Raw genomic sequence first — 56249 nt, 5'->3', positions numbered from 1 at the left:
CCCACTGGCTTATGAAGCAAATTGGCTACACTCAGGACTCGCCAAATGCATCCATGCATAACGGCCAGCTCGCCTTCCTTGGCTCGCGCTCATAAACTTGTTGCCTAGCAACATTCGCCCTGCTCGACCTTCGAGCCTCGACATCCCTGTCTCGGCTACGCCAATTTGCAACAACGCCCGCGGCGGCTCCGAAGGGGTAGCGGTGCAATTCTGTAATGATAGCGTTGCTTGAAATTGCAGATAGACCCACAGGCATACGCCTAATTCCAGGCACAGGCGGAACTGTGACCTTCCGAGCCAGGGATGGCGAGGCAGAGCTTACAAGGATGTACTCGAATAACTTCCCTGTTTAACGGCCAGCTCGTCATCCATGACTCGCGCTCGAAAGCACGTTGCTGCGCAACTCTCGCCGTGTCACAGGATCGCCTGTGCGAGAGCGCACCGCAGGTGATGGGCTGCAACTTAGTTGGCAGCTAAGACCAAGTTCATTGGTGAGTTTTGGCTTAAAGCCATGATAGCCGCTGTGCCAGCGGCCTAAAGTCGTGGAGCAAATGCATCCATGCATAACGGCCAGCTCGCCATCCCTGGCTCTCGCTCGTAAGCATGTCGCTACGCGACACTCGCCGTCCCACACCCGACCAAGCGGGGATCAACAGCAATCCCCTCTTGGATCTCCCCTGCCGCCCCGCACGGTGTCGAAAGCCCCTCGGCCTAATGGCGCAAATCACTACCGCTTCAGACGCTCATCCCTGATTCGACTGTCGCTGCTTCGGCATCCAGATCCTTCCATGGATAAAGGCCAGCTCGCCTTCCTTGGCTCGCGCTCATAAGCACACTCGCCACCGGCGAGCATTCGCCCTCAGCCACGTTATTTGCGCCAACGGCTTTCGGCGACACCGAGGGGGAAGTCGGTGCAATTCTTCCTCCAACGGTGTCGTATTTAGCTGCAGATGTACGCCTATTTCCCAGGCACAGGATTGTCTGTGTAAAAAGTTGTTCTTGGCGGCGCCGCTATCGGGGGAGGGAATAACTTGGTTTCCGCCGGTTTTTTCATCAGCAATGAAAAAGACCCAACTCACGTTGGGTCTTTGGGGGGGAATCAACGAGGTTTTGCCGCTCAGGTTGGCGGCAAACGCCTTAAGCCTGTTGAGGTTCCACTGCCCGATAATGATCTTGCATGGTGTAAGAGCGGGCGTAGAGCGCAAACACCAAGGCGGCCAGCAGGGCGAAGCCGGCGAAGAAGAACATCTGGAAGGCGGTGACACTCAGGCCGGTTTCGGCAATCTGATTGGTCACGGCATCGCTCTTGACGCTGGCGTTGGCCAATAGCACCCAGAGGTTGCCCACAGTGACCGACAGTGTCCAGAAGCTCATGATGCTGCCTTTCATCGACTTGGGTGCCTGGCTGTAGGCAAACTCCAATCCGGTGGCAGAAACCAGTACTTCACCGAAAGTCAGCAGCGCATAAGGTAGCACTTGCCAGGTGATGGACATGGGGGTGCCGCCATCCATCATCAGCTGAATGCTGCCTATTACTATCCAAGACAGGCCGGAGAAGGCGATACCGGCGCCCATTTTACGCAGGGCATTGAGACGCACGCCGTTGCGCTCCAGCATGGGGTAGAGCACAAAGTTATTGAAGGGGATCAGCAGCATAACCAGCAGAGGGTTAAGCGCTTGCATCATGGCCGGCTCAAACCAATCCGGCTTGACCATGTCGTTGGCCTGTAAAATCCAGGTGGAAGCCTTTTGATCGAACAGTGACCAGAAGGGAGTGACCAAGGCAAACAGGATTAAGATGCGGAATACGGCGCGCACACCGTCCACCGCCTCTAGTGGATGTTGATTGCGGGCCCGTTCCAGCTGCATGGAGGCGCCTATGCCGACAAAGCCCATCAAGAGCACCATTGCCAGACACAAGGCGGTCACCACTCCCAGGCTGTCGTATTGGGTGAGAGAAAACAGCGCCAGCAGTATGCCTATGGCACTCAGCAGCAAACCTGTATTGGCCTTGCCGGGCACAGGAGTGAAGATGGCGCTCTTGAGCACCGGCAGGAAGCCGTGTGGATCTTTGGGCTCGGGTTGCTGGTGGACATAACGTTTACGGCCACCCCAGAAGAATACCGTGGCGATAAACATCAGTACCCCAGGTATACCGAAGGCCACTGAAGGGCCGAAGAATTTCAGCAGCAGCGGCATCGACAGCGAGGCGAAGAAGGAGCCGAAGTTGATGGTGAAATAGAACATGTCGAAGGCTTTTTGCGCCAACGATTTATTGCTCTGATCGAACTGATCGCCCATGAAAGAGGACACCAGCGGCTTGATGCCGCCCGAGCCCAGGGCTATCAGGAACAGGCCCGAGTAGAAGCCGGTTTTGCTGGTTTCGAAAATCGCCAGGAAGGCATGGCCAATCACATAGACTATGCTGAGCCATAAAATGGTGTGGTATTTGCCGAAGAAACGGTCGGCCAACCAGCCCCCCAAGAGAGGGAAGAAGTACACCCCGATCACAAAGGAGTGGAACACATCTTTGGCTTCACCCTGACGCAGTTCTTCCGGCACCGACAGCAGCAAAGCCGTCATTAGGAAGGGGGTCAGAATGTTGCGCATACCGTAAAAACTGAAACGCTCGCAGGCTTCACTGGCAATGATAAAAGGGATCTGTCGCGGCCAACGCGCAGAGGAAGGTGAGCTCATAATTTACCTTGGTTATTGTCGATTCTAATAAAGGTTGCAGCTATATGCGCATAATCCGGCTTTCCATTCAACTCTGGTGCCTGGCAAAAGCGTATTTTTTGTGAGCTTGAGTACAAATTTGCATCGAAAGTCATGAAAAGGGCAAACTGATTACTCGCATTGGCAGCGGCATTGAGCTGTCATCATAGCGCCACGCTAAACCAAGGCTATCGGGAGCCAGGCACCATGGATACACCCTTGTATGGACCATTGACCATCGATGAATGGCTCAGGCTTAACCTGCAGCGCCAGGGCTTGTTGCAACAGGCGAACTCGGCGGCGGCCGTGATCCGTCAGCTGGGCTATGTGCAGATAGATTCCATCAATGTGGTCGAGCGGGCCCATCACCATGTGCTGCACAATCGGTTGCCCGGTTATCACCCCGAGCAGCTGCAACAGGCTATGGCCGGTAAAGAGGTGTTCGAGTACTGGGCTCACGCCGCGGCCTACCTGCCCATGAGTGACTACAGGTACAGCCTGCAGCGCAAACAGCAACTGCGCCAGGGGGATAAACACTGGTTTGAACCGGACGAGCCCCTGATGCGGGAAGTGCTTGCCAGAGTGCGCGCCGAGGGGCCGCTCAAGGCGAGTGATTTTGAACACCCAAGTGATCAGCGTGGCAGTTGGTGGGACTGGAAACCGGCCAAGAAGGCGCTGGAACAGCTATTTATGCGCGGCGAGTTAATGGTGCTGCGGCGGGAGCAGTTTCAAAAGGTTTATGATTTGGCCGAGCGAGTACTCCCGCCGGGCATAGATACCCGGGTGCCCGACGATGAGGAGTTTGGCCGGTATCTGGTGAACCGCTTTCTCAATGCCAACGGTTTTGGCTCAGAGGTCCAGTTTGCCTATCTGCGTAAAGGCATGCGGCCGGTTATCAAGCGGGTGTTGGCCCAGGGGCTGGAGGCCGGTGAACTGCAGCAATTTAAGGTCGATGGTCAGCAGTATTTCTGCCCGGCAGAACTGAGTGCGGCGCCCATGATCCCGGAGCGGGTCTGGCTGCTCAATCCCTTCGATAACCTGGTTATTCAACGTAACCGCTTAAAGCAATGGTTTGGCTTTGACTATCAACTGGAAGTGTACCTGCCGCAGGAAAAGCGAGTTTACGGCTATTTCAGCCTGGCCATCCTCTGGTGCCAGCAGTTTATCGGCCGGGTCTATGTCAAGGCCGACCGGCCGCGCCAATGCCTGCTGTTGCAAAACCTGGTGTTGGAGCCCGAGTATGCCAATCGGCCTTTGGATGATCGATTGCTGGCCGAACTTACCAGGGCCATTGCCGACTATGCCCGTTTCAATGCTTGTGAGCGTTGGAAGTTGGTGCGCAGTAATCACAAGGAGCTAAAGCAGCGCTGGCGCCGTTTGCAAAGTTTATAGTGCCGGCTCGGCTCTGTGCCTGCCTTAAAATAGCCGTTTAGTTGGCTGAGAGGAGTGTGGCATTTTGGTAAACAAATCCCCGCAAGCGGACTTTTGTCCTCAAGGCTTTTTTGGCTTCGCCGGTAGACTCGGACCAGTTTTTATCCGAGGAACAGCTTATGACAGCACATATCAACGCCGCCAAAGGCGATTTTGCCAAGACAGTTATCATGCCCGGCGATCCTTTGCGGGCCAAATACATTGCCGAGCACTTTCTCGATGATGCCCGAGAGGTGACTTCGGTGCGCAATATGCTGGGTTATACCGGCAGTTGGCAGGGTAAACCGGTTTCCGTAATGGGCCACGGCATGGGGATCCCCTCCATGGTGCTTTATGGTCATGAGCTGATCAACGACTTCGGGGTTGAGCGTATCATTCGGGTGGGCAGCCTGGGGGCGACCCAGCGTCAGGTGCAGATGCGTGATGTGATCCTGGCTCAGGCGGCGGGGACAGATTCAGTCACCAACGCCAAGCGCAGCGCAGGTTATCATATGCCGACTTCGGCCTGCTTCCCGCTGCTGCTCAAGGCCTGGGAACAAGCCAAGGCCCAGGGGCTGAATGTCAGAGTGGGCAATGTGTTCAGCGGCGATCTCTACTATGACCCGGATGAAGATCTGATCCCGGCGCTGGAGCGCTTCGGCATTCTGGGGATAGATATGGAAGTGGCCGGTCTCTATGGCCTGGCGCAGCAGTTCGGCATCGAGGCCTTGGCGATTCTGACGGTATCGGATCACTGCCTCACAGGTGAAGAAACCAGTGCCGAAGAGCGCCAGCTGTCATTTAACCAGATGATCTCGCTGGCGCTGGCCGTGGCCTAGATGGATGATAAAAAATGAATAATAAAATCACACTGACGGCCATCAGTTTTCTGGCCAACTTTATCATGGCGGGTTTCGCCTCTCAGTTTGGTATGTTGATAGAGCCGATAGCCACCCGCTTCGGGGCCGATGTCAACGATGTGGCTTCAATCTTCTCACTGCTGAACGGCGGCGCCCTGGCGGGTACTGTTGTGGCCTTTTTGTTGATTGAAAAGGTCGGTATCAAGCCGATGACACTGCTGAGCTATGCCGTTATCTTCCTGTCGGCGCTGGCGCTGCATTTGGGTTCCTCATTGACAGTGGTCATGGTGGCCATGACGCTGGTGGGTTTGTGCGGCGGCATCGGCTTGTGTATCGCCGGTACTCTGGTGGTGTCCCTGTGGCAGGAGCGAATCCAGTCCACCATGCTGGTGGTGCAGGATGCCACCTTTAACGTGGCCGGGGTGGTGTTTCCGCTGATCACCACTTATGCGCTGACACACTCACTGGCCTGGAGTTACAGCTATCTGGCAGTAGGCCTGGTGGCCTTGCTGACCCTGGCACTGGCGGCCTTCACCTCATTTAGCCGGGTGCAGGGCCAGGGTGAACAGGCGCAGTCCGCTCAGCGCTCCGAGTGGAACTTCGGTATTATCAGCGGCGGTCTGGGGCTGTTTCTGGGCATGTTGGCGCTCTATACCTTCCTCACCTGGGCGCCTATGTTTGTGAAGCAGAAGTTTGAGATCCCGTTTGAAGAGGCGGGCAATATCATCACCCAGTACTGGTCGGCGGCGTTGGTGGGCGCCTTGATCTCAACCCTGATAGTGACCCGGATGCAGATCCGCCACTTCCTGTTGATGATCATCTCGTTGGCACTGCTGCTCACCAGCTGGATTGTCAGCTGTGGCGATCTGGAAACCCTGGGGTATCTGACCTATGGCTACGGCTTTGTCTGCGCCGCGCTGTATAACGCCTTTATCGCCTATGGGGTTTCCTTTGTGAAACAAGCCAGTAGCCGCAATGTGTCCTTCATTCTGATCAGCGGCAGTGCCGGTGCCATGTTCAGCCCGGCGATTAGCTCAATGGCGGAAAAGATAGTGGGCTTGCAGACCGTCATGTATGCCATTCCTGTGCTCTACGGGGTGATCTTGCTGATGCTGCTGGTGTCCAACTTTGGCTTTAAGCGTCAGGCCGAGGTGGCTGCGGCCTGAGCCTGAATCTCTTTTCAGCGAATAGGGGAGCTAAAGCTCCCCTTGCTCGACAAAAGCCTGCAGCGCCTTGAGATCCATTATCTCCAGCTTGCCCTTGTTGCGCCGAACCAATCCGGCATCTTCCAGCGATTGTATCGCCCGGCGATAAACTCTGGCGGTGGTGCCGAAACGCTCAGCCTCCAGATAGCCCTTATTGAACCCAGATACCGGCAGGTCATCCAGCTGCTGGTGATAGAGGTCGTAGGCAATGTTGTAGCTGATGGGGTAGAGCATTCGCCGGGTGAAGATGTCCACAGTGTCCTGATAATCTATGGCGATGGCACTGGCGAAAAACAGCGCTAGCCTGGGGTGCTCACCCAAGGCTTGTTGCAGCTTGTCGGCGGGAATAATGCCACAGGTCAGGGTGGTTTGTGCCAGAATGTCCAACTGGCAGGGGTTTTGGGTGAAAAACTCCATTTCACCGAATAGCTGCGAGTCACATTTCAGGGTGCCGAGTTGAAAGTTGCGGCCGTTGCGGGCGCTGTAGCTCATGGCGATTTTGCCACTGGGCACCAGTACCAGTTGATTCAGCTTCTGCCCCTGCTGCATTAAGGCCTCTCCCGGCGCAAAGCGGCGCTGCTCGCTGACGCAACTGAGCAATACCCGCTCCACCAGAGGGTAGTCTGATTGCCATTCCTGGGAGTATCTGCCTTGGGTAAGAGGTTTAAGCTGCATCTTGGGGTCGCAAACTGTGGCTTGGTGGGGGAATTATCCTGCCAATGGCGCAGATGGCAAGCAAGGATTGGTTGCAGCCGCGGTTTCATGATTGACCTTTGTCGTCAATCATGGAACCCTATCGGCATTCTTGGGCCATACAGAGCAAAGTGCAGCATGGGGTTTTCACTCGGTGTTAACCGCTTCTCCCTCAAAGACAGGGCGCTGGTGTCATTGATCATCAGTCTGCTGGTGATCCTGCTCTGTTTTGGTCAGCAGCTTTCGCTGTTTGGTTCCTGCCCGCTCAAGGCCCAGCATCAGCTGACGCAACTTGGTGTTGATACTGCGCCGACTCACGCCAATGATGCGGGCAAGGCGCAGCTCAATGAAGAGCCCTGTCATCTGTCTTCCCATATGCTGAACCTGCAACCTGTGGTACTGCAACTGGGGCTCACGGCGCTGTTGCTGTTTCTGCTGTTGCTCAACTGGCTTGGCAGTACCCGACCTTTCAGTGTTTATCTCTCCCACCCCATAGTCTCCAAACGAAGGCGACACTCAGTGTTGTGCGTGTATCTGGAATGAAAACATCCTGAACTCTTGCCGGTTAACACCGGGTTCTGATGTTTTGTTTTGGAGCTAATTTCATGTATTTAAAAAGAATATGGCATGCCTTCGCGGTATGTCTGATGCTGCTCAGCCAAGTAGTCTTGGCAGAGCCGCTGAGCAGTGGCTGGCTCAAGCACCCGGATCATCCTCCGGTTAAGGTGCAACTGACGCTGGCCGATGTCGATGCCGACCAAGTCGGTGAGCTCAACGCCCTGCTGGATGTGGCCCTGAGCGGCGACTGGAAAACCTACTGGCGCGCGCCGGGGGAAGGCGGGATCCCGCCGACCCTGGACTGGTCCGCCTCGGAGAACATTGCCGCGGTCGACTGGCACTGGCCCTTGCCGCAGCGCTATGTGTTGCAGGGCATAGAAACCCTGGGTTACAAGGGCGATACCTTGTTTCCACTGACTATTCGCCTCAAGGATCCCGGGCAGCCGTTTCGGCTCAAGGGCACCCTGACCCTGTCTTCCTGCACCAATGTCTGTGTGTTGACCGATTACCCTGTGGAGCTGAGCGGTCAGGCCGCCGGGCTTAAGGCCGATGACGGCTTTTTGCACCAGTGGGGCGAGGCGATGGCCAGGGTGCCACAGGGCAATGGCGGCGCGGTATTGCAGTCGATTGTCTGGGATGAAAAGCAGCAGTTGCTGCAACTGGCCATAGAGGCCGCAAGCCCCTGGCAACAGGCAGATCTGTTTCTGTTCGGCGAGGATGAGACAGTCAGCGAGCTGATCTTCTCCCGGCCGCAGATCCAGACAGATGGCAAACGGCTGACCGCCACTTTCGGGGTCAAACACTGGCTGGGGACGCCGGATCTGGAGGGCAAGCCGCTGCTGATTCACCTGGCCGACACACACCTTTCGGCCGAACTGAGCGGCGCCATCGCCACAGGTCATGTTGCCAAGCCGCAGCCGAGCCTGCCGTTGTGGAGCCTGTTTCTGATGGCGCTGGCCGGTGGCCTTATTCTCAACATCATGCCTTGCGTATTGCCTGTGCTGGGCATGAAGGTGCACGGGGTCATGATGAGCAGCCAGGGCAGTCGCAGTCAGGTTCGCGGCCATTTTATGGCTTCGGCACTGGGTATTTTGCTGTCCTTCTGGTTGATTGCCGCCGGTCTTAGCTTGCTGAAGTTGTCCGGTCAGTCGCTGGGCTGGGGGATACAGTTCCAGCAGCCCTGGTTTATCGGTTTTATGGTGTTGCTGACCTGGGGCTTCGGCCTCAACCTGCTGGGGGTGTTTGAAATCAATCTGCCTTCCAAGTGGCAAACCCGCCTGGCCGGTGCCGGTGATGATTCGCGCCTCGGCCACCTGTTGCAGGGGATGCTGGCCACGCTGCTGGCTACGCCATGTACCGCGCCGTTTCTCGGTACTGCGGTGGCCTTCGCCCTCGGCGCCGACTATCCCATGCTGTTTGCCCTTTTCAGCGCCATGGGGCTGGGAATGGCCTTGCCCTGGCTGATGTTGGCGTTGTGGCCGGCGTTGGCGCAGCGTTTACCCAAGCCCGGGCGCTGGATGAGTTGGGTCAAGCCTGTGTTCGCGCTGATGATGCTGGCAACCTGTCTCTGGCTGCTGAGTCTGCTGCAAAGCTTCTTCTCCGTTGCGGCTATCTTGGGGCTGGGCGCCTTGATGTTGTTGCTGACACTGGGACTGCTGGGCAAGCGTTACGGCACTCAGGTAATGGTGTATGCCATTGGCGGCAGTTTTCTGTTTGCCAGCCTGGCGCTGGGGGTTGGTTATCTGACCCGGGATGCCTGGGTCAGCCCTTTGCCTTCGGATCACCATTGGCAACCGCTGAATTTGGTGCAGCTCAAACAGGCAGTCGCTGAGGGCAAGACAGTGTTTGTCGATGTCACGGCCGACTGGTGCATTACCTGTCAGGCCAACAAGGTGGGGGTGCTGCTGCAAAACCCTGTCTATGATGCCCTTGGCGATGACAGAGTGCTGCTGATGCGTGGTGACTGGACCAAACCCAGCGAGGAAATTACCGCCTACCTCAAGGCCAATGGCCGCTTTGGAGTGCCTTTTAATCAGGTCTATGGCCCGGGAACCCCCGCCGGTAACCCATTACCGGTAATTCTCAGCAGCGATGGAGTATTGGCGGCCTTGGCCGAAGCGGAGAGCAGACAATGACCCAGGAAAATAAACCGGCCCACAAGGGGCTTCAATGGCTCAAGACCCTGCTCGGTTATGGGTTATTCATTCTGGTGGTGAGTGTTGCCCTCGATGCCTTTCGCAGCCGTGAGATGCCGGAAACCCTGCCGCTGCAAACGGTTCAGAGCCTGGCCGGCAGTCAGCTGGATATTGCTGCCATGAGTATGGAGCGCCCGGTCATTCTGTACTACTGGGCCAGCTGGTGTGGCGTCTGTCCCTTGGTGTCCGGCACTGTAGATGGTTTCAGTGACAGTGAGCAGGTGGTGACCGTGGCGCTGCAGTCGGGCAATAACACCCAGGTCAAGCAGTACCTGCAAAACAAGGGCTACGGCTTTGAAGTGGTCAATGACCCCAGCGGCGCCTTGGCGCGCTCCCTTGGAGTGTCGGCGACACCGACGCTCTTGTTTATCTATCAGGGCGAAATCCGCAGCAGCACCACAGGAGTCACAAGTTGGCCGGGGATCTGGCTGCGACTCTGGCTGACAAAAATGAATTTAATTTGAGGAATAACAAGATGAAGTATTGGATAGTATTGAGTGCCTGGCTGCTGGCGGCCAGCGGTAGTTTACAGGCGGCAGAGCAGAAGTTGAGCCAACAAGAGGAGCAGCAACTGGGGCAGATCCGCAGCATTTTGGTCAAGCATCCGGAGATCATTCCCGGCGTGCTCGGCAGTATAGAGTCTTATGTGGAGCAGCGACAGTTGCAGCAGCAAGCGCTGGCCAAGCACAAGGACTGGCTGTTCAACAACCCGCAGATGCCGACTATGGGCAGCAGCAAGCCCGAGTTGCAGCTGGTGGTGTTTACCGACTACAACTGCCCTTACTGCAAGCGGATGGAGCTGGAATTTGCCAAGCTTTTAAAGGAGTTTCCAAACTTGCAGGTGGTCAATGTGTTTGTGCCATTGAGGCAGATAAAGGCCCAGGGCACAGAGCTTTCTTCCGGCGCCTTTGCCCTCGAGGTTTGGCGGCAGGATCGCAAGGATTTCCCCCGGGTACATGAACTCTTGATGGCCAAAAATGGCATGCATACAGGGAATTCACTGCAGCAGGTCGCCAAGGCCACGGGCACAGAACAATACCTCAAGCCCAGCGGCCGCGCCGACGAGTTGATGCATACCAATGTGAGAGTCTTCTCTGAATTGGGCTTTGGCGGCACGCCGACTCTGCTCATAGGTGATGAGGTGATCCCTGGTTATATCGACTATGCCACCCTCAAGGCCGTGGTGCAGCAGGTGCTTGAGCGCCAAGGGTAATTGGCTTGCGGCAGTTATCGCCTTTCTGGGATAATTGCCTGTCGCCGGGGCGAGCGCCCCGGCTTTCCCCGCACAGATGATTAAGAGTCGAGATGAAACACGTAAGCCTGCAGTTGACCGAAGACGGGTCACATACTCTATTTAATGCCGAGCTCAATGAGACCTATCACTCCCACAAGGGGGCGTTGGCAGAATCCCGTTATGTGTTTATCCACGCCGGGCTCGAGCAGGTGTTGCAGGACTTTGACCATCTGGCGATTCTGGAAGTGGGCTTCGGCACCGGGCTCAATGCCCTCATGACCCTGGGGAAGGCGCTGGAGCTGGCAAAGGCGCGTCAGCAGAGTGGCTTGGCGCCGCTGCCGATGCGCTATGTCACCATAGAGCCTTATCCCTTGTCCGCCGAGCTGATTGAAGGACTGAACTACAAGGGCATGCTGCCCGACTGGTATGCGCCGCTGTTCGATGCCTTGCACGCCGCCCCCTGGGATCAGGATGTGGAAATCATGCCGGGTTTTGTGCTGCGTAAGGTCAAGGGCAAACTGGAGCAGCTCGAGTGGCAGGGCGAACCCTTTAACTTGGTGTATTACGATGCCTTCGCCCCCAGCAAGCAGCCGGATGTGTGGGCGCTGGATAACTTCAAAAAGTGTTATGGGTTGCTGGAGCAGGGCGGCTTGTTGGTGTCTTACTGCGCCAATGGCCAGTTCAAGCGAGATCTCAAGGCCGCCGGTTTTCAGGTCAAAGCTTACCCCGGCGCCCTTGGCAAGCGCGAGATGACCCGCGCCTGGAAGTTAGACCCGCTTTAAGCTGCGACGTAGGCCGGGCAAGGCCTCCAGCGAGCACAGCAGCAGCCCGGCCCAGATGAGGGAGAAACTCACCAGTTTCACCTCATCAAACACCTCTCCAAAGATGACCACCGCCAGCAAAAATTGCAGGCTGGGCTCAATGTATTGCAGCAAACCCACCATGGACAGACTCGTGTATCTCAGCGCCAGGCTGAATAGGATCAGCGGCGCTAGCGTCACGGGCGCCGAACCGATATAGAGCATAATGCCTTCGCTGCCGCCAGCCAGTGCGGCGCTTTGCTCTGTGGCCAGCAGATAACAGAGGTAGCCCAAAGCAAAGGGCGTCAGCAGCAGTGCCTCCAGTGTGACCGAAGTGAAGGAGTCAAAGCGGATAAACTTTTTCAGCAGCCCGTAGAGGGCAAAAAAGCTGCCCATCACCAGCGACAACCATGGCAGGCTGCCATATTGATATACCTGCCAGCCAATACCGGCAATGGCCAGCACCACGGCGGCCAGTTGCGCCTTGCTCAGCTTGTCGCCGAGGAACAGTACCCCCAGAGCGATGGCAAACAGAGGATTGATAAAGAATCCCAGGCTGGCCGCCAGTACCTGACCATGGGTCAGGGCCCAGGTGAAGCTGACCCAGGAGATACACATGATAAGCCCGGCGGCAAAGCACAGCAGCAAGGAGCGTTTATCACGCCACAGCGCGCCAAAGGCAGGTAACGGCCGTCTCAGCAGGACAAAGGCCAGCAGCATAAAGGGCACAGACCAGATGACCCTGAAGGCCAGCAACTCGAAGATGGCCGCATCCGGCAGCAATTGATAGTAGAGGGGTAATATTCCCCAAAGCACGAAAGAGAAGGCCGCCAGAGCGTTTCCCTTGAGAGAGCTGGACATGATTTTCACCGAAACAACACAATACTCGGATATGGCGGCTATTCTGGCATGGCCCTTATAAAAGGGAAGTGAATTAACTCACTGTTTAAAAAATCTTTTCATTCTTTAAACTCAACTGGCTGCGTGAGCATTAATTCTTGGACTTTTAAACTCCATTTTCCCCTTTTTTGATTGGCCTCAGAGCTCTCAAAATGATCTTGGTTATTTGGCGAGGGGGCGGCGTTCCTGATGGCGAACAGCTTGAGTGAGTCGGGGAAAGTGGGCAGCCAATTCGGCTTCTCATCGATTTACTCAAGCTGAGCGTTGGTGCGTCTTCAGTCTGAAACTGTGAGCCTATTATTTTACACCTGTCGGACTTTGCATCCGTTACGCGAGTCGCTAGAGTATCAAGATTTTCTGATGAACAGGATGGATAGATGGAACCCGGATTCTGGCATGAACGCTGGCACAAACAGCAGATAGGTTTTCACCAGCAGGATATTAACCCCTTCTTGGTAAAATACTGGTCCACACTCGCGCTTAGGGGCAATGAGCAGGTTTTTGTCCCACTTTGTGGCAAGACTTTGGATATGTGTTATTTGGCCGAGATGGGCCATGATCTGCTTGGCTGTGAACTGAGCGAGTTGGCGGTAAGGCAGTTCTTTGAAGAGAATTGCCTTGCGTATCAACAGAAAGCCTTTGGCGAACTGCAGGCGTTTTCCAGTGAGCAGATGACCTTGCTACAGGGAGATCTCTTTGCATTGCAGGCTCAGCAATTGGCGTCGGTAGGTGCCTTCTACGATAGGGCAGCGCTAATCGCCTGGCCTGAGGAGATGCGTTTGCAATATGCCGCCAAGCTGGCTTCCTTGTTGCCAAGTGGTTGTTGTGGCCTGTTGGTCACTCTGGAATACCCTCAGGATATGCTCAAAGGGCCGCCATTTAGCGTGACCCAGGAATGGATCCGGCAGCATATGAGCCAGTGGTTTGAGATTACTTTACTGGAGCAAGCCGATGTGTTGGCCGATAATCCCAGGTTCATTGCCAAAGAGGTGCCTTGGCTCAATGAGAGTGCTTATCTTTTGAAACGTAAATAAGTTTCTCTGACGAAGATAAGAGTTGAAGGCGTGAACAGCGCCTGGTTTTAAGCTAGGTAAACAAAAAGGCGACCTCGAGGTCGCCTTTAGTGTCTATAACTACTATCTCAACAGAGATTAGAAGTCGTAACGTACACCCACGGTGAATACGTTGTCGTCTTCCAGGTCAAACTTAGCACCAGCATCTTTGAACTCACCTTCATAGTGAGCGTAGTGGCCAAAGATTAGAGTAGACTTGGCTACACGGTAGTCAGCACCGACAGTGATGTTGGTCACTTCGATGTCGCTGCCAGCTTTGTCGCCCAGAGCTTTGTAGTACTTACCGAAGCCAGCTTCATCATAGCCGTATTGCAGCTTCAGGTTTACACCGCTCAGGTTGTAAACTACGTTGACGAAGTAAGTGTTGTTGTCGTCAGAGTTGGCTGCAATGCTTTCGGAGTTCTGGAACAGACCACCGATTTTGAAGTCGCCCAGCTTAACTTGACCTACGGCGCGGTAAGCGTCGATACCACCGATAGCCTTGTTATAGGCGATGGCTGCATAGTAGTTCTGAGCCTTCAGCTTCTTGTCACCTATGGTGGCGCTCAGAGCATACATGCTGTCTTTGTCGATTTCTTCACCTGTAATAGGGTCGAAAGTCGCGTAGTTGTCTTCCATCAGGTAAGTGGCGTTCAGAGTGATCAGGTCAGCGATCTTTGGTGAGTAGTACCAAACACCGTCACCGCTACGAACTTGGCCGCCAACCAAACGGTCGATATCCGCGTTGGTGTTACCGAATGCGTCAACGCCGCCTTCAGCTTGCTTGAATACTGTGTCGTTACGACCGGCCAGGAATGTACCGAAATTGGTCTTGGCACCCAGGTAAGTGTTACGGGCTTTGAAAGTATCGCCAGTACCTGAAGTGTTTTCTACCTGGAACTCCATCTGATAGATGATGTCTACACCATCAGAAATCTTCTCGGAACCTTTTACACCCAGGTTTGAGAAGTTGTTTTCGATGTAAGTACCGCTTTCGCCTACTTCTACGCCGTTAGTACCAGTTTGCAGAGTGGCACCTTGATCAGAGTTGGTGATAGCCAGATCTAAACGGCCATACAGAGTTGGGCCATCAGCCAGCGCACCGAAAGAGGCTGCGGCCAGAACTGTTGCTACTGACGCAGAGATAAGGGTCTTCTTCATGTGTTGTGCTCCCTAGAACCTGAGTTCTAATCCATGTATTTATGGTTATTTAACAAACGAGTGTTCCTGGATTTGCAGCGGACATCCTGTCCGTCGCAAAGCTGCGCTGATTCTTACAGTTTTGTTTCTTCAAGATTGTGGCCTAGATCAAACTTTTTGCCCCATTTCGCCAGGAAAAGCGTCAATCTGTGACAAAAATGTCCATTTGGTTCAAAAACCACCCAGAAGCTATTGTTCACAAAATCAGCATGATCATCTTTTCGCTATAAAAAGATAATTTTGCAGTATGAAGGACTGTATCTGTTGGTTATTTTTAATAAAACAAATTGTAAATTAGTGATAGATGAAGTTTTAATAAAAGTGAAATTTTTCAGCACAAAAATGACATTTATGTGCACTGGTTCTCATTTGAACCGCCAAATCAGCTCCTGACAGAGTCGACGCAAATCTCTTCAAGTGCCGGTTAATATGCCTTATGACAGAGAGACTTTGAGCCTGTTACACCCTTGGCTTGGGGATAGTCGGGTATTCGGCTAAAATGCCGCCGAAGAAAATTGGGAATCAAGTTATGCAAGATACAGACTCAGAGCTGTTGGAGGCGGAAGCCTATCAACAGCGTTTTGGCGGCATCGCCCGTTTATATGGTGTTGCTGCACTGGCGGCCTTTTTCAAGGCTCATGTGATGGTGATAGGTATAGGTGGCGTCGGCACATGGGTCGCCGAAGCTTTGGCTCGTAGTGGAATAGGGCATATCAGCCTGATGGATCTTGACGATGTGTGTGTCACCAATACCAACCGTCAGATCCATGCGCTGGCAGACACCATAGGAGAGTCCAAGGTTGCTGTGATGGCGCAGCGGATTAAGGCGATTAATCCATTGTGCCGGGTGGATGAAATAGAAGACTTTATTGCTGCAGATAATCTGAGCCAGTATCTGTCGCAGGACAAGGGCATAGACTTTGTGGTGGACTGCATAGATTCGGTAAAGCCCAAGGCGGCCTTAATCGCTTGGTGCAAACGCAATAAGATTAAGTTGGTGACTATCGGTGGTGCCGGTGGTCAGACAGACCCAACCCAGATCCAGCAAACGGATCTGGCCAAGACTTTTCAGGACCCATTGCTGGCTAAGGTACGTAACTTGCTGCGCAAAGAATATGGTTTCAGCAAGAATCCACAGCGGCGTTTTGCCGTTGATGCCGTGTTTTCCAGTGAACACCTCAAGTATCCTCAGACCGATGGCAGTGTTTGTTCCACTAAGGCTGGCGCCCAAGGTAGTATGAGAATGGATTGCTCCTCAGGGTTTGGTGCTGTGACCATGGTGACCGGCAGCTTTGGCTTTGTGGCCGCAAGTCGGGTTTTGGCGCGCTTGGCGCAGGAAGCCAGTACTCCCGGCGGCAATACCAAGGCTGAATAAACAGCACAAAACATGATCTGAGTCTAATGTGGCAAGTGTCTGGGTTGTTAGAATCCAGACACTTTTTCGCTACAGATATTAAGCTTATGCGACAAGCGCTGCTCAATCGTTTCCTGCGGTATGTCAAACAGGATACACAAGCTGATCCGAATTCCCTATCTGTTCCCAGTTCTCAAGGCCAGGTGGCCTTCGCCAGTCAGTTGCAACAAGAACTGCTCGAGCTGGGATTTGATGATGTCTTCCTCAGTGAATCATGCTGCCTTTATGCCAAGTTACCGGCGAATACTGCTAAGGTACCGGCAATTGGCTTTCTGGCTCATATGGATACGGCGGCGGATTACTCCGGTGCCGGGGTCAAACCTCGGGTGATAGCTGACTATCAAGGACAAGTTATTGAACTGGAGCAGGGGGAAGAGCTTAGTCCTGAGCAGTTTCCTTCGTTGCTGAACTATCTCAATAAAACACTGATCACTGCCGATGGTACTACGCTATTGGGGGCTGACGACAAGGCTGGTATCGCCGAAATTGTCACGGCACTACACTATCTATTGCAGCACCCTGAAATCCCCCATGGTGAGATCAATCTCTGTTTTACACCCGATGAGGAGATAGGCCGAGGTACTGATGGTTTGGATCTCGAGCGTTTCGGCGCAGACTGGGCCTATACGGTTGATGGTGGCGCAGTTGGCGAACTTCAATATGAAAACTTCAATGCCGCCACTGCGGTGATAACCGCCAGGGGCAATAATTGTCATCCCGGCAGTGCCTATGGGGTGATGGTCAATGCCTTGACCATGGCTGCCAGGTTCCATGCCAGAATGCCACTCAATGATGCGCCAGAGACCAGCCAAGGTTTTCAGGGCTTTTTCCACCTGTTATCCATGGAAGGTCAAACAGAAGAAGCCAGCTTGGTATACCTGATAAGGGACTTTGACCGCGCTCAGTTTGAGCAACGTAAGACCTGGCTGCAAGAATCTGTGGCTAAATGCAATGCTGAGCTGCAGGCCGGTAGTCTGGAGATCTGTATCAGCGACAGCTATTACAATATGAAGGACTGTATATTGCCTGTGCCTCATGTGACAGATATTGCCTGTCAGGCGATGGAGATGGCAAACATCACACCGGATATCAAACCTATCCGCGGTGGCACTGACGGCGCGCAATTGTCCTGGAAGGGACTGCCTTGTCCCAATCTTTTTGCCGGCGGCCACAATTTTCATGGCAAACATGAGTATGTCTGCCTTGAGTCAATGGAAAAGGCGGTAGAGGTGATCATCAATATCGCCAGGTTAACGACTCAGAGATACGCCGAGTAATCTAAATAAAGAGTTCCACCCTGTCGTCATCGACGGGGCGGGACTCTATCACAGCCGGGAAGCGAACCCTAAAGTGAGCGCCGCCGAGGTTTGAGTCATTGGCAAGGGTGATATTGCCCTTCAGTAGTGTGACGGCATTGAAGGCCGCCGCCAATCCAAGCCCGGTGGCGCCGGTTCGTCTACTGGTGGTAAAGAAAGGCTCAAAGATCTGGCCGGCAATCTCGGGAGCGATTCCTTTGCCATTGTCTTCGATATCCAGCAGTAGTTCTTGACCCTGCTGTTGTACGCTGATGCTGATCTTATGGTTGGAATCACCCTCAAAGGCGTGCGCATAGGCGTTGGAAAGTATGTTGATCACTATCTGCTTCAGCAGGCTGTGGCTGCTGGTAAGCCAAAGATCGGCCTCGACCTGAATCTCCACATCTACCTGTAATTGCTTGAAAGATAGCGCTACAGCATCGGCAAATTCCTGCAATACCTGGGGTAGCAGCATCTGTTCGTGCACCTCATTGCCTTGCTCGGCAGCAATCGCCTTGAACTTCTGGATCAGGTTACTGGCGCGGGTAATATTACTGATGATCAGTTCACAGCTTTGTTGATATTCGTTGAGGATGGTATTGAGCTCTTCTAGTGTAGCGCCATCGTTTTGCAACAGCTCAACCAATTCATTGATATGCTGTAACTGACTACTGGCAGCGGTGAGGCAGATACCTATCGGGGTGTTTATCTCATGGGCTATGCCGGATACCAGACCGCCGAGCGCGGCCATTTTCTGCTGTTCGACCATCACCTGTTGAGCCCGTTCCAACACCAACAGCGACTGTTCAAGTTCTTTGGTTTGCTCTTTGACCTGCCTTGCCAACTCATCTTTATAGCTGCGTTCCAGTTCCAGTAGTCTTTCCCTGTCGCTCAGGGCTTCTTGTAGTTCGTAGCGGGAGCGGTTCAACTGGGTGAAGGAGGCGCGCAGCTGTTGCTGCATCAAATTGATGGCCAGGGCAACCTGGGTAAATTCATCCTGTTTATCCCGGCGCTTAAACTGCAGTGGTTGATAATCCTGCTCCAAATCGAGCTGTGAGCAGTACTCACTCAGTTGCAACAGGTGCCGGGTAATAGTGGCCCAAACCAGATAGAGAATGAAACCGGCCACCAGAAAGGTCTTGATACCATTGGCCACTAGTATCAGTAAGGCCTTGTTCACCAATCTGTCGTAGATTTTGGAGAGATCGGCTTGAACTCTTAGCTCACCGACATTGAAGTTCTGGCTGCTGGTCTTGTGCACCAGAGGAAAGCGCTTCTCTATTACACCTTGGTCTCTGTACTCGCCGGCTGTCCATTCTTTACCGCTGTCATCTTTTATGACCACATAGCTGGTATCCGGCAGTTGATTGAGACCGTTGAGTTGAGTCTTGATAAGTCTCTCATCTATCACCCAGATACTTGCCGCCAGCACATCCAGGTTAGCCTTTTCAATATTGGCAAACTCATCGTTGATTCGGCCAATGTCCCCCTTGTAATCAGAAACCAACTGCAAACCTGTGGTCACCAGAGTGATCAGAGAGCTGAACAGGATAATAGCCAGAGTCAGCCTGCGGCCTATGGGACTACTGATGAGCTGTTGTATAAAATCTGGCATTAATATCAACTATTTTAAGTGCTTGCTTTGGATAGCTTTAAGCATAGCTTCGCATCTGACTTTCGCGGTTTTTTTGTCGTTATATTAAGCCGCGGTACTTTGAATGAATTTGGCATTGGTTTTGCTTGATTAGTGATTGGAACAATTTTCTGACGCTGGATAGAGCCATGAAGAGACTGAAATTTGAGGTATTGAAAGAGGGCAAGTTCAAGGCCGCTGCATTGCAACTGACATTGTGGGTGCTGCTGATCACCACATTGCTGCTGTTTATGCCAAAGTCCTTGTTGGCTCTGTTGCATTTGGAATCCTGGGTAGATACCAATGCCCACTATATTGGCCTGACATTGCTACTGGCTTTGGCCTATATCGGCGCGCTGGCTGTCAACTTTTTGTTGGATGAAGCGATAAGTCGTTTGAGTGAGCGCCGAATCAACGAAATGATTGAAGCTAAGGTGAGGTTGTTGGATCCGGCCGAGCGGGCCCTGTTACGAGAGTTCTTCCTGCAGGGAGCCAGTGTTTTGACCCTGCCGCAAAATGAGGCTCCTGTACAGGCGCTGCTCAAGGCGCATATACTCGAGAGCCTGGGAAATGAACGCCATTACGCTATTCAAGGCCCCACCGCCGAGTACAAGATAGCGATGGCAGCCCGTAAGCATTTAAATCGAAGAGTGTTGCGCCTTCCTCCGGGAGAACCGAGTCAGGAGGAGTTGCAATACCTTATCAAGGCAAGACCGCAATTTATCAATGCTATTGCCCAGGTGCGGAAACACGCGGCTTAATCGCACTAAAAAAGAGGGCAGCCACAGGGCTGCCCAAGTAATACTCAAAAATGTCATTGCATTTAAAAGAACATGGAAGTCAAAGCTAAGGCTTTGCTGACTTTACAATAAACATCCACATAATGTAGGAGATGATCCCGATAGTACTGAAGATAACTATCATCGACAGTAAACCTATGGGGTTTCCGAACATTAGATCTAACCAGAATGCCATCACTGAAGTCCTCTTTCTTGTAAAGTCAAAGCTAAACTAATCAAATTTGCTAAAACTGAAGCTGATCTCGATCAACAAATGTTGTCAGAGTTGTTAATTGGGTAAATCGCCTTGTTAAAACATGAGCTGTATCATGTTTTGCTTAAATTAGCGGAGGGGGAAGCAAGGGCGTTATTTCACTGAAGGGAATAGGAGCAAAGGATAATATTCATTATCACACTAAAGGAGTAGGGTGGCTTGGGCTGAGATTGTTCATGCAAGGAGCGTGCGATGCAAACATCCCAAGGTCTTTCGAAATTGATATTAAGCCGGTGGCAGTTTTATCTGCTGTTGCTCTTGTTGCTTTACCCCCTGTGGAGCCTGTTACACGGCGGCAGTTATCTCGCCTTTGGCTCTCTATTGGTTGCCTTGATAGTGCTGACTTGGCTTGGTGCCAGACAGCTGTCCAATCTTAAGCGTTTGGAAAACGCTGCCCGTCACCTGGGAGAAGGCGATCTCAGCTATCAGTTGTCGGAGCAGGATGCCGGCATGTTCCATTCTGTGGTTCACGGCATCAACCGTATGGGAGAGGATGTTGGCCGCACGATTCTGTCTTTGGTCAATACTGCCGATACGATGAAGAGCGTGGCCATGGATATCAAATCTATCAGCGATGCCGCCCATACCGGAGTGGAGGAGCAGGAAAAACAAGCGGAATTGGCCGCGACCGCTATGAACCAGATGGTTGCTACCGTGCAGGAAGTCAGTCGTAACGCAGCTTGTGCTGCCAATGCTGCGGAGGAAGCCATGCAGGCAGCCCGCAGCGGTGACCAAACCGTCAAAGAGGTGGTAAGGCAGATAGATGATATGTCGGCTCAGGTTGAGCAAACCCAGTTAGTTATCGCTCGTCTGGCCGAAGACAGCAACAACATAAGCACCATTATTGACACCATTTCCCAAGTGGCTGAGCAAACCAATCTGTTGGCGCTGAACGCCGCTATTGAGAGTGCCCGCGCCGGCGAGCATGGCCGAGGTTTTGCTGTGGTTGCCGATGAAGTCCGTAGTCTGGCGCAGCGCACATCCACAGCTACAGTCGATATCCAACAGCAGATACTGCAGTTGCAACAGGGTGCCGATGAAGGCGTGAAAGTGATGAGAACCAGTGTCGAGCAGGCCAGTGCCAGCCATGCGATGGCTCATCAGGCGCAGCAGGCATTGGGGCAAATTGTGGCGCAGATTGAAAGCATTACAGATATGTCGCATCAAATAGCGGCGGCTTCGGAACAACAGCAGACAGTTGCCGAAGAGATCAGCAACAATATCTCCTCTATGGCGCGAGTGGCGGTCGAGAATGCCAAAGAAACCCACAGTACCAACCTATCCAGTCTGAAAGTATTCAATATGTCGCAGGAGATCAGTTCCCTGCTTGGGCGTTTCCATGTCGACAAACGGGCGATGGAGCAGTTGGAGAAACGCCATCGCTTTGTTGAGTGGGGGCCGCAGTTGGATCTCGGCATGGAAGAGATCAATCGTCAGCACCAACGTCTGGTATCCCTGATCAATGAACTGCACCGCACTCTGGAAGAAGCTTACGGCCTGGAAGCTATTAAACGCATAGTACAGGGGCTGGTGGATTACACTGCCAATCATTTCGCCTATGAAGAGGAGTTATTTGCCCGTTTCGGTTACCCGCAAACCGAACAGCACAAGCTCAAGCACCAACAATTGGTGGCTAAGGTACTGGATTTCCAGAAGCGAGTGGCCAATGGTGAAGATGTTGCCGATGAATTGATGGCCTTCCTCAAATCCTGGCTTATCAACCATATTCAGGGTAGCGACAAGGAGTACACAGGTTTCCTAATTGCCCGCGGAGCCCAGTAGTCAGAGCGAATTTTGTCCAACCGAACAGGATTTTGGCAAACAGGCTCGTAAAGCGCTTGCCATTGAAGTGAGCACAGGTATAATGCCGTTCACTCGCCGATGAGACTTCGTCGCGAAACAATCTATATGTGCCAGAGTGGTGAAATTGGTAGACACAGGGGATTCAAAATCCCCCGCCCTTAAAAGCGTGTCGGTTCGAGTCCGACCTCTGGTACCATCTCTCCTAGAGATAATAAGCCGACGTTTAGTCGGTTTTTTTGTTTTCAGCTCCGAGTCAGCTCCGAGTCAGCTCCGAGTCAGGTCTGAGCAAGTCATTGCGCCACGCGCGTGTCGGCTGGAAGGCCAGCCCCGTCGCTCCGACCTCTGGTACCATCTCTCCTAGAGAGAACAGAAACCGACATTGAGTCGGTTTTTTTGTTTTATAGAAAAAACGGGAGCCTTGAGGCTCCCGTTGGCAGTTGTTTACTTCAACTTTGCATCAATCGTTCAGGTGGGCACAGCGACCAAACTCGGCTCCGCCTTTAACGGCAGCAACAACCTGTTTAGGGAAGCTGAGCTGAACATCCTGGCCATCCCGGCAGACAAAGGCTTTGTTCAGATCGACATCGATAGACAAGACAGCGCCTGCAATACCCCCCATCATTTCAGAGCCGTTGGCACTGATGGCAAATGGGTTATCTATGGTCAGTGCCTTGGCTTCGGTAACGCCCTGCTTGGCGAAGAACTCCCTGGTGCTCATCCAGCCCAAACCTTCCAGGTAGATACCACCACTGAAACCGGTAAACAGGCTACCGGAGCGAGCGGTAATCATCGACAGATCGTCGCTGGCATCAAGTAGCAGCATACGCGGTACGCCAAACTCGGCGCTGATGCTGTCGTGATCCCAACCTTCGGCACACAGATTACCCAGGAAGAAGTGATTGAAAGGTACCTGCTCACACCAGCGCAGGCTACCTATGTTCTCCTGTTGGCCCGAGTCCGTATGCCACAGGGTGACTCCGGTGCGAGTGCCAAAGCCAACCGTGCTGCCGTCGTTGGAGATCACCGAGGAGTCCTGGGCGCCAAACTCAGCCGAGGTGTCGTGGAAGCGGCCATCGACCCAGGCAACCTGACTGGTGCCATCATAAGTGCCGGTAATGGTACTGCCGTTGCCGGCTATCCTGTCGGCACGCAGCCATTGAACCTTTTCGGCAAATTGGTAAGGCAGTTGCTGCATACCGGCCTTCTTGGTCCAGATAAAGGGCACTATCTCGTCCTTGAATGCACTCTGGCAGGCGCCGTTACCGTCAGTATCCAGATAGGCTGTGCCAACAACTGTGTCGCCGCTATCGTCCATATCCCAGACATAGCTGGAGTTGGTGCCTGACTGCCCCGAGCCACCGCAGCTGTTACCGTTGAGATCCCCAAGCGAGGTTAGTTTGTCGCTGCGCAGATCCCAGATGGCGGCATTGCTGATGCCGTTGCCACTGAAGTCCGCCATGACACCGGCCTTGGTAGCGTTTTTGTTCATGGTGGGGTGTCCGGCAACCACGGCATTACCGGCTGGGTGCAGCTCGAACAGGGCCTTCTTGGTGCTGTCATAGAGGAAAGGTGTAGTGCCGGTTATCCCCATGGCACGTTTGCCGTTCTTGGCATGATCCAGCACAAAGGCGCTTACCAGCGGGGTATATTGGATGCCATCTGTGTAGCCGTTGAAATAGATATCGGCCTGTTTGGTTACTCCGGCTTCGGCAATGATAGGAGTGAAATCACAGGCGCTATCGCTGGCCGGATTGCTACTTTCATTGCTGTTCCAGTATTCGGCCTCTGACAAGAGGGCGGTTTGTTGGGTAGGATAACCACCGGCCTTGATGGTCTCCATGTAGAGCACATAGCGGCCGCCGGGTGTCAGACCATTGATGGTGAACTTGCCATCCGGGCCTACAAGCCCTTGAGTCAGGTTGCCGGACTGTTGAGTGACCACATCGTACAGTGGGTTATCCAGGTTGCGGGCCACCATGTTCATGCCCGAATAATCCACTCCTTCCTTGGTGTACAGGGTACCGGAAATCGAGCCGTAGCCAGAACGATATTCCGCTGTAGGGTAGAGATCTGACAGGTTGACTATGTCGTCGCGCACATTGACCGTTGATTGCTCGGCGCCCTGAATTCCCAACACATTGATGAAGGGGAACATGGTTTCAATAGTGTCCGGCGCTATCTGGCTGGCGCTGGTGTATTGATTGGTGATGGCGCAACCCGGTACCCCGTCATATTGCGGGCTGTAAGAGGCCGACATATAGCTGAGATGGCCATTGGCCTGGGAGTGCGACATATTGAGGGCGTGGCCGAATTCATGGGTAAATACCCCGGCAATCATTTCGCCTTCTGTGTCATCTATTCCTACGTACCAGCCGTTCATCAAGGCAGTGGCCTCAAGGATTTCACCGGTTTCTTCATCGGCCCACTCGGGGAAGGCTATCCCCAGCACCTGGCTGCGTGGTACGCCGAAATACTGTTCCAGTATCTGGCCATCGGTGTCATAGTTGACCCAGAAACCATAGCCGTTTACGGCGGAATAGATCTGATCGACATTGGTTTGATTGACGTCCTGGATGCCGGTTTGCTGTTCAATGGTGCCCTGCACCGACATCTCAAAGGTGGAGGTTTCCACCGCAGACCATTCGCCCACGGCCTTGGCGGTAATGGCATTGGCTTGAGCTATGCTGAGGAAGGTGTAATCCCGGTCCAGCACAGTACCCGCCGGGATTACAGTGCCGTCCGGTAGTGTGATGTCGAGATTGAACACCTGCCCCTTTTCCAGAATGGTGAAGGTTTGTACGTCAACCCCATCCTTGTTTTTAATCACAGGGCCACCGTCGGTATAGACGGGAATCGCCCCCTTGGAAGTATCCCACTTATAGGGCTGCATTGTGGGTTCGTGAATATACAGCGGGCCACCGGCCAGCGCGGCAGAGGAGACTGAGCCCAACAGTAAGGCCGTGGCAATTCTTGAAAGCTTCATTATTTGGCCTCCTGTACCAGTTTGCCAACCAGAGACATAAATGCGGCGGCATCCACAGCACCTGCCGTGGTGATAAGGCTCTGCTCTTCAGGGCTGAGCGACTGGGTGTTCATGCCATCAAACAGGCCTATGTTGCCCAGTTGATTGCTGACTTTGCCGTTTTGCACAATGAATTTGCCTTGTTCCAGCCCTACGGTAGAAGTCAGGCCAGCACCGAGATCCGGATTCATAAAGGCCACTACCTGCTCGCCAACCGACCAGCGGGCGAACCCTTCGGGGGATACGCCAAGGTAGACTTTGCCATTACCCATGGAGCGGGGCTTGAGCAAACCAAACTGGCGGAAAGTATATTCGCTGCCGGCTTTATGTTTGTTCTTGGCATCCATACCTACCCGAATGGTTATCTGGGTATAGGGGCGTTTGCGCTCATCAAAGCCATCGGTCACAGACACCACTTGGCCCGAGACTATGCTGGACGCTTGATTGGTCAATTGACTGAGATTTTGTTTGAGATGTTTTTGGGCCACGGCTGCCGGTGTCAGCAGCAAACTGGCTGAGACGAGACATAGCGCCGACAGACGCTTGAACCACTGGGATCTTGTCACTGGAATACCTCCTGTATGATTGGGATAAATTCAGCTTTCGATCATCGACCCATACTTCCTTGGTCGAATATTGACCGAGCACCTACTTAAGCACGCCGACTCAGTGGGTGGCACGGCAAATGATGTAGCGTTTTGTAGCGTGTTTGTTAAACGCACACGATTTGTCTCAATCTTGTGCTAGGAAAATATCACGGAGAGATAAGAGATTGGCTTTCAACAGGCCTTTGGTTATTGTTTGTTCAGCGTGAGCTGTTTGCCATGCTGAATATCAGTTAATAACATGGAGAGAGCTGATGAGCTGTAACTTTTGTGGTGGGCGTTTGAATAGCGGAATGTTACGTAAGCAGGAGCCGGGAAGCGGCCGAAAGTTTAAGTCGTGTCCCAACTGTTCTGCGACTCATGGTGAGGAACATATATTTCATCCCTATCCCGCTGATTTTGGTAATACGCCGGCACGTGTGACCGCAGCCAATCCGGACGGGCATCAAAGTTATTGCAGAAATTGTCGGGCGCTTGATACGGGTATTGCTTCAGAGAACTATCAAAAATGGAAGGTGCGAACAAGTCCCATGTGTGCTCTGCGTCGGCTTACAGGCCTGGATGCAAGGCGTGGTTCGCAGCAAATGGCCCTAGTCCTTTGCAAGAAGCACAACACAGCAGACAGATCTGTAAGCCACGCCCTTCGGGGCTTTCACAGCAACCGGCTCTCTGCGTTATTCGACTTCAACATGCCCCGGCATGCCTTCAGTCAGATGCCTTGAGCGCCAATTGCTGTGTAAGCCAGAGTGCCACGAGGACCTATTCGCACCTTCCTAAGCGTTGCTGCGAACTGAGCTGATGGCACAGCCAATTTATCAGCCTAATACTGGATGCATGACAGAACATGAAATCGGCCCTCAAAGCCAAATGAGTCAGGCCTTGAGGGCGCACAGGATTAAACAGACTTGTTCATTTGGGCTTTGGCGGCTTCAACCTTGGAGAAATCCAGTCCCAGTTCTTCCACGGCTTCTTTGATCAGTGCCGGGTTCTGCATCACTTGCATCATCAACCCCTGCAACTTTTCCGGCGGTAATCCCAACTGCCCCAGAGTACCCATGGCCATCAGGGGATTTTCGGTCAGGCTCTGGAACAGGCTGCTTATTTGTTCATCGCTGATATTGTGCTCTTTCAGCAGGGCAATAATAGGGTTCATAAGTTCCTCATTGGTTTCAAGCATTCAGATTGAGTTGATTTTAACAGAAGAAACGCCTGGCACCTTCACTGGGGCATCGCAAAATTAAGCTGTTTTGGGTTATTTTTAAAGACTCTATTCAAGCTTGGGCTGAGAGAAAACCTGCCAAGAGTCATGGGGCTTGTTTTTTGTTTTTAGTCGTAGTCTTGGGGTTCAGTTCGATACCGCGTATATGGTCGAATAGCAGGAGAATTATGACTTCTGATTTGGCATAATGTGGCGCTAATTTTTAAGCGTTCTTCTTCAAGGAATGAAATGAAGCAGTATCTTTCCCTCTTCGGCCTGTTATGGCTCTTATCCGCGTGTACCCCCAATTCCCATGTTGAATTTGACCCTAAAAAAGGCGATCGAGTCGATTACTGGGTACAGACAAAAGCCAACATAGATATTGGCGGACGGGTATTTACTCAGCACAGCAACTCTTTGATGCACTATAAGGTGATTGAGACCTCGCCGACACTCAAGCTGGAACTGGTGCCCAAGTTTATGACTATGTCCGGTGGCGGCAATAGTTTCAGTAGTTTTACCGCTGCAAACGATGAGCCCGAGTTGCAACAGATGTTTTCCCGCGGCTTTGAAATCACCCTGGATAAAGACTCCGGCAAATTACTGGCATTTAAGGGCAAGGATGAAGAGAGCTGGCAAAAGATGTTGGCACGCTCGGGCCCTGAGTTAATCGAGCATTTGACTCAGGGGATGGAGACTCCCGGTGTGTTGCAAAAGATCCCCGCCAAAGAGGGCAGTAAGCTGATACTCGAGGGGTTTAATGGTCAGCAAACGGAACTATTGGTCACTAAGGTGACCCCTGAGATAGTGGACGCAGAGTTGACCGCCGAAAGCGGCGATAGTCGTCTGTATGGTCATATGCGCCTGGCGCGTGAGAGTGGCTGGTTGCAGAAAATGGTGTTGGTGCTTGAGAGCAAGATTGACGCCATGGGCCAACAAGGCAACAACCATATACAGATAGTGATGTCGCGCAAAGATCTGCTCGATCAGGTGGGCGATCTGAGGCAACAAATCGCCTTCGATGATATGGACAACTGGAACCCCATCATGGCATCGCCCCCCAAGCCTGCCGATGGGCTTGAGCTCAGTGCCGAAAGCTTATTCCGCTATGGTAAGGGCACATTTCGTGGCGAGTCTGAACATCTGCAACTGGAGCTCTTGCTGACTGAAGGCGATAGAGAAGTGTTGGGGGAAATCCGCTACCGAGATCTGCTGGCGCTGGATGCCGAAGATAAACCCATTGCACTGGAGTGGAGCATACTCAGCCAGTTGGGCCCCTATCAGGAGAGTGGTGCGCTAGTCATCAGTACCGCGATTGTGCCCCTGGGATGGGATCAGCGAAACCAGTTTGAAAAAATATCCTCCTTCAGTGCCGTGGCAGACTATAGGCCACTCGAGTTGGTATCGGTTTCCAGCCAATGGCGGTCTGGGCAGGAGCAGCAGTTGGCGTTGGCCGGTGGCACACTCACTATTACCCCGGTAGCGCAGCAAGAGGGCGAGTATCTGCTGCATTTCAGCGGCGCCGATGGTTATCTGGTGCCGTTTTTCGATGGGCTTGAAGGCGAGTTTCGCTATCAGACACCGCAAGGTGGCCCCGAGTGGCTCAACAGCATGGATCGCAGTTTGCTGTTTAGCGGCCAACAACTCTTTCGGGTGAAATTGACCAAGCCGGCAGCAGAGGTAACCTTTCATGCCATCTTGGATCAGCAACAAGCCGGTTTCAGCCGCGAGGTGCGCTGGGTGAACCGTGAGGCCTTTGCCGCCGATTACACCCTGCCTCCCATGGGCAAGCATTACCTTTATTACAATGATACCGGCGAAGAGGCGGTCGATTTTGATCCGGCCACCTTTGCGACTCAGGCCGATACGCCGCAGGGTGCCAAGCTGACTTTGCCGCGGGACTGGGCCGGTATCTGCCAGCTGCAAATTGAAGGCGATTTTAAACAAGGGCCATCGGCTTTGGTCTGGAAAGCAAAGCCTAACGAGCGCATGACGACTCAAGTCGAGTACCAACTGAGTACCGAGGATGGCATTCGCCGTTATTTCTATGGTCTGGAAATACCCAGTCATCTGCACTGTGATGGTCGCCCGGTATGGCACTCTGTCGACTATACCCCGGGTGAACGTGCCTGGTTGGTGCCCCTTGAAGTGTTTGGCGAGCTGGATCTGCAGCAATCTGTGCAGCAATTCCTACAGAGTTACCATCTCTACAGTGCCGATGACGTGCAACTGCCGTTGCTGGACAAGCAGGCGCGCTACCTGAGCTCAGAGGATATCCCGCTGAGCGAAGCCGTCATGGAAGACAAATACCTAAGGGTTGCCGATAGTGTGGAACGTATCGGTAAACTCGAGTACCAGGGCGAGCCCCTGGATATCCGCTGGGTCAACAGTTTCCCGCCACTGCCTTAAGGACAAGAAAATGCGTGTATTGATATTACTTTGTGGCCTGATGAGCTGGATGGCCAGCGCCGAGACAGTGTGGCTGAATGAGGATTGGCAAGTGGTCGACAGTGAGCGCCAGGCCAGTTTTTATGTTAAAGATCCGCAAATCCAGGATCAGCATGGTTGGCAGACCACCATCTATTATGTCGGCTCGGATACCCCCAGATTCAAGGGCAGCTTTGCCAAGCCGGGGATCTTCCAAAATGCCCTGGGTAACTACCAGTTCTTTCACAATAACGGCAAGCTGTCTTCCGATGGCAACTATAACGATAACAGCGAGATGGAAGGCCAGATCCGCTTCTATGATGAAGACGGCGTCTTGACCATGGAGGCCGGTTTTGTTGATGGTGAACAAAGAGGCACTCAGAAAAACTTCTACAGTAACGGTCAGTTAGAGGAGGTTTATCAGCAGTTGGGCGACAAACGTGTTGGTAAAGACAGCCACTATTACCAGGATGGCAGTCTGCAGGCGCAGCACTCGCTGGTTAATGGTCTGCCGGAAGGGGAGCAACTGGAATACTACCCGGGTGGGCAACTGCGTGAGCGCAGCCTGTATCAGGCGGGTAAACTGACAGGGGAGCGCAAACGTTATCACCGCAATGGTGAGCTGTCCTCCATTGACACCTTTGGCCCTAAAGGTCAGCAGGGAAAAGCCTATGAATACTGGGATACAGGTGTCCAAGAGGCCGAGTATGTCTATGTGGATGGCCAGCGGCAGGGGCCGGCCAAACGCTGGCATAAAAATGGCCAGCTTAGTCGGGAAACCAGTTTCCAGCAGAATCGAGAGCACGGGGAAAGCCGCCAGTATGATGCCAAGGGACAGCTGACACGAATCGAACATTATCAGCAGGGCGAAAAGGTGGGCGAGCAGCAAACCTTTTATACCAGTAGCTCGAAGCTGCAGCAGTTACAGCGCTTTGACGAGAAAAGCCGCTTGGTCTTTGAACAAAAGTTTGCCGATGACGGCAGCAAGACCATGGAGTTCAGCGCCCGTTTTGTCAAAGATAAGCAGATCCTCGATAGGCAACACTTCCAAGACGGCAAGCTCAGTTCAAGAATGCAGCAGGATATGACTCGGGTGTGGACACTATATCAGAAGTTTGATGCCAACGGCGTTGTCATTGAACGAGAGGAAAAAATCAAGGGCAAGCGCGAGGGGCTGGCCGTGCAAATGTATCAGGGGCTCTGGGATGATGAGCCCTATATAGAGACCAGTCACTACAAAAAAGGTCAGCTCCATGGCGCTTATGAGAAGAAACTGGTCAGCGGCAAGCTGCTGGAGCAGGGCGAATATGCCCATTACAAAAAGGTGGGGTTCTGGACTTATCAAGATGCCCGTAACCGCCGTACAGAACAGCGTGACAGCCAGGGGCGGTTGCACGGTGAAGTGAGAGAAATCCAGGTACACGATGGCCAATTGTTGCAGCTGGCGCATTACCGGCACGGGCAGCTTGAGGGGGAATACCAAACCTACAGCGAAAAAGGCGAGCTGCAAGCCAAGGGAAATTATAGCCAGGACAAAAGGCATGGCCTGTGGCAGTACCAGGATCCCTATGAAACCCAAGTGTCCCTCTGGCAAGGGGAGTATCATTACGGCAAAAAAGTCGGCACTTGGCTGGCGCACTCTGCTGCGGGTTATGAACTGGGGCGGGAGCAATATGACGCTAAAGGACAGGCGCAGGGCAGTTTTTACTATTTCACCGAAGACGGGTTACTGAACAAGGTCGCCCGTTATCAGGACGGTAAGGAGCATGGCGAAACCGTGTCTTACATCCAGGGTAAAGCTTACTATATCCAAACGTTCGAACACGGTGAGTATCTGGGCAGTCGTGATGTTTACGACGATGAGCTTAAGGTCGAGAGCGGCTGCGATAGCTCTGCCTCATCGCTGTTATTTGGCTGTTGAGGCTTTATTTATGGTTTAGCCGTGTGGGCTTAATGATTGCCGCAATAAGCTGTTTGCGCTGCAGCTTGAGCCCTTCGGCAACCTGTTACGCCGAGGGACTATAGTGGCTCTGGCGCTTAAAGCAGGCCGGTTTGTCTGTCAGGAAAGTGGTCAACTCGGCTTCGCTCTGCGCCTCTGCGAATTAATGGGCAGAGTTGTTGAAATCGGGTGTAAAATAAGGTTTTCAACCCTTACCGCAAGCGTTACAAGGAAAGTATAAGTGGCTGAATCTACTTTTTTATTCCTATGTTCAGTGGTGCTCTCTCTTTGGGTAAGAGCATGTCTGAAACTGCATAAACTGACTCAGACCAATCAGGATAAAAACAGGACATTTTGGGGACAAATAGGCCAACAACTAGGCAACTATGATCTGTATATGGGGATCTTGTTTGGAAAAGCTGAACGTCATTCCCTGTATCATTCAGAGTTGGCAGCGCTAATCACTGAAATCAGAGCGGCTTTCAAACTGGCTATATGGGCAATACTCTTGTTTATTTTGTACTTGATATTCAACTTTGGGTTATAGCAAGGCAAATTACCGCGAAAGAAATTCGCGGGTCGAAAAAAGTCATACCAGGGGGCATCAATAGGCAGTTGTTAATGCATAAACGTGTTTTTTATACATCTCTTACCCAAACTGTTTTTACATGCTTTTTAAGCAAAGCTACCACGCTGTTATGGATAAACAGGTAACCGAAATCCTCTTCAAGCTTAAATATTAGTCGCTCTTCAAGTGGGACACCTTCCAGGCGTGAAAAATCCAGCTTTGCGGTTTCCAAATCCAACCAGTTTAACTTGCCATATTGCTTCTCTTCATTAGTTAGCCGATAAGTCTGGTGTATGTACGGCATACGGAAGTTTTCAAATACTTTTATTTGATCTTTTGATGGTTGGCTTGGTGAGCAATCTACCCTTGCGTCCAGCCACTCGACACCATGTTGGACCCGTTCCGCGATTCTCTCTGCTATATCGTTGACAATAAAAAGCTTGGGGGAGAATGTTATTTCCAGAAGCAGGTCTGGTTCAAGAGTGACTGTGGATTTCGGGGTTGGCTGGAATGCAAATTCAGCCAGAGATTGTCTGGACAGCAGCGCGTAATCATTCATGGTTATATTCATAGCGGCATTCTTAGTGGGATTCATAGCCAGGCGCATCCGTTTTAAAGGCTTATATTCTAGGTGCTTCTTCGGATGTATCAAATGAGAAAGCCACAATGCTGGTGTTTATCTTTCCTTCCTCGTCCAGGCGTATGAGGGCTTCAAGTAGTTCAATAGAGAAGAATGTTTTCGTCATTCCTATCGGCTTGAATACATGTCTTTTACTTTCGGGAAGTTTGTTGATTTTTTCAGCCGATAAGAAAAACCGGCTGGTAGCTTTGGTTATTTTGATGCTGTTTTCGGTATCAACGGCATCCACCAAGTTGTCTACTGCCAGTATATAACGATCGGTTAAAACACCTGTGCCGGCGCAGGTTAACTTGGAGGGATAGACTTCGACCCCGTAAGGGTCAAAGCTCATGATTAATTCGGCTATCTCCTTGGTAACATTAAAAGCGCCCCCTCTGATTAAATCCAACGCTTCAATATCGAGGATGTCAGTGTCCTGCCATACAATCTCATTCAGACAACTTGTTGGGATAAAGTCATTGTCATCATAAAGTGACGAGCGAATATCGACCGCACTAAATAGTGAATCCCCTTCATTCATGTCTTCGTTTATATAGGCTACTTGCATTCTCAATTCTCTATATTTTTCTCTGGGGCAAAAAAGCCACCTCGTGAGGTGGCTTGGGGGAGTATAAACCGGCGTTAGCCCATACGTTTAAGCTTTTCCTTCAACTCTGGGATGGCGCGGGTAAAACCGTCGATATGGTCGGTCAGGCGTGACAGCAGTTTACGCTTACGCTCTTGGTTACGCCGCCCGTAGAGCAGGGTCCAAACCAGCAGCACTGCACTGACCATGATAAACACCACCAGGGTCAGGTTGTGTCTAAAGAAGGAGGTGCTGTAGATGGGATCCAGCAGCGGGAAGTAGAGCATATCGAACAGCGGATACCAGATATAATCCGGACCCCAGAAGTTGAAGACCAAGGCGGCAATCGCCAACAAGATCCAAGTGCCTGCGCCGTTGAGCTTGCCGTATTGCTGGAAAGATGTGTTGTTATAGCGTTTGTTCTTGGTCAGGTTGTAGGCGTACTCACGGTTATAGTCATCAACGCCCATTTTGGCTCTTGAGCTGGCGTAAACCATCCAGTCGCCCACATCCAGATCCCCCAGCAGATCTTCGCCGAAGCGCATCTCCCGCACTTCGCCATCGGCCAGTTGTAGCAAGACTTCGCCATCAACGTTGGAGCTGCGGCTGCGATGGCTGCTGGTTTCAGTGTCTGTGGTGCTGTGGGAGAATCTGTTACCCACATAATGGTCTGTGGTGGTGGTTTTTGTGGTGGTGACCGTGAAGTCATCGACACTGGCGCTGGCACTTCTGTCGAGCACTTTGCCCATGATGCAGGAAACGCTGACTTCACCCTTTTCATCGCTGGCCAAGACATGTTTGTGCAGATAGGGCTCACGGTAACTCAGGCTGTATTGCTGCATCATGGCCTCTTCCTCATCGCGGACACTGAGGCTGTTGGCGGCCGTTGCCGGTGCTTGCTGCTGCGAGCTGCCGCATTGAACACAGTAGCCGTGCTCGCCGTCGATGCGACTCTGGCATTTGAAGCAGAAAATATCCGAGTCTTTTCTCGGCCGCTGGGCGATATGGTAGCCCAGCGCTTCTTGGGTGACAGACAACAGGCGTTTCATCGCCAGTTGCAGCGCCTCGTAGCGGCGCAGTTCCCTGGTGTGCTTCTTCTGGTTGCGTTGACGTTCCAGAATGAAACACACCACAGACAGGACCACGGCCACCCCGATAGCGATTTCTGTGGGTTGCTTGGCACCAAAGTACAGCAACAAGGCGCTGGCAATCCCCAGCAGCAGCCACCAGAAGGCGCTGGATTGGCTACCCGGCTCATAGTCGGGCACTATGGTGGAGCGTTGACCGTCGGCTTCATGACTGATAGCGGCCGGAGCCATATGGTTATGGCTGACCAGGCGTTTGGCGTCTTTACCTTCGATGCGGTAATTCAGGGTGTAATCTGTCGGATAAAACAAGGTCAGCACATCGCCGCGGCGAAGCTGGTCGTAGAACTTGTTCTCGGCATTGACACTGACCCGCTCTATGTTGCCGTCCTTGTCTTCGAGCTCAAGCCACCAGTAGCTGTAGGTGAGGTTATTGCCACTGTCTACCCGGCGCCGCTTGTAGAGGAAACTGGAGTTGACCCGGCCGGTGAACGTCCTGGCGCCGGAATAGTGGGGTTTAAGATCTTTTAGGATCTCAGGGGCGACATCCTCAATGTTCTTCAGTTTGGGCTGCTCAGGCAGGGACTCTCCGCAGTGACCGCAGAAGTTTTCCTTGGCATAAATGGGTTGATTGCAATGGTGCATTCAGTTTCCTTGTCAATTGGGTAAAAGACGGATTGTCAGTGTTTGTTCGCCGCCATTCAGGCTGTGCCATTTGCGGTAGGTCTGATAACCGGGGGCGCTTACCTGCACATCGTAGTTGCCCGGTTTAAGCCGGATCCCAGGGTGATACTTGGGGCCGATGTTCATGATCCTGATATTTGCGTTGTTCACATTGGTTTCGACCTTGAGGCGTGTCTCGGTCGGTGCCAGCTCGCTGGCCTTGAGTGGCGCTGGAGTGCTCTTGTGCAGCAAGTCTATTTTGGCCAGTGAATGCGCCAGCGGCGAGAAGGCCTGATAGATACCCGTGTGTTGCTCAAAGCTCAGCCCCAAAGGATGCAGTAGCGGCTGGGCGTGCAGTGTCCAGCGCAGGGCGTAGGCAAAGCCGATATTGCCGGACTGTTCCACCTTGGTGAGGAAGTAGTTCACCGGGCTGGTATCATCCTGGGTGTAGCGGTTTTGCACCAAAAGCACCGGCAAGGTCAGCAGCAACAGGGGCGGCAACAGCTTGGCGGTCAATGCCAGCCAGCGGCGTTTGCCGGACTTGGCACTTTCATTGGCATTCTCATTTATGCCGGTACTGTCTTCGCTGCCATTTGCTTGACTCGCGCCGGGGCGGAACAGCTGCAGCGTCTTCAGCGGCAGTTTGATAAAGGTCATACAGATCAAAAACAGGCTGAGTGACATGGAGATGGGCGGAATAATCACAGATCGCAGTGCCTGCTTGCCTTGCTCGGCATAGCGGCCGCCATCGGCAAATTCACGTTCCGACTCGGCCAACATCTGCAGGTAACTCTGGGTACGCTTCTGGATGTTGGGATCCAGCACATGGCGTTTGAAGTTGGCCTGGTTCCAGTCGGCGCGGACGTTAGGCACATAGAGATCGCCCATGCGTGCGGCTATCTTGCTTTGGATCTGCGGATGCAACTGAAAGGCGTTCCAACTTAAGTTGATAGGCAAGTCCAAACCGCGTTTACGCATCTCGCTTTGCCAGCGGGCATCGGCTTCGGCCTTAACCGTTTTGGCCACGCTTTGGCTAAACAGCGGACGATTGTTGATATGCCAGCTGTTCGGCAGTTTCAGCCCCTTGGCCTTGAGGGCCCGGCGCAGTTTCACCTGAGTCACAGGATGCACCCTGAAGTCGGCCAGTGACCCTATGTTGAACGGATAGCCGGTTTCCTTTTCAAACATCGCCTGGAACTTGGGATGGGCCAAGAACAGGCGCTGGTAATGATCCGGATCGTCTGTGTACTTATAGCGTTTATCCTTAAGACCGCCATCGCCACCTGTAGCCAGGCTCAGCGCCTGCATGGCGGTGCCGACACCGGCTGTCATCACCCCGAACAGGGCGCTGGACAGCAGGTTTTCGCCTGTGCTGATATCTTCGACTATCAACCAGTAGTTGGGATCTATGTAGCCGAGCCCCGCCTTGGAGATCATTGTCTTGTAGCGGGCGTTTTCCCGCTCTATACATTGATAGCGACGTTCTTTCTGGGACGACTTTTTGTAGCGTTCCTGGCAGCGGTTGGTGTCTTCATGGTAGGAGAAGATCTTGGGGCCGTATTCCTGGGCCCTGGCACCGGCCTTGGCCACATGGGCCTTTTGCGCCTGTTGATACTTGCCCCATCCCTGATTGACCTCCTGCTCTATGTTTTGCCAGTAACCCATCTCCCGCTCCGGGATCCCCGCCAGGGTCTGGTTGTATCGGTTGGAGCCTTCGGCATAACTGCGATAGCTGGCCGACAGCTCATCATAGAGTTGACCAAAGTCGTGATAGTGCTGGTCAAAGTCGCGATAGGCCCGCTTTTGCACGAAGTTGTGAATGATCTTCTGCTTGTAATCATCCAGGTTGTCGGTGAGGTTGTGGTCGGCATAGGCCAGGCCGCCGAACAGGGCCAGAAAGGTCAGGTTTTCAGAGCTGTGCAGCTCTTTGGGGTCGTAGTTGAGACCTTCGACTTCGACCGCGTTAACCGCCAGGGCATCACGCAGCGCCGCGCTGTAGGCCGCGTATTGACGCTGCTCCGGGGTAGAGGGTTCAATCAACCATTGCTCTATCAGGTATTTCTGGCCGAAAAACACGCTGGGCCAGACGCACAAGGTGAGCAGCAACAGGGTCAGGCTGCCTCTCAGGCCGGTTTTGAACAGCCGCGCCGGCAAGAGATCGGCCAGCAGCAGGGTCACACCTATCCCGGAAATGGTGCGGCCGTAAATCTCCAGGTGTTCGAGTTGCTCGGGCTTGGGTGTGCCCAAGCCCACCAAAGAAACCAGTTGGGCGTTGAAGATGGCCTCTGGGATCAGATAGGCGGCGCTCAGCAGCAGGAAAAATACCCGCCAGGACAGTTTTTTCATCCTTGGTTCCTCACTGCTGCTCGCTGCGGCGCAGCTCTATTTTCACTGCGTCATCTGCGGTGAGGTCTACTTGGGTCTGGTTTTCTCTGGGGCCGGCCTGGGTTTTCATGATCACAGGAACAAAGCCGCCGCCAGACTCGGACGCCTTGCCTTTATTGGCCACAGCGCCTGTCTTGAAGGACTTCAGTTTGCCATCCACCGCCGGATACAGGCCGTTGGGCCAGTAGGTTTCCAGCAAAGAGAGCTTGGAGAGATCCAGATCCTTGGGCAGCGTGGCCAGCTTGCGGGTCAGCTCAGTGCTGCCTTGATAAGGCAGCATGGGCGGCAGGGCGAAGCGGCTGCAAAAACCATAGAGACTGTCGTCGATAATCACAGAGTCGGGTAGTTGACTGCGCTTGAGCCCCAGCAGGCTCTGTTCGTGGTAATCATGACCATTTATGGTATAGCTGGCCACAGGAATGCCGCGGTTATGGGCCAATGACTTGAAGCCTTGGGCGTTTCGCCGATAGTGGCGTATGTCCAGGGCGATACCGAAGTTGGACTTGAGCGCCTTTTTCAGCTTATTGAGTCCGGCCGAGGAGTCATAACGCTTTTCCCGGTAGCGGCGGTTGGCGTAACCCTGAATATCCTCCAGCATGGATTGATTACGCAAAAAGATGGGATCTTGACCTGCGCCGCGTTTCATATCGGCCGCCAGTTTGTTCATCGAGGCCTTGGCCGGGCTCTGGATAAAGGACAGGAAAACAGCGTCGTTTATCTTCCTCATTTTTTTGAGGTTTTCCAGCTCCAGACTGCTGTAGAAGTAGCGCCCCTGGCCTATGATACTGAAGGCCAGATAGTCGAGCATCTCCAGATCCCGGCTGCCGGCGCGACTCTTGATCTCAATATTCAGCTTCTGTCCGCTATGGGCATAGCGGCTGAACACCTGCGCCAGTTGGCGAAAGTTGGGCGGTACTGTATCTGTGAGGGCGCCGGTTTGCATGTCCCGTTGGCGCAGATAGCCCCACTCTTTCTCATAGCGAATCGACTCTATCTTGCGGCGCTTATTGTCTATGGTGCCGGTTTCGCGTCCGGTGCGGCCATCGTGATGAATGACCCAGACATCATCCCGGGTCAGGCGCACGTCGATTTCAATCACATCAAACTGGTTATCCAGGGCATCTATGACGGCTTCCAGCGAGTTTTCCGGAAAACGTATCGAGCCTCTGTGGGCCTGGAGCTCCAGGTTGCTGCACTGCCTGGCACCCAGATAATTGATGTTATCCAGTGCTGACAGAGTAAAGCCTCGGGCGTTGAAGGCTTGTTCCAGCGCCAGTTTTTGCGGATCCACGGGTTGAGGTTCGGGGGCGGATGGGGTGCTTTTACAGCCGCCAAGCAGGCCGAAACAGCAAAATATCAGGACAAAAAAGAGGCGCACTTGTATTCCTTGGTGCTCTGTAACTATATATAAAAACAGGGTATTAAAATTAATTATTTACTCTCGGTCAACCTGTGATGCCAATGTTTAACAAGTTTTACTTGCGCCGTCTCAAAACTGAACATTGGCTGACTTTTTATTGGTCAAATGGTGTGCTTTTTGCGGTCGCAGAACCTGGGGCGCGCGTTTTACTCACAACTTGCTTGAGGTATGCTTGAAGCAATTTTGTGAATAACCAAGGAAACCAGGTGAACCGACTGATACTCTGCCTGCTTTGCAGTTTGGCTCTGAGCCCTGTCGCCCAGGCCAAGTCGCCCGACAAAGCGGTCAATAAAAGCGTTAGCGCCAGGCCGGCCATGCGTATAGTGGCGCTCTCTCCCCATGCGGTGGAGATGCTGTTTGCCATTGGCGCGGGGGAGCAGATAGTAGCCACCACAGACTATGCCGATTTCCCCGAGGCCGCCAAGGCCATTCCCCGCATAGGCGGCTACTACGGCATACAGATAGAAAGAGTGATAGAGCTGAATCCGGATCTGGTGGTGGTCTGGGATACGGGCAACCGCAGCGAAGATATCGAACAGTTGACCAAGCTTGGGTATCGCATTTACGGCAGTGACCCCAAGACCCTGGAAGGCATTGCCGAAGAGCTGGAACAGCTAGGGCGCCTCACCGGCCACAGACAGCGGGCCGGGGAAGTGGCTGCCGACTACCGGCAACAATTGGCAACTTTGCGCCGGGACAATGCCGCCAAGCCGGAGATCAAGGTGTTCTATCAACTCTGGTCCGAGCCTTTGATGACAGTGGCCCAGGACAGCTGGATCCAGCAGTTGTTGGAAGTCTGCCATGGCAACAATGTCTTCAAGGACAGCAGTTCACCCTATCCTCAGGTAAGTATGGAAAATGTGCTTCTCAGTCAACCCGAGGTGATCATCAAGACGGATGAAAAGGGCGATGGCAAGCGGTTGGACTGGAGCCAATGGCAGGAGATCCCTGCAGTGAAAATGGAACAAATCTACACACTTAACGCCGATCTCCTGCACCGGGCTACCCCAAGGGCGCTGGAAGGTGTTGAGGCCATCTGCAAGGTGCTCGACAAGGCCCGCGAAGGGCAGCGGCTATGACAATCATCATCCCGGCTTCGGCGCCAGTCTGGTCATCCTGCTGCAGGCGTTTTAAGCCCGGCCTCTATTTATTCATCTGTTATTAAATCCCAAGGAAGGTGCGAATAAGTCCTCGCGCCACTCTATTTTGTAGAGAGTGGCTTACACAGCAATTGGCATTCAAGGCATCTGACTGAAGGCATGCCGGGGCCTGTCGAAGTCGGATTTCCCCAAGTGTCCGCCTGGCGGACACTTTTGCAGAAAGCGGACAGTATCCGCTTGTCCGCGGACACAAATAAAATCTCCACTGCTTTCCAACCAATTGATAACTATGACTATCTAAACTTGGCACAAGCTTTGTAAACCTAGTTGCAACAAGATGGTCACAAGCTCAATTGAGGAACAAACGGGATGATTAAGGATACCAGCGGACAAGACAAGCAAGTGGCGCCGAGTTTAGCGCGTCGCCTCAAGTGGCCAGCTACCCTGGGCGCGGCAGTATTGTTGCTGTCGGGCCTGGTGTGGGCCAGTGTCAGTGGCAGCGGTGTCAGTGAATCCATAGATCGCAGTGAGCTGCGCTTCGCCACTCTGGAGCGCGGCACTCTGACCAGGGATATCGCCACTACAGGCAAAATAGTCGCCGCCAACGCGCCAATCCTCTACAGCCCTGAAGGCGGCACTGTGACTCTGATAGCCAATCCGGGGGACAGGGTCGAGCAGGGCCAGGTGGTCGCGACCATAGAAAGCCACAGCCTGACCAACAGCCTCAAGCAGCAGCAGGCCCTGCTCGATGGGATGAAAAGTGCCCTGGAGCGGGCCAAGTTGGACGCCCGACGTAATCAACTCAAGGCGAATCAGACACTGGATATGGCCAAGGTGGATCTGGAGGCAGCAGACAGGGAGAGCCGCCGCGGCGATCAACTGATCGAAACCAGCCTGATCTCCAAGATAGATTACGAGAAGAGCAAGGATGAGCTGCACAAGGCCAAGCTGCAGTATGCCCATGCCCAGCAGGAAGCCGCACTGATGAAAGACACCCTGACCTTTGAGCTGCAAAACAAGGCGGCCGAGGTCAATCGTCAGGCATTGGTGGTAGCCGAGTTGGAACGTCAGGTGGCAGCACTGAACATCACAGCCCCTGTTGGCGGCATTATAGGTAACTGGCTGACGGAACAAAAAGCCCGTATCGCCCAGAGCCAGCCGATCCTGACCGTAGTGGACTTGAGTGCCTTCGAGGCCGAGTTGGCTGTGCCGGAAACCTACGCCGATGAACTGGGGCTGGGGATGGATGTGGAACTCAACTTCGGCGGCGTGATGGTGATGGGCAAGTTGGCCTCCATCTCCCCCGAAGTACGTAACCGCGAAGTCTCTACCCGGGTCCGGTTCCAGCAGGATACCGCTTTGCACCTGAGGCAAAATCAGCGCCTGTCGGCCAGAGTCTTGTTGGAAAACCGTGCCGATGTGCTGATGGTCAAGCGCGGCGCCTTCGTGAACAGTGGCGGTGGCCGCCTGGTGTACCGTCTCCAGGGGGATATAGCCGAGCGCACCGAGATCAAACTCGGCGCCCGCAGCATGAGCCATATCGAGGTGCTGGAAGGCGGCGAGGTGGGAGACCAATGGGTGATTTCCAATATCGATCTGTTCAATGACGCCGAGCAAGTGCTGGTTCGCTGAGGAGAGAAGAATGAAAACCGAAAACTTCAACACCGAACGTCTGGTGGCGGCCCTGGCTCTGCTGCTGTTGCTGGTGGCGACTCTGATCTATACCCGAGATACCTCGGACTGGTTTCTGCTGGGACTCAATCTTATCGAAGCCACCACAGTCAACTCTGTGTCGGCCGAGCCGGGGCAAGTTGCCGATTTCAGCCATGCCGCGATGGCGCCGGGCCAGTGGTTTGGGCAATGTCTGTCTGCCCTGACGAAACTAAAATAACCCACCGAATAACGCAAAAATAAGGAACTAAAACCATGTTAACCATGAAAAATATCAACAAGGTGTTCAAAACGGATTTAGTGGAAACCCATGCGTTACGGGATTTCAATCTGTCGGTGAAAGAGGGGGAGTTTGTTGCCGTGACCGGACCGTCGGGCTCGGGTAAAACCACCTTTCTCAATATCGCCGGTCTGCTCGAAGGCTTTACCCATGGCGAGTATTTTCTTGATGATGTCAATATCTCCAACCTGAATGACAACAAGGCTGCGGCCATTCGCAATGAGAAAATTGGCTTTATCTTTCAGGGTTTTAACCTTATCCCCGACTTGAATCTGGCAGAGAATGTTGAAGTACCACTGCGTTATCGCGGCTTTGGCGCCAAGGAGCGCCAGAAGCGGGTGAAGCAGGCGCTGGAGCAGGTGGGCCTGGGGGCGAGGATGAAGCATCTGCCCTCACAACTCTCGGGTGGTCAGCAGCAGCGGGTGGCCATCGCCCGCGCCTTGGCCGGGGAGCCGAGATTCCTGCTCGCCGACGAACCTACGGGTAACTTGGACAGCCTGATGGCCCGCCAGGTGATGGAACTGCTGGAGGAGATCAACAAGGCCGGCACGACCATCATTATGGTAACCCATGACCCGGAGCTGGCCCGCCGCGCCCAGCGCAATATCCAGATAGTGGATGGCCAGGTGTGTGACTTCAGCCGTTATCAAACCGAACAGGCGCCGCAGCTGGATGTGGCCGAACAAGTGGCCAGCTAAGGAGCGCGAGCATGTTTATTTACTATGTTGACCTGGCCTGGCGCAGCATCAAAAAGACGCCGATATTGTCGCTGTTGATGGTGTTGGCCATCTCTGTGGGGATAGGGATCACCATCACCACGCTGAACGTGTACAGCATGATGTCCTTCAATCCGGCCGGGGATCGCGCCGAGCAACTCAACACAGTGCAGCTGTGGAGCCAGGGACCCGATTCCTGGGATGAGTTTAACTCGCTGATCACTTTTCAGGATGCCATGAATCTGCGTAAGGGGGAGCTCCCCAAATCGCAGGCCGCCATGTTCCGCAGTGGTATGGCGGTGCAAACGGATGCCCCTGAAGTTCTGCCCATGTTGCAGGGCGTCAGGGTGACAGACCGCGGCTTCTTCTCGCTGTTCGAAGTGCCTTTTCTCTATGGCAATGTTTGGGACAAATCAGTGGACGAGCAAGCGGCCTATCAAGTGGTTATCGGCAGAAAGCTGAACCAGAAGCTGTTTGGCGGCGAGAACAGCGTCGGCAAGACGGTCTATCTCAACCGCAAACCCTTTCAGGTGGTGGGCGTGATAGCTGACTGGAACCCTCAGCCCAAGTATTACGATCCTACCAGCGGCGCCTTTGCCAGTGCCGAGCAGGTGTATATTCCGTTTTCGCTGGCCGCCCATGAAGAGTTTCCGGTTTGGGGAAATGTCTCAGGTTGGAAGTATGAGCGTCTGGACAACTATCAGGACCGACTGGTTTCAGAGAAAGTCTGGCTCGAGTACTGGGTCGATCTGCCAAGCGCAGAAGACAGAGCCGCCTATAAGAACTTCCTCGCTCAGTATGTCGAGCAGCAAAAAGAACTGGGGCGCTTTACCGATGGCAAGTCTCCCTCTGAGTCGGCGCAGCTGTCCGATGTAGACGCCTGGCTGGAGAAAAATCACGTAGTGCCCGAGGACAATAAGATTCTGGTGGGGCTGAGCATACTGTTTCTCAGTGTTTGCCTGGTCAATATTCTGGGGTTGATGCTGACCAAGTTCCTTAAGCGAGCTCCCGAGGTTGGCGTGCGCCGCGCCATTGGGGCCAGCCGCGGGCAGATCTTCTCTCAATACATGGTCGAGGTGGGCGTGATTGGGCTGTTGGGTGGTTTTCTCGGCCTCGCCTGGGCCTGGGGAGCACTCTATAGCCTGTCGGCGCGCTTCGGGGTTGCCGAAGGGCTGACGCACCTGTCTTTGAGTATGTGGTTTATCACCCCCGGGATAGCGGTAGGTACCGCCATGTTGGCGGGTCTTTATCCGGCTTGGGTTGTGTGCCGCACTAAACCAAGCGTTTACCTCAAGAGCCAGTAAGGGATTGACTATGCTAAATATTAAACCGGTTTTCAGCAGCCTGATGCGCAGCAAGAGCGGCCCGATACTACTGCTGATGCAGATCATCTTATCGGTGGCCATAGTCGCCAATGCCAGCTTTATTATCCATGAACGTTTGACCATGATGCAGCGTGATTCCGGGATTGCCGAGCAGGAGATCTTGGCCTTTACCGTCTACAACTTCGACCCCAATATAGATACCAAGCTGCAGAACAAGGTCGACCAGCAGATCCTCCGCCGCCTGCCCAATGTCGTCACGGCGACGTCCACCAATATGTTGCCGCTCAGTGGCAGTGGCTGGTCCACCACGCTGAATCTGGGGCCGGATCCGGAAACGTCCAAGACGACGCCTCAGCTTGCCATGTACCTGGGGACAGAGCACACCCTGGAAACCTTGGGGGTCAAGTTGGTGGATGGGCGTAACTTCTACGCCAACGAGATTAATGATGATGTTAACGGCAGCAATAAGCTGGTGATCATCAGCAAGGCGCTGGCCGATGAGGTTTGGCCCAGCGAGTCCGCCGTGGGTAAGACCCTCTGGGCCGACAGGGACGAGAATGTCACAGTGATAGGTGTGGTCGACAAACTGCAGGGTGCCTGGGTGGACAGCAAAGATCTCGAGTACAGCCTGATCCAGAACGTCGATTACACTGGGCATTTCTACATGGTGCGGGCGCCGAGCGAGCATCACAAGGCGTTGAAAGAGCAGATCCTCGAGGCCTTGATGAAGGAAAACCCCAATCGGGTGATCGATGATTTCCAATCCATCCAGGAAGTAAAGCAAAGCTCCTATCGTGACCACGAGCTCATGGTCAGCGTACTGTCCATGATGGTGATTTTGCTGCTGCTGATCACCAGTTTGGGTCTGACCGGTATGGTGATGTTCAACATTCAGCGCCGCACCAAACAGATTGGCACCCGGCGGGCCTTGGGGGCCACCAAGGCCGATATCCTGAGTCTGTTTCTGACGGAAAACTACCTTATCTGTATCGCCGGAGGGCTGTTGGGGGCTTGTCTTGCCGTGGTGTTGGGGCAACAACTGATGCAGCACTATGACCTGCCACAGCTCGACCTCATCTATCCGCTGCTGACAGTGGTGGGCATGTTGCTGGTGACGACAGTGGCTGTGGTATTGCCTGCCCGCAGGGCGGCGAATATCTCACCGGCAATGGCGACCCGCAGCGTCTGAACCGCCTGCCGCCCATTCGAGTCGACGGCATGGCTCATGCAGTTTGGCTCGCGTTGGCGGCAGCTTTAGGTTAGTTTTACTCATAATTTTTACAATAGATATAACAGGATGTAACAAGCAGGCATGATGGATACTGTACTCGTTGTCGATGACAATCAGGCCGTATGTCAGGCGTTGTCGCTGATGTTGGAAATTGCTGGTTACCGGCCGCTCAGTTGTCAGAGCCCTCAGGAGGCGCTGTACTTTATTGAGCAAGAAGAGGTCAGCCTGGTGATCCAGGACATGAATTTCAGCCGCGACACCACCTCGGGGGAGGAAGGGCGGGAGCTGTTTCACGCCTTGCGCAGTCGCCAGCCGCAACTGCCAATCATCTTGCTCACTGCCTGGACCGAGCTGGAAATGGCAGTGGAATTGATGAAGGCCGGGGCCGCCGATTATCTGGCCAAGCCCTGGGATGACAACAAGTTGCTCAACAGTGTCGCCAACCTGATTTCCCTCTACAAGCTGCAACAGGATAACCAGCAGTTGCAGCAGCGTGAGCAGCAACGGCAGGCGGCATTCGACGGCGCCGATCTCTGTGGTTTGGTATTTGCCAGCGCTGCCATGGAGCGCTGTGTTGATCTGGCGTTGCAACTGGCACGCTCGGATGTCTCAGTGCTGATCACCGGCCCCAATGGCGCAGGCAAGGATAAACTGGCGGACATACTGCACGCCAATTCGCCGCTGAAACACAAGCCGCTTATCAAGGTCAATGTCGGCGCCTTGCCGATGGAGTTGATGGAAGCCGAGCTGTTTGGCGCCGAGGCCGGTGCATTTACCGGCGCCACCAAGGCCCGTATCGGCCGTTTCGAAGCGGCCGATGGCGGTACCCTGTTTCTGGATGAGATAGGCAACCTGCCGCTGTCCGGGCAGATAAAACTGCTGCGGGTATTGCAGACGGGCGAGTTTGAACGCCTGGGCAGCCACCAGACCCGTAAGGTCAAGGTCAGGCTGCTGAGTGCCACCAACGCCGATCTGCGCCAGGACATTATCGAAGGCCGTTTTCGCGAGGATCTTTTCTATCGCCTCAATGTGGTGGAACTGGCATTGCCACCATTGGCGCAGCGCAAAGACGACATCTTGCCGCTGGTGGAACACTTTTGTGCCGCCGCGGCCGCGGCCTTGAACAAGAGCTCGGCGCTGAGCAAGAGCCTTACGTTGGACAAGAGTGCCAAAGAGGCACTGCTGGCCCACGACTGGCCCGGCAATGTACGCGAGCTGGAGAACGCCTGTAAACGCGCGGTTTTGCTGAGTCGCGGCGAGTCCTTGAGCTGCAGTGATTTCGGTTTGGCAGCGGCAACCGCCTCGAAAACTATCTTGGATTCAAGTGTCGGCCAAGCTCCACAGAGCCATGGCCAACCAGCCGGGGCAGAGGAGCCGGGTAAGGCGGAAATAGAAGCGGCGCTGGCTGAGCACGGCGGCGTTATCGCCAGGGTTGCCAAGTCATTTGGCATCAGCCGTCAGGCGCTCTATCGGCGGATGGAGAAGTTTGGTATCGACGGCAAGAGGCAGGCATGACAGGAGGACTCAGTCTAAGACACAGGCTGCTGCTGGGCATGCTGCTGAGCACCTTGCTGGGTTTGCTGCTCGGGTGGCTTTGTCTGTTGTGGTTGGGACCTGAATGGTTATGGCTGGCGGTGGTGGCAGGATTGCTGGCAGCGCTGGGCATAGGGCTTAGGTTGACCCGAACCCTGGGTGACAGCCTGGCGGGGCTGGAAATCGGCATGCTTAACCTGATTGATCGAGATTTTAGTGTCTCGTTGCCGGACAGCGGCATCAATGAGCTGGATAGACTGGCTCAACTGTTCAACGAGGCGTCGGCCCGGCTCAGGCAGGAGCGGCAGCATATTTACCAGCGGGAATTGCTGCTGGATAAGGTCATTCAAAACTCGCCCAATATCATGCTGCTGTGCGATAGCGTGGGTCATATCATTTATGCCAACGACGCCGCCAAACATCTGTTCAATGCCAGGAAAGGCCTGGAAGGAAGCAGCCTCTCTGAGCTCAAAGCCAAGGTGAGCGAAGAGATGCGTCAAATGCTGGAGAGTGAGCGCGATGGCCTGTTCAATCTCGGCTTGCCGGAAGGCGAAAACCAGAGCTGGCACCTGAGTCGCGGCCAGTTCAACCTCAATGGTCAGCAGCATCAGTTGCTGCTGCTCAAGCAGATGACCCGTGAGCTCAACCGCCAGGAGGTGGCGGTGTGGAAAAAGGTGATCCGGGTAATCAGTCATGAACTCAATAACTCGCTGGCGCCTATTGCCTCCATGGTCAACTCGGGTCGGCGCTTGACCACGGAGAACCGCGATCCCAAGCTGAGCCTGATCTTCGATACCATAGAAAATCGCACCAATCATCTGGGGCAATTTATCGAGGGTTATGCCCGTTTTGCCAAACTGCCCAGCCCCAGGCAACAAGTTATTCCATGGGCCCGCTTGCTGCCTGAGTTGGCTGAGCATTACGCCTTTGTCTGCCACGAGACCCCTACGCTGACTTTGCTGGCCGATGAGGTGCAGCTGGAGCAGGTGTTGCTGAATCTGCTCAAAAACGCCCATGAGTCCGGCTCGGCGCCTGAGGAGATTGAGCTACAGATAGCCGGCCGCTCCGGTTGGCGCAGCGATGCTGCCGACCCGGTTGCCGGCGTCAGTATCTGCGTGATGGATCGCGGCAGTGGCATGTCAGCGGAGGTGTTGTCGCAGGCGCTGTTACCCTTCTATTCCACCAAGCCTCAGGGCAGTGGCCTGGGACTGGCGCTTTGCCGGGAGATTGCCGAGGCTCACGACGGTCGTCTCAGCCTGCAAAACCGTCAGGATGGTGGCTTGCTGGTTCAGCTATGGTTACCGCAACAGTGAGTCATACTTTCGGGTGATTTTCAACGGTTCTCGACTCAGCCGAAATAGCTATTTTTCAGGTAAATATGTCGCTGGCGGGTGACTCGGTTCCGGCGCTGCTGTTAATGTAATGCTCTTGTTAAAGGAATGGCCTTTTCAGGCAACAAAGGGAATTTTCGGGGACAATGCCGCACTCTGTCTTGTTATCCATGCGCTGTATCTTGTGCTTACTGATGCTGACACTTCCGTCTGCTCCGGCGTTGGCCGCAGCCGAGGCGGATGACATAGAGATCAGTGGCTTGGTCATAGACAGAACCCTGACCCGCTTTGGCAAGGATTTTGGTTTTTACTACTCGGGGTATTGGCGGGATCTGCCCTTTACCCAGGGATTCAATGTCACCCTTTACGAAACGGTTTTCCCTCAGGCCGGCACCTTGCTGACACTGGAGGTTAACGGTACCCGTATTTACCAAACCCATTTTGGCCGCAGAGCCAGTCCCATCAAGGAGCGGGCCGAACAGGCGATTCTCTTGACCATAGATTATATCGCCTCGGTCAGAGCCCAATCCATGACAGGGGAATTGGGATCCCATTGGGATGGAATTTAGGAAGCAAGCACAATGACACTCAGGATGTTAATCGCAGCCGGCGCCTTGCTGGCTTTTTCGGGGCAGACCACCGAACTGGTCTATACCCCAATCAACCCCAGTTTTGGCGGTAACCCTCTCAACGGTTCGTTTCTGCTGAGCAAGGCCCAGGCCCAAAATGACAATCAGGTCGCCGGCAATGAAAAGGATTTTGTTACCCGCTTCAAGGAGTCGCTGGAGCGTAACATTATCAACTCCATCACCCGCGGTGTGGCCGACGGTGATATCACAGACGGCGTTTATGATACTGGGGACTACCGGGTCGAAGTTGCCTCCACCGGCAGCGGTGTGATGTTGACTATTACCAACCTGCTTTCCGGCGAAGTTACTGTGATAGAGATGCCTATCTATGGAGGTAATCCATGAGGTGGCTGGCACTGGTTTCACTGTTACTACTGGGGGGCTGCAGCCTGGTTCCCAAGCCTGATTTGAATATCAATGAGGCCCAGGTAAATCCCTTGAGTGAAACCATGAAGGCGCTGCAGTCGCGTCCCGGGCCGCGTTTTCCTATCCCGGTTGCGGTTTACTCTTTCCGGGATCAGACCGGGCAATATAAGCCCCAGGCCAATGTCAGTTCCTTCTCGACCGCAGTGACCCAGGGGGCTACTTCCATGTTGGTGCAGACTCTGCTGGACTCCAGGTGGTTTACCCCTGTGGAGCGGGAAGGGCTGCAGAACCTGCTGACCGAGCGCAAGATCTCAGGTAAGCAGCAGGGGCGCAATAATGAAGTGCCGACCCTGACCAATGCCAGGCTGCTTCTGGAAGGCGGGATCATCAGCTATGAAACCAACGTGGAAACCGGCGGCAGCGGCGTGGAATACTACGGTATAGGCGCCTCTGAGCTGTACCGGGAAGATCAGGTGACCATTTATCTCAGGGCGGTTGATGTACACACAGGTAAAGTGCTGATGTCGGTCAATACCACCAAGCGGGTGTTCTCTCAGGAGATGCGTGCCGGCCTGTTCCGTTACACCAGTTTGAACCGCCTGGCCGAGGCCGAAGTGGGCTTTACCACCAATGAGCCGGTACAGTTTTGTGTGTTGCAGGCGATAGAACTGGCGGTCTCCGAGCTTATCGATAAGGGGAGCCGCATGGGTTACTGGAGCGCCGAGGCTTCGGGCGACAACAGCCTGAGTCAGGGATAAACAGCTTGAGCGAGAGAGCAACAGCTTGAGCGATAGGTAAACCGCAGTTTGTTGATTTTTAAAAAGAAGGGCCCGCAATTGCGGGCCCTTTGTTTGACTAATTCAAGGGCGTTCATTTCAGCTGGTTCATTTCATAAGGCCGATTTCAGGAGGCTGGTTTCCGGGGTTTTGACTCTGAAGGGCTAGGCTGCCACACCGCGCCAGAACAGGCGAAAGCTGGCGTCTCTGGCCTCTCTGGTAGCATTCTGAGGCTGGTTGCAGAAGAATCGCGCCGCCGCCAGGAACTGGCTGTGGCACGTTTCCAGCAACAGCTCTCTGGGTAAGTCTGCCAATACCCCTTGGTTGATGCCCTGCTCCAACAGTTCAGCGATAAAGCCGAGAATGCCATGCATTGCCTGCTGCCTGACCGCTTTACTAACACTGGGTGACATGGCGTATTGCACAAAGAAACTCAGCTTCAGAGGCTGCGCCAGTGCCCAATCCAGCCCGGCCTGCCACAGCATTTCTGCCCGCAGCGGCAATTCAGTGATACTTGCCGGCGCCTTTGGCAAGCTTGCTGAAATGGCGTCGGCAAACTCTGTCTTGATAGCCAGAAATAGCTGGTCCATCAGGATTTCTTTACTGGCAAAGTGATGGAACAGGGTGCCCGTGGCGACGCCGGCATGGCGGGCTATGCTGGCGGTCGAGGTGGCATAGAAACCTTGCTCGACAAACAGTTGCAATGCGCTGCCCAGGATCTGCTGCTTCTTGTCCTGTTTGCCGCTTATTGCCCGGGTTGCTTCTCTGCTGCGCTTCATCTGAGAAACACCTTCAACAGTAGCTTCTGGATCCCCTTGCCGTAGGGTGGATGCACCAGTTTGCCGGTATTGAGTCGCCCCCGGGACAGCACAGTGCGGGCGTGGCTGAAGGTGCGAAACCCTTCCTGGCCGTGGTAGTGACCCATGCCGGACGGGCCTATGCCACCGAAGGGGGCATCGTCGGCGGCCACATGAAACACGGTTTCATTGATACAGACGCCGCCAGAGTAGGTTTGGGACAATACCTTTTGCTGCACTTCTTTATCGAAACTCATCAGATACAGGGCCAAAGGTCTGGGGCGCGCCTTGATATAGTCGAGCGCCTGCCCCAGCTCTTGATAACTGACCAAGGGCAGCAAAGGGCCGAAGATCTCTTCCTGCATCAGTTTCATATCGTCGCTGACCTTGGTCAGCAGCAAGGTGGGCCATTTGCGCTGTTCGGCGCTGGGCAATTTGCGGAGTGGTTGCTCGCGGTCGGCTGCAAATACCTGTGCCCCTTTGGCGGTGGCATCTTCCAGGAGGGCGACCAGCCTGGCGGCCTGACGTTCGTTGACTATCTGGCCATAGTCCGGGGTGTTGGCAAAGTCGGGGTAGAACTGCTGGAAGCGGTGCCGATAGGCGCTAATAAACTCGGCCTCTTTGCCACTGGGGCAGAGAATATAGTCGGGGGCGACACAAATTTGCCCGGCGTTGAGGCACTTGCCATAGATGAGGCGCTCTACCGCTGTCTCCATGGGCATGTCCCGGGCGATTAACACAGGGGACTTGCCTCCCAGCTCAAGAGTCACAGGGGTGAGATTATCGGCCGCCGCGCGCATTACATGGCGCCCTACCTGAGTCGAGCCGGTAAACAGCAGATGATCGAAGGGCAGGGCGGAGAAACTGGCGGCTATTTCGGCTTCCCCTTCAATCACACAGACCTCGGAGCCATCGAAGACTTCGGCCAGCAGGGAGCGCAGGGCGGCATTGGTGTGGGGAGTATATTCAGACAGCTTCAACATGGCGCGGTTACCGGCGGCAATCACAGTGGCCAGCGGACTCAAGGACAACATGATAGGGAAGTTCCACGGCACTATGATGCCCACCACGCCTTTGGGCTGGTACTCCACCCTGACGCTGGCCGGGGCCAGCAATAATCCGGCATGGCGGCGACTGGGTTTCATCCAGCCTTTGAGATGCCTGAGGCTGTAGTTGATCTGGGTAACGACCGGCAGTATGTCGGAGATCAGGCTATCGTCGGTCGACCTGTGGCCATAGTCGCGACTGAGTGCATCTGTGAGGGCCTGTTGGTGTTTCAGCAAGGCTTGTTTTAATGCCTTGAGCTTGGCCTTGCGCTCGCCAAGGCTTGGCATGGGGGCGGCACTGAAAGCCTGGCGCTGCACGGTGAATTTTTGCAGCAGTTGCTGATTCTCCACTGTGAGCGGCTCTGGGTTAACAAGCGACATATTGCCTCCTTTGGCAGCCATTAGGCTGTCTTTAAAATAACCGACTGATTAGTCGGTCTGATGTTAGTTCAGTCTGCGCCTATTGGCAATAACCCGGCTATATTTGATATGGATCACAGAATGCGTCACGGCCGCCAACTAGACTGAAATCGAATAGATGGGGCCTTGTTTTTGAAATCGTTGACATAAGGAATTGATGATGAGCTTGAACATGCATGGTATTTCAATCGGAATTGAGCGTTATGGTGATGACGATTTCTTTGTCACCATGAAAGCCGTGGGAAAACTGACCCATGAAGACTATGAATATATGGTGCCTATGCTGGAGTCGGCGATATCCGGTGTGAAGGATCCGGATATTTACGCTTTGCTGGATGTTACCGAGATGGATGGTTGGGAAGCCAGAGCCATGTGGGACGATCTCAAGTTGGGGATCAAACATGGACGCCATTTCGAGAAGATTGCCATTATAGGCAATACCAGTTTGCAGGAATGGATGACCAAGATGGCCGACTGGTTTACGCCAGGGGACATGAAGTTCTTTGTTGACCGCCTCGATGCCATCGACTGGCTGAAAGACTAGACTGCCTTGCCATGAAATGCCCGCCGCCTGTGAGGAGGCGCGGGCATTTTTTTATTGCCATTCCAACAGGCTTTTGAGCTGCTCGCTACGCTCTTGAGTCAAGAGTGCCTGCCATTCCTGCTCACTGGTGGAGCCTTCAAGTGCGGCAAATAGGCGCGCATTGCTGTCGCGGTATTTAAGCCACAACCTCTGCACCGCGCGAAGGTCTTCTTGGGTCACTTCAAACATATAAAGTTCGGGGTCATCCGCCGGGCGCAGTTTTTTCATCAAGGCGCGGTAAACCTGGTTGAGCTCTTTGTCGGCGCCGGCAAAGTCAGGGAAAGTGCTCACCAGTTGCTCTTCGTTACTGAGCATTTCCAAACGTGCCAGATAGTTTTGTCTCTGCTCGCTCTGGGAGCCGATAATAAAGGCGCTGCGACCACTGCCGCCGTGGCCTTCCTCCCTTGAGGTTTTCGCTTGCAACCACAGCTCGAACGCACTGTTGGCCGCCTCAAGCAATTTAAGCGGCGCTAGCCCCAGGCGTTGTTTGATACTTTGGTTGATCCGCTCTAGTTTGGCGAGGCGTTGTTGCTCCTGTCGCTGCTCTTCCCGTGAGGCACAAAAGCCCATTCCCATGCTGGTAATCGCGCTGCAGAGATCAAATTCAGTGGTCTGTTTGGCATTTGAGGCGATTTTGAGCCTGTCTTTGACGGCGATATCCAGCTCGGCCGGTACCTCGGCGCCATAGCAGATGAGCTGCAGCACCTGGCGATCATAATTGTTGCCATCTTGCAGTTTGGAGAGATTCTCGGCCTGTTGCCACAAACGATAGCTATAGCCTTCCGCTAAGGGCGCGCTCAGGGCATTGAGCCGATTGAAGTCGGGCTTGCCGGCATAGATGCAGGCATCCAGTGTGGTTTGATAGTCGAAGCTAAAGTCCGGATGGTGACTTCTATACTGTTTTAACACCTCGGCCAGCCTGCGCGGGTCGGCACTGTTTGCTGAGCCGCCGCGGGTCAACAGACGCTCTGTCAGGTAATAGAAGGCCTTGGGGTGACCGGCCCTTGCCGCCTGGCTTAAATGGGCTATATCTTCGGCCAAAGGTAAGGAATAACTGTAGCTCAGCATGAAGTGGGCTTCGCTGCTGCCAAGGGCCGCGGCTTGTTCAAAGAGCGGTTTGGCCTGCTGGCTTTGTCCGGCTTGTTGCAGCGCCTTGGCTTCTTCTACCAGACTGGCAGCATTCTCGGCGTAAGCTGGGGTAAAAAAAATCGACAACAGGCTTACGGTAGCGGTTAAATGGAGTAAAGTATTCATAGGGTGTTTAAAAGTTTTGCAATATAACTTGTTGATATTATTCGGCAGGTATCTCATTAGTCGATGCCCGTCGTGTCAAGGAGGTCGCTATGCGTAACAAAGATATCCTCTGGCCCACTGATTTCAGTGATACAGCCGCGAGCGCATTGAGATATGCTATTGAAATGGCTAATCTTTACCATGTGGGGCTGCGAATTTTGCACGTGGTCGATCAGCCTTTCGGTGATGAAAACTATCAGCTGTTGATCATCACTCCGGAAGAACTGGCGCAAACCATGGAGAAGGCTGCGGCCGAGAAGATGCATGAGTTGCTGGCCAAGCTGAAAAGCCCACTGAAGATTGAAACTGTTATTCGCCGCGGTGACGCGGTTGATGAGATCCTGGCCGAAGCCGAGTCTGCCGATGTTGGCATGATAGTGATTGCCAGCCATGGTCGCAGTGGCCTGGCCCATTTTCTCAGCACCAATGTGGCCGAGGCCGTGGCCAACAAGGCTCGCTGCCCCGTGTTGGTGGTGAAGTAACAAGTCGATACTGCTTGAATGAGTACTAGAACGAGGAGCCGGGCTGCTCGAGAAAGGCCTGCTCCTCGGCGGTCGACTGCCGTCCCAATATGGCATTGCGATGGGGATAACGGCCAAACCTGTCAATAATCGCCTTGTGCCTCAACTCAAAGTCATAGTTGTCCCTGGTTTGTTCCGAGGCGAACAGTTCCAGGGCTTTTTGATGAATAACCGCCGACTCGCTGTGCATAAAGGGCATATAAAGAAATGCCAGCATAGGGGCTTGCAGCTGTTTGTCGGCGCCAATGCTGATCGCCTCCTGCGCTAAAGCCAATGCCATGGGATCGGCACTGAAGGCATCGGGAGTATCGCGGTGAATGTTGCGCGAGAACTGATCCAGCAGCAAAATTTCCGCCAGGCGCCCTTGTGGCGTTTGCCGCCAATGCCATAATTCGCCCTGACGGGCCGCATTTAGCAAGGCGCCGAAACGGCGATCAATTGTGTTGTCAAACTCAGGATCCTTGTCCCACCAAGCTTTGGGGCTTATCTCTTCAAACCAAAAATGGATTACCCGTTGTGGCCTGTACTCGGAAGCGATTTGAGCTGGCATGACAATTCCTTCTATTTGAATAGGATTAAATCCAGTTGCTGTAATCATGGGCGATAAGCCCAAGGGTTTGCGCCGCGATATCCTGCGCCTTGGCCAGCGGGATGGCTGGTAGTGTCAGTTCGCCGCTGGCGAGCCCAAGTTTGAGGCTCGCGAGGCCTCGGCGTTTTTGGCCCCTGCTTTGGATCAACTGCAGATGTTGCACCTTGCCCAGCGGCACCAACTGCCAACTGTGACCTAGGAGCCCTTTGTGGATCCAGAGATCGTTTTCAACCCGCCAAAAACCCCATTGACGATAGCGTAGATAAAGCGCCAGGACAGCCAACACTCCGACCAGCAACAGCAACCAGGTCTCTACTGCCGAGCCGATAAATGCCCACGCCAGCGGCGCCGGCGTTAAGCACCACAGCGCCCTATAGTAAAACCAGCTCGGGTGAATGGGGTGCCAACGATTGGGAATACCGTCGGCCTTGCTGCTTCTTTGGTTGAGCCTTTTCAGCAGGCGATGCACTTCGCCTCTACCGAGCGATGGAACCAACATGTGATTGTTGCTGCCGCCTTCCACTTCATTGCCTTTTATCTGCTTGAAGCTCAGAGTCCAGCGTTTCAGCCAGCGGGCCAGCAACGGCTGCTGCAAACTGATGAGTTGAATTCTGTGCTGCTTGAGTATGTCTTGCTGGTGGGACAGCAGGCCGCCGCTACGCTGTAAGGTCTCCGACTCCTGGGTCAGGCGATAGGGGACATATTTCAGCAGCGCCGCGACTATTGAGATCAAGGAAAACAACAGATAGCCAAGGAGCAGAAGGCCGACAAGGAACCCCAGCTCCAGCAGCAGGTTGCCACTGAGCTGCTGCTGATGCCAGTCGAAGACTTGTGTCAGCCCCAGCTCCATCAGTTGACTGCCTTCGAGCTGGCTGAGTACCGGGCCTGCGATGACGGCAAACCAAACAAAATTATTTTGATACAGGCCAAAGAGTGCCAGCTCTGCCAGGGACTTCTTCACCAGTAAGCGGGAGTTTGGTGGTGCAGAGGCGGGGGCGCTTTCGTCTGTGTCGGCCCGTTTCATCAATTGCCGCCTCAGTGACTCGGCCTGAGCTTGAGTGACTGCGCTCAAGCAGGCTTCATCCTTGGCTGAACCCGCAGTTTCCACTATCAAGTTACCCAGTCGCAAAGGCTTAAAGTAAAAAGGCTGTTCCAGACGCACATTCTGAATTCTGTCTATCGGCAGCTCGACTTTACGTTTGAACAGGGCGCCGCTGTGGACCTCGAGTTGCCCTCGAGTCAAGCGATAACGGAATTTACGCCAGCTCAACAGCCCATGGGCAAAAATCACTATCAGGGTCAATGCCAGTGCCAGTGGCAGCCAGACGGAGTCAAATCCCTGCTGCCAGCCGGTATAGAGAATAGGCACCAGGGCATAGCCGTTGCTGAGGAAGTGCTTTAGGCTGGAGAGGCTGAAACTGATGATTGCCCAAGGCGAGAGTGAGTGCCAATTGGCTTGCTGCACCTGGCTCAATTCGGCGTCTCCATCAAGGTGCCACTAACAT

48 protein-coding genes and 1 tRNA gene (1 of these 49 only partly in view) are annotated in these 56249 nt (G+C 53.7%); 29 read left to right on the top strand and 20 right to left on the bottom strand.

What is annotated here, in order from left to right:
* Positions 1 to 1137: 1137 nt before the first annotated feature.
* Entirely contained in the window at positions 1138 to 2697 is a 1560-nt protein-coding gene (locus ACMHXE_RS18470; RefSeq protein ID WP_101056623.1) for an oligopeptide:H+ symporter, read from the bottom strand.
* 237 nt (positions 2698 to 2934) lie between these two features.
* Here ACMHXE_RS18470 and ACMHXE_RS18465 point away from each other — a divergent pair, with 237 nt between their 5' ends.
* The 3 genes from ACMHXE_RS18465 (at position 2935) to tsgA (ending at position 6151) form a co-directional block, all read left to right on the top strand.
* The gene (locus ACMHXE_RS18465; protein ID WP_413733035.1) at positions 2935 to 4107 is read left to right on the top strand and encodes a winged helix-turn-helix domain-containing protein; all 1173 of its coding nucleotides are present in this window, start codon (positions 2935 to 2937) and stop codon (positions 4105 to 4107) included.
* A gap of 158 nt (positions 4108 to 4265) precedes the next feature.
* Complete coding sequence (gene deoD, locus ACMHXE_RS18460) at positions 4266 to 4964, top strand: purine-nucleoside phosphorylase (RefSeq protein WP_101056621.1); 699 nt, start codon at positions 4266 to 4268, stop codon at positions 4962 to 4964.
* A gap of 14 nt (positions 4965 to 4978) precedes the next feature.
* Positions 4979 to 6151, top strand: a complete 1173-nt coding sequence (tsgA, locus tag ACMHXE_RS18455) for an MFS transporter TsgA (RefSeq protein ID WP_224868098.1) — start codon at positions 4979 to 4981, stop codon at positions 6149 to 6151.
* A gap of 30 nt (positions 6152 to 6181) precedes the next feature.
* On the opposite strand, the gene ACMHXE_RS18450 is transcribed toward tsgA, so the two are convergent.
* Positions 6182 to 6865 carry a Crp/Fnr family transcriptional regulator gene (locus tag ACMHXE_RS18450; protein ID WP_145839186.1) on the bottom strand — a complete coding sequence of 228 codons (684 nt, stop codon included), beginning with the start codon at positions 6863 to 6865 and terminating at the stop codon, positions 6182 to 6184.
* 156 nt (positions 6866 to 7021) lie between these two features.
* On the opposite strand from ACMHXE_RS18450, the gene ACMHXE_RS18445 reads away from it, so the two are divergent.
* From ACMHXE_RS18445 to mnmD, 5 genes are all read left to right on the top strand, one after another.
* Positions 7022 to 7426, top strand: coding sequence for a hypothetical protein (locus ACMHXE_RS18445; protein WP_025890074.1), 405 nt, complete (start codon positions 7022 to 7024; stop codon positions 7424 to 7426).
* Positions 7427 to 7488: 62 nt separating this feature from the next.
* Entirely contained in the window at positions 7489 to 9576 is a 2088-nt protein-coding gene (locus ACMHXE_RS18440; RefSeq protein WP_413733020.1) for a protein-disulfide reductase DsbD family protein, read from the top strand.
* Positions 9573 to 10100 carry a protein disulfide oxidoreductase gene (locus tag ACMHXE_RS18435; protein ID WP_028779529.1) on the top strand — a complete coding sequence of 176 codons (528 nt, stop codon included), beginning with the start codon at positions 9573 to 9575 and terminating at the stop codon, positions 10098 to 10100. Before ACMHXE_RS18440 ends, ACMHXE_RS18435 begins: the two co-directional genes overlap by 4 nt.
* Positions 10101 to 10111: 11 nt before the next feature.
* Positions 10112 to 10849 (top strand): DsbA family protein, encoded by a 738-nt coding sequence (locus ACMHXE_RS18430; protein WP_413733018.1) that lies wholly within the window; start codon positions 10112 to 10114, stop codon positions 10847 to 10849.
* A gap of 92 nt (positions 10850 to 10941) precedes the next feature.
* Positions 10942 to 11652, top strand: coding sequence for a tRNA (5-methylaminomethyl-2-thiouridine)(34)-methyltransferase MnmD (gene mnmD, locus ACMHXE_RS18425; RefSeq protein WP_101056614.1), 711 nt, complete (start codon positions 10942 to 10944; stop codon positions 11650 to 11652).
* Here the strand turns inward: mnmD and rarD are convergent.
* Positions 11638 to 12531 carry an EamA family transporter RarD gene (gene rarD / locus ACMHXE_RS18420; RefSeq protein WP_071237380.1) on the bottom strand — a complete coding sequence of 298 codons (894 nt, stop codon included), beginning with the start codon at positions 12529 to 12531 and terminating at the stop codon, positions 11638 to 11640. The two genes, mnmD and rarD, sit on opposite strands and share 15 nt — an antisense overlap.
* Before the next feature lie 416 nt (positions 12532 to 12947).
* Between rarD and ACMHXE_RS18415 the strand changes: the two genes are divergently transcribed.
* On the top strand, positions 12948 to 13604 hold the full coding sequence (locus tag ACMHXE_RS18415; RefSeq protein WP_224868102.1) for a thiopurine S-methyltransferase: 657 nt from the start codon (positions 12948 to 12950) through the stop codon (positions 13602 to 13604).
* A 117-nt stretch (positions 13605 to 13721) separates the two neighbouring features.
* Here ACMHXE_RS18415 and ACMHXE_RS18410 read toward each other — a convergent pair whose 3' ends face one another.
* Complete coding sequence (locus tag ACMHXE_RS18410; RefSeq protein WP_224868103.1) at positions 13722 to 14783, bottom strand: porin; 1062 nt, start codon at positions 14781 to 14783, stop codon at positions 13722 to 13724.
* Positions 14784 to 15351: 568 nt separating this feature from the next.
* Here ACMHXE_RS18410 and tcdA point away from each other — a divergent pair.
* Complete coding sequence (gene tcdA, locus ACMHXE_RS18405) at positions 15352 to 16197, top strand: tRNA cyclic N6-threonylcarbamoyladenosine(37) synthase TcdA (protein ID WP_413733015.1); 846 nt, start codon at positions 15352 to 15354, stop codon at positions 16195 to 16197.
* Between the two features lie 86 nt (positions 16198 to 16283).
* Positions 16284 to 17513 (top strand): peptidase T, encoded by a 1230-nt coding sequence (pepT, locus tag ACMHXE_RS18400; protein ID WP_248952165.1) that lies wholly within the window; start codon positions 16284 to 16286, stop codon positions 17511 to 17513.
* A 1-nt stretch (position 17514) separates the two neighbouring features.
* Here pepT and ACMHXE_RS18395 read toward each other — a convergent pair whose 3' ends face one another.
* Complete coding sequence (locus ACMHXE_RS18395) at positions 17515 to 19146, bottom strand: ATP-binding protein (RefSeq protein ID WP_165565659.1); 1632 nt, start codon at positions 19144 to 19146, stop codon at positions 17515 to 17517.
* 167 nt (positions 19147 to 19313) lie between these two features.
* Here ACMHXE_RS18395 and ACMHXE_RS18390 point away from each other — a divergent pair, with 167 nt between their 5' ends.
* Positions 19314 to 19925 (top strand): superinfection exclusion B family protein, encoded by a 612-nt coding sequence (locus ACMHXE_RS18390; protein ID WP_165565658.1) that lies wholly within the window; start codon positions 19314 to 19316, stop codon positions 19923 to 19925.
* Positions 19926 to 20010: 85 nt separating this feature from the next.
* Here the strand turns inward: ACMHXE_RS18390 and ACMHXE_RS18385 are convergent, their stop codons facing one another.
* Complete coding sequence (locus ACMHXE_RS18385) at positions 20011 to 20139, bottom strand: DUF3149 domain-containing protein (RefSeq protein WP_071237139.1); 129 nt, start codon at positions 20137 to 20139, stop codon at positions 20011 to 20013.
* Between the two features lie 270 nt (positions 20140 to 20409).
* Here ACMHXE_RS18385 and ACMHXE_RS18380 point away from each other — a divergent pair, with 270 nt between their 5' ends.
* Positions 20410 to 21999: a bacteriohemerythrin gene (locus ACMHXE_RS18380; RefSeq protein ID WP_413733012.1), complete on the top strand. Its 1590-nt coding sequence runs from the start codon at positions 20410 to 20412 to the stop codon at positions 21997 to 21999.
* Between the two features lie 130 nt (positions 22000 to 22129).
* A tRNA-Leu gene (locus tag ACMHXE_RS18375) sits at positions 22130 to 22216 on the top strand.
* A 261-nt stretch (positions 22217 to 22477) separates the two neighbouring features.
* Here ACMHXE_RS18375 and ACMHXE_RS18370 read toward each other — a convergent pair.
* The 3 genes from ACMHXE_RS18370 to ACMHXE_RS18360 form a co-directional block, all read right to left on the bottom strand.
* Positions 22478 to 25003, bottom strand: a complete 2526-nt coding sequence (locus ACMHXE_RS18370; protein ID WP_101056608.1) for a hypothetical protein — start codon at positions 25001 to 25003, stop codon at positions 22478 to 22480.
* Positions 25003 to 25608 (bottom strand): hypothetical protein, encoded by a 606-nt coding sequence (locus ACMHXE_RS18365; RefSeq protein WP_101056607.1) that lies wholly within the window; start codon positions 25606 to 25608, stop codon positions 25003 to 25005. Before ACMHXE_RS18365 ends, ACMHXE_RS18370 begins: the two co-directional genes overlap by 1 nt.
* Positions 25609 to 26542: 934 nt before the next feature.
* The gene (locus tag ACMHXE_RS18360) at positions 26543 to 26800 is read right to left on the bottom strand and encodes a DUF2999 family protein (RefSeq protein WP_101056625.1); all 258 of its coding nucleotides are present in this window, start codon (positions 26798 to 26800) and stop codon (positions 26543 to 26545) included.
* A 294-nt stretch (positions 26801 to 27094) separates the two neighbouring features.
* Between ACMHXE_RS18360 and ACMHXE_RS18355 the strand changes: the two genes are divergently transcribed.
* Both ACMHXE_RS18355 and ACMHXE_RS18350 read left to right on the top strand, forming a co-directional pair.
* Positions 27095 to 29254, top strand: a complete 2160-nt coding sequence (locus ACMHXE_RS18355) for a hypothetical protein (RefSeq protein WP_413733010.1) — start codon at positions 27095 to 27097, stop codon at positions 29252 to 29254.
* Between the two features lie 10 nt (positions 29255 to 29264).
* Positions 29265 to 31193, top strand: coding sequence for a toxin-antitoxin system YwqK family antitoxin (locus tag ACMHXE_RS18350; RefSeq protein ID WP_101096191.1), 1929 nt, complete (start codon positions 29265 to 29267; stop codon positions 31191 to 31193).
* 656 nt (positions 31194 to 31849) lie between these two features.
* Here the strand turns inward: ACMHXE_RS18350 and ACMHXE_RS18345 are convergent.
* The 5 genes from ACMHXE_RS18345 to ACMHXE_RS18325 form a co-directional block, all read right to left on the bottom strand.
* Positions 31850 to 32374: a hypothetical protein gene (locus tag ACMHXE_RS18345; protein ID WP_380660314.1), complete on the bottom strand. Its 525-nt coding sequence runs from the start codon at positions 32372 to 32374 to the stop codon at positions 31850 to 31852.
* A 25-nt stretch (positions 32375 to 32399) separates the two neighbouring features.
* The gene (locus ACMHXE_RS18340; protein ID WP_101096189.1) at positions 32400 to 32966 is read right to left on the bottom strand and encodes an imm11 family protein; all 567 of its coding nucleotides are present in this window, start codon (positions 32964 to 32966) and stop codon (positions 32400 to 32402) included.
* A 74-nt stretch (positions 32967 to 33040) separates the two neighbouring features.
* The gene (locus tag ACMHXE_RS18335) at positions 33041 to 34714 is read right to left on the bottom strand and encodes a hypothetical protein (protein ID WP_101096188.1); all 1674 of its coding nucleotides are present in this window, start codon (positions 34712 to 34714) and stop codon (positions 33041 to 33043) included.
* A 12-nt stretch (positions 34715 to 34726) separates the two neighbouring features.
* Entirely contained in the window at positions 34727 to 37078 is a 2352-nt protein-coding gene (locus ACMHXE_RS18330; RefSeq protein ID WP_413733007.1) for a PEGA domain-containing protein, read from the bottom strand.
* Between the two features lie 10 nt (positions 37079 to 37088).
* The gene (locus tag ACMHXE_RS18325; protein ID WP_226564979.1) at positions 37089 to 38495 is read right to left on the bottom strand and encodes a glycerophosphodiester phosphodiesterase; all 1407 of its coding nucleotides are present in this window, start codon (positions 38493 to 38495) and stop codon (positions 37089 to 37091) included.
* Between the two features lie 356 nt (positions 38496 to 38851).
* On the opposite strand from ACMHXE_RS18325, the gene ACMHXE_RS18320 reads away from it, so the two are divergent.
* The 11 genes from ACMHXE_RS18320 (at position 38852) to ACMHXE_RS18270 (ending at position 49477) form a co-directional block, all read left to right on the top strand.
* The gene (locus ACMHXE_RS18320) at positions 38852 to 39616 is read left to right on the top strand and encodes a cobalamin-binding protein (protein WP_413733033.1); all 765 of its coding nucleotides are present in this window, start codon (positions 38852 to 38854) and stop codon (positions 39614 to 39616) included.
* A 390-nt stretch (positions 39617 to 40006) separates the two neighbouring features.
* A complete protein-coding gene (locus ACMHXE_RS18315; RefSeq protein WP_025008866.1) occupies positions 40007 to 41269 on the top strand; it encodes an efflux RND transporter periplasmic adaptor subunit in 1263 nt (420 codons plus the stop codon).
* A gap of 10 nt (positions 41270 to 41279) precedes the next feature.
* Complete coding sequence (locus ACMHXE_RS18310) at positions 41280 to 41528, top strand: hypothetical protein (protein ID WP_101096185.1); 249 nt, start codon at positions 41280 to 41282, stop codon at positions 41526 to 41528.
* A gap of 35 nt (positions 41529 to 41563) precedes the next feature.
* On the top strand, positions 41564 to 42286 hold the full coding sequence (locus ACMHXE_RS18305) for an ABC transporter ATP-binding protein (RefSeq protein WP_101096184.1): 723 nt from the start codon (positions 41564 to 41566) through the stop codon (positions 42284 to 42286).
* An 11-nt stretch (positions 42287 to 42297) separates the two neighbouring features.
* Positions 42298 to 43608 carry an ABC transporter permease gene (locus ACMHXE_RS18300; protein ID WP_101096183.1) on the top strand — a complete coding sequence of 437 codons (1311 nt, stop codon included), beginning with the start codon at positions 42298 to 42300 and terminating at the stop codon, positions 43606 to 43608.
* A gap of 10 nt (positions 43609 to 43618) precedes the next feature.
* Entirely contained in the window at positions 43619 to 44818 is a 1200-nt protein-coding gene (locus ACMHXE_RS18295; protein WP_144131552.1) for an ABC transporter permease, read from the top strand.
* A 126-nt stretch (positions 44819 to 44944) separates the two neighbouring features.
* The gene (locus tag ACMHXE_RS18290; RefSeq protein WP_413733032.1) at positions 44945 to 46375 is read left to right on the top strand and encodes a sigma-54-dependent transcriptional regulator; all 1431 of its coding nucleotides are present in this window, start codon (positions 44945 to 44947) and stop codon (positions 46373 to 46375) included.
* On the top strand, positions 46372 to 47706 hold the full coding sequence (locus ACMHXE_RS18285) for a sensor histidine kinase (RefSeq protein ID WP_101096181.1): 1335 nt from the start codon (positions 46372 to 46374) through the stop codon (positions 47704 to 47706). The genes ACMHXE_RS18290 and ACMHXE_RS18285 overlap by 4 nt, the downstream gene beginning before the upstream one ends.
* 164 nt (positions 47707 to 47870) lie before the next feature.
* A complete protein-coding gene (locus ACMHXE_RS18280; protein WP_373297561.1) occupies positions 47871 to 48293 on the top strand; it encodes a curli production assembly/transport protein CsgE in 423 nt (140 codons plus the stop codon).
* A gap of 12 nt (positions 48294 to 48305) precedes the next feature.
* Positions 48306 to 48698, top strand: a complete 393-nt coding sequence (locus ACMHXE_RS18275) for a curli assembly protein CsgF (RefSeq protein ID WP_071237368.1) — start codon at positions 48306 to 48308, stop codon at positions 48696 to 48698.
* Positions 48695 to 49477, top strand: a complete 783-nt coding sequence (locus tag ACMHXE_RS18270) for a CsgG/HfaB family protein (RefSeq protein WP_101057597.1) — start codon at positions 48695 to 48697, stop codon at positions 49475 to 49477. Before ACMHXE_RS18275 ends, ACMHXE_RS18270 begins: the two co-directional genes overlap by 4 nt.
* A gap of 182 nt (positions 49478 to 49659) precedes the next feature.
* Here the strand turns inward: ACMHXE_RS18270 and ACMHXE_RS18265 are convergent, their stop codons facing one another.
* Both ACMHXE_RS18265 and ACMHXE_RS18260 read right to left on the bottom strand, forming a co-directional pair.
* The gene (locus ACMHXE_RS18265) at positions 49660 to 50274 is read right to left on the bottom strand and encodes a TetR/AcrR family transcriptional regulator (RefSeq protein WP_101057595.1); all 615 of its coding nucleotides are present in this window, start codon (positions 50272 to 50274) and stop codon (positions 49660 to 49662) included.
* Positions 50271 to 51719 (bottom strand): coniferyl aldehyde dehydrogenase, encoded by a 1449-nt coding sequence (locus ACMHXE_RS18260; RefSeq protein ID WP_413733002.1) that lies wholly within the window; start codon positions 51717 to 51719, stop codon positions 50271 to 50273. The genes ACMHXE_RS18265 and ACMHXE_RS18260 overlap by 4 nt, the downstream gene beginning before the upstream one ends.
* A 199-nt stretch (positions 51720 to 51918) precedes the next feature.
* On the opposite strand from ACMHXE_RS18260, the gene ACMHXE_RS18255 reads away from it, so the two are divergent.
* Positions 51919 to 52302: an STAS/SEC14 domain-containing protein gene (locus ACMHXE_RS18255; protein WP_101057592.1), complete on the top strand. Its 384-nt coding sequence runs from the start codon at positions 51919 to 51921 to the stop codon at positions 52300 to 52302.
* Positions 52303 to 52353: 51 nt separating this feature from the next.
* Here ACMHXE_RS18255 and ACMHXE_RS18250 read toward each other — a convergent pair whose 3' ends face one another.
* The gene (locus tag ACMHXE_RS18250) at positions 52354 to 53595 is read right to left on the bottom strand and encodes a lysozyme inhibitor LprI family protein (RefSeq protein WP_157823000.1); all 1242 of its coding nucleotides are present in this window, start codon (positions 53593 to 53595) and stop codon (positions 52354 to 52356) included.
* A gap of 89 nt (positions 53596 to 53684) precedes the next feature.
* On the opposite strand from ACMHXE_RS18250, the gene ACMHXE_RS18245 reads away from it, so the two are divergent.
* A complete protein-coding gene (locus ACMHXE_RS18245) occupies positions 53685 to 54116 on the top strand; it encodes a universal stress protein (RefSeq protein ID WP_101057589.1) in 432 nt (143 codons plus the stop codon).
* Positions 54117 to 54141: 25 nt separating this feature from the next.
* Here ACMHXE_RS18245 and ACMHXE_RS18240 read toward each other — a convergent pair whose 3' ends face one another.
* The 3 genes in view from ACMHXE_RS18240 to ACMHXE_RS18230 are tightly spaced (at most 25 nt apart) and all read right to left on the bottom strand, a layout consistent with a single transcriptional unit that may run on beyond the window.
* Entirely contained in the window at positions 54142 to 54705 is a 564-nt protein-coding gene (locus ACMHXE_RS18240; protein WP_101095318.1) for a DUF924 family protein, read from the bottom strand.
* A 25-nt stretch (positions 54706 to 54730) separates the two neighbouring features.
* Positions 54731 to 56209 (bottom strand): PH domain-containing protein, encoded by a 1479-nt coding sequence (locus ACMHXE_RS18235; RefSeq protein ID WP_229799993.1) that lies wholly within the window; start codon positions 56207 to 56209, stop codon positions 54731 to 54733.
* Between the two features lie 5 nt (positions 56210 to 56214).
* Positions 56215 to 56249: the 3' end of a PH domain-containing protein gene (locus ACMHXE_RS18230; protein ID WP_101052709.1), read on the bottom strand. 514 nt of this gene lie beyond the right edge of the window; 35 of the gene's 549 nt are visible here — the last part of the coding sequence; its start codon lies off the right edge, out of view; its stop codon occupies positions 56215 to 56217.

This window comes from Shewanella sp. BJSY2023SW007 (assembly GCF_047314525.1).
Lineage (GTDB): Bacteria > Pseudomonadota > Gammaproteobacteria > Enterobacterales > Shewanellaceae > Shewanella > Shewanella chilikensis.
This window is presented reverse-complemented; position numbering and strand designations above follow the sequence as displayed.

Excerpts from the sequence above, each read along its gene's own strand:
- ACMHXE_RS18470 (WP_101056623.1), bottom strand. The coding sequence starts at position 2,697 with ATGAGCTCACCTTCCTCTGCGCGTTGGCCGCGACAGATCCCTTTTATC.
- deoD (WP_101056621.1), top strand. The coding sequence starts at position 4,266 with ATGACAGCACATATCAACGCCGCCAAAGGCGATTTTGCCAAGACAGTT.
- tsgA (WP_224868098.1), top strand. The coding sequence starts at position 4,979 with ATGAATAATAAAATCACACTGACGGCCATCAGTTTTCTGGCCAACTTT.
- ACMHXE_RS18450 (WP_145839186.1), bottom strand. The coding sequence starts at position 6,865 with ATGCAGCTTAAACCTCTTACCCAAGGCAGATACTCCCAGGAATGGCAA.
- ACMHXE_RS18445 (WP_025890074.1), top strand. The coding sequence starts at position 7,022 with ATGGGGTTTTCACTCGGTGTTAACCGCTTCTCCCTCAAAGACAGGGCG.
- ACMHXE_RS18440 (WP_413733020.1), top strand. The coding sequence starts at position 7,489 with ATGTATTTAAAAAGAATATGGCATGCCTTCGCGGTATGTCTGATGCTG.
- ACMHXE_RS18435 (WP_028779529.1), top strand. The coding sequence starts at position 9,573 with ATGACCCAGGAAAATAAACCGGCCCACAAGGGGCTTCAATGGCTCAAG.
- ACMHXE_RS18430 (WP_413733018.1), top strand. The coding sequence starts at position 10,112 with ATGAAGTATTGGATAGTATTGAGTGCCTGGCTGCTGGCGGCCAGCGGT.
- mnmD (WP_101056614.1), top strand. The coding sequence starts at position 10,942 with ATGAAACACGTAAGCCTGCAGTTGACCGAAGACGGGTCACATACTCTA.
- rarD (WP_071237380.1), bottom strand. The coding sequence starts at position 12,531 with ATGTCCAGCTCTCTCAAGGGAAACGCTCTGGCGGCCTTCTCTTTCGTG.
- ACMHXE_RS18415 (WP_224868102.1), top strand. The coding sequence starts at position 12,948 with ATGGAACCCGGATTCTGGCATGAACGCTGGCACAAACAGCAGATAGGT.
- ACMHXE_RS18410 (WP_224868103.1), bottom strand. The coding sequence starts at position 14,783 with ATGAAGAAGACCCTTATCTCTGCGTCAGTAGCAACAGTTCTGGCCGCA.
- tcdA (WP_413733015.1), top strand. The coding sequence starts at position 15,352 with ATGCAAGATACAGACTCAGAGCTGTTGGAGGCGGAAGCCTATCAACAG.
- pepT (WP_248952165.1), top strand. The coding sequence starts at position 16,284 with ATGCGACAAGCGCTGCTCAATCGTTTCCTGCGGTATGTCAAACAGGAT.
- ACMHXE_RS18395 (WP_165565659.1), bottom strand. The coding sequence starts at position 19,146 with ATGCCAGATTTTATACAACAGCTCATCAGTAGTCCCATAGGCCGCAGG.
- ACMHXE_RS18390 (WP_165565658.1), top strand. The coding sequence starts at position 19,314 with ATGAAGAGACTGAAATTTGAGGTATTGAAAGAGGGCAAGTTCAAGGCC.
- ACMHXE_RS18385 (WP_071237139.1), bottom strand. The coding sequence starts at position 20,139 with ATGGCATTCTGGTTAGATCTAATGTTCGGAAACCCCATAGGTTTACTG.
- ACMHXE_RS18380 (WP_413733012.1), top strand. The coding sequence starts at position 20,410 with ATGCAAACATCCCAAGGTCTTTCGAAATTGATATTAAGCCGGTGGCAG.
- ACMHXE_RS18370 (WP_101056608.1), bottom strand. The coding sequence starts at position 25,003 with ATGAAGCTTTCAAGAATTGCCACGGCCTTACTGTTGGGCTCAGTCTCC.
- ACMHXE_RS18360 (WP_101056625.1), bottom strand. The coding sequence starts at position 26,800 with ATGAACCCTATTATTGCCCTGCTGAAAGAGCACAATATCAGCGATGAA.
- ACMHXE_RS18355 (WP_413733010.1), top strand. The coding sequence starts at position 27,095 with ATGAAGCAGTATCTTTCCCTCTTCGGCCTGTTATGGCTCTTATCCGCG.
- ACMHXE_RS18350 (WP_101096191.1), top strand. The coding sequence starts at position 29,265 with ATGCGTGTATTGATATTACTTTGTGGCCTGATGAGCTGGATGGCCAGC.
- ACMHXE_RS18345 (WP_380660314.1), bottom strand. The coding sequence starts at position 32,374 with ATGAATCCCACTAAGAATGCCGCTATGAATATAACCATGAATGATTAC.
- ACMHXE_RS18340 (WP_101096189.1), bottom strand. The coding sequence starts at position 32,966 with ATGCAAGTAGCCTATATAAACGAAGACATGAATGAAGGGGATTCACTA.
- ACMHXE_RS18335 (WP_101096188.1), bottom strand. The coding sequence starts at position 34,714 with ATGCACCATTGCAATCAACCCATTTATGCCAAGGAAAACTTCTGCGGT.
- ACMHXE_RS18330 (WP_413733007.1), bottom strand. The coding sequence starts at position 37,078 with ATGAAAAAACTGTCCTGGCGGGTATTTTTCCTGCTGCTGAGCGCCGCC.
- ACMHXE_RS18320 (WP_413733033.1), top strand. The coding sequence starts at position 38,852 with ATGCGTATAGTGGCGCTCTCTCCCCATGCGGTGGAGATGCTGTTTGCC.
- ACMHXE_RS18315 (WP_025008866.1), top strand. The coding sequence starts at position 40,007 with ATGATTAAGGATACCAGCGGACAAGACAAGCAAGTGGCGCCGAGTTTA.
- ACMHXE_RS18310 (WP_101096185.1), top strand. The coding sequence starts at position 41,280 with ATGAAAACCGAAAACTTCAACACCGAACGTCTGGTGGCGGCCCTGGCT.
- ACMHXE_RS18305 (WP_101096184.1), top strand. The coding sequence starts at position 41,564 with ATGTTAACCATGAAAAATATCAACAAGGTGTTCAAAACGGATTTAGTG.
- ACMHXE_RS18300 (WP_101096183.1), top strand. The coding sequence starts at position 42,298 with ATGTTTATTTACTATGTTGACCTGGCCTGGCGCAGCATCAAAAAGACG.
- ACMHXE_RS18295 (WP_144131552.1), top strand. The coding sequence starts at position 43,619 with ATGCTAAATATTAAACCGGTTTTCAGCAGCCTGATGCGCAGCAAGAGC.
- ACMHXE_RS18290 (WP_413733032.1), top strand. The coding sequence starts at position 44,945 with ATGGATACTGTACTCGTTGTCGATGACAATCAGGCCGTATGTCAGGCG.
- ACMHXE_RS18285 (WP_101096181.1), top strand. The coding sequence starts at position 46,372 with ATGACAGGAGGACTCAGTCTAAGACACAGGCTGCTGCTGGGCATGCTG.
- ACMHXE_RS18280 (WP_373297561.1), top strand. The coding sequence starts at position 47,871 with ATGCCGCACTCTGTCTTGTTATCCATGCGCTGTATCTTGTGCTTACTG.
- ACMHXE_RS18275 (WP_071237368.1), top strand. The coding sequence starts at position 48,306 with ATGACACTCAGGATGTTAATCGCAGCCGGCGCCTTGCTGGCTTTTTCG.
- ACMHXE_RS18270 (WP_101057597.1), top strand. The coding sequence starts at position 48,695 with ATGAGGTGGCTGGCACTGGTTTCACTGTTACTACTGGGGGGCTGCAGC.
- ACMHXE_RS18265 (WP_101057595.1), bottom strand. The coding sequence starts at position 50,274 with ATGAAGCGCAGCAGAGAAGCAACCCGGGCAATAAGCGGCAAACAGGAC.
- ACMHXE_RS18260 (WP_413733002.1), bottom strand. The coding sequence starts at position 51,719 with ATGTCGCTTGTTAACCCAGAGCCGCTCACAGTGGAGAATCAGCAACTG.
- ACMHXE_RS18255 (WP_101057592.1), top strand. The coding sequence starts at position 51,919 with ATGAGCTTGAACATGCATGGTATTTCAATCGGAATTGAGCGTTATGGT.
- ACMHXE_RS18250 (WP_157823000.1), bottom strand. The coding sequence starts at position 53,595 with ATGAATACTTTACTCCATTTAACCGCTACCGTAAGCCTGTTGTCGATT.
- ACMHXE_RS18245 (WP_101057589.1), top strand. The coding sequence starts at position 53,685 with ATGCGTAACAAAGATATCCTCTGGCCCACTGATTTCAGTGATACAGCC.
- ACMHXE_RS18240 (WP_101095318.1), bottom strand. The coding sequence starts at position 54,705 with ATGCCAGCTCAAATCGCTTCCGAGTACAGGCCACAACGGGTAATCCAT.